This window comes from Paraburkholderia sp. BR14312 (genome assembly GCF_040948675.1).
In the GTDB taxonomy this organism is placed as follows: domain Bacteria; phylum Pseudomonadota; class Gammaproteobacteria; order Burkholderiales; family Burkholderiaceae; genus Paraburkholderia; species Paraburkholderia nodosa_A.
Map to the genome: position 1 here is coordinate 57,672 of NZ_JBFPKI010000016.1, position 57,671 is coordinate 115,342.

45 protein-coding genes and 5 pseudogenes (2 of these 50 cut by a window edge) are annotated in these 57,671 nt (G+C 60.5%); 30 read left to right on the forward strand and 20 right to left on the reverse strand.

The genetic code is table 11. The features are described 5' to 3' along the window. Positions 1 to 405, forward strand: partial view of a peptidase gene (locus AB3X98_RS35505; RefSeq protein ID WP_368604621.1) — the end only. 459 nt of this gene lie to the left of the window's left edge; only the last 405 of its 864 coding nucleotides appear in the window; its start codon lies off the left edge, out of view; the stop codon is at positions 403 to 405. A 1,403-nt stretch (positions 406 to 1,808) separates the two neighbouring features. Further along, complete coding sequence (locus tag AB3X98_RS35510; RefSeq protein ID WP_368604620.1) at positions 1,809 to 2,588, forward strand: response regulator transcription factor; 780 nt, start codon at positions 1,809 to 1,811, stop codon at positions 2,586 to 2,588. Positions 2,589 to 3,062: 474 nt separating this feature from the next. On the opposite strand, the gene AB3X98_RS35515 is transcribed toward AB3X98_RS35510, so the two are convergent. The 4 genes from AB3X98_RS35515 to AB3X98_RS35530 form a co-directional block, all read right to left on the reverse strand. Continuing rightward, positions 3,063 to 3,704 (reverse strand): hypothetical protein, encoded by a 642-nt coding sequence (locus AB3X98_RS35515; protein ID WP_368604619.1) that lies wholly within the window; start codon positions 3,702 to 3,704, stop codon positions 3,063 to 3,065. Positions 3,705 to 3,816: 112 nt separating this feature from the next. Further along, a complete protein-coding gene (locus AB3X98_RS35520) occupies positions 3,817 to 4,788 on the reverse strand; it encodes a beta-ketoacyl-ACP synthase III (protein WP_368604642.1) in 972 nt (323 codons plus the stop codon). A gap of 134 nt (positions 4,789 to 4,922) precedes the next feature. Further along, complete coding sequence (locus AB3X98_RS35525) at positions 4,923 to 5,261, reverse strand: acyl carrier protein (RefSeq protein WP_368604618.1); 339 nt, start codon at positions 5,259 to 5,261, stop codon at positions 4,923 to 4,925. 65 nt (positions 5,262 to 5,326) lie between these two features. Beyond that, positions 5,327 to 6,760, reverse strand: a complete 1,434-nt coding sequence (locus tag AB3X98_RS35530; protein WP_368604617.1) for a pyridoxal-dependent decarboxylase — start codon at positions 6,758 to 6,760, stop codon at positions 5,327 to 5,329. 400 nt (positions 6,761 to 7,160) lie between these two features. Here AB3X98_RS35530 and AB3X98_RS35535 point away from each other — a divergent pair, with 400 nt between their 5' ends. Both AB3X98_RS35535 and AB3X98_RS35540 read left to right on the forward strand, forming a co-directional pair. Further along, on the forward strand, positions 7,161 to 7,805 hold the full coding sequence (locus AB3X98_RS35535) for a GNAT family N-acetyltransferase (protein WP_368604616.1): 645 nt from the start codon (positions 7,161 to 7,163) through the stop codon (positions 7,803 to 7,805). Between the two features lie 21 nt (positions 7,806 to 7,826). Then, positions 7,827 to 8,798 (forward strand): phytanoyl-CoA dioxygenase family protein, encoded by a 972-nt coding sequence (locus AB3X98_RS35540; protein ID WP_368604615.1) that lies wholly within the window; start codon positions 7,827 to 7,829, stop codon positions 8,796 to 8,798. 132 nt (positions 8,799 to 8,930) lie between these two features. On the opposite strand, the pseudogene AB3X98_RS35545 reads toward AB3X98_RS35540, so the two are convergent. From AB3X98_RS35545 to AB3X98_RS35570, 6 genes and pseudogenes are all read right to left on the reverse strand, one after another. Next, positions 8,931 to 9,341, reverse strand: a pseudogene (locus AB3X98_RS35545) (tyrosine-type recombinase/integrase); the annotation flags it as partial. A gap of 304 nt (positions 9,342 to 9,645) precedes the next feature. Next, positions 9,646 to 9,930, reverse strand: coding sequence for a hypothetical protein (locus tag AB3X98_RS35550; RefSeq protein WP_368604614.1), 285 nt, complete (start codon positions 9,928 to 9,930; stop codon positions 9,646 to 9,648). Continuing rightward, the gene (locus tag AB3X98_RS35555; RefSeq protein ID WP_368604613.1) at positions 9,930 to 10,823 is read right to left on the reverse strand and encodes a hypothetical protein; all 894 of its coding nucleotides are present in this window, start codon (positions 10,821 to 10,823) and stop codon (positions 9,930 to 9,932) included. Before AB3X98_RS35555 ends, AB3X98_RS35550 begins: the two co-directional genes overlap by 1 nt. Before the next feature lie 100 nt (positions 10,824 to 10,923). Further along, positions 10,924 to 11,538, reverse strand: a complete 615-nt coding sequence (locus tag AB3X98_RS35560; protein WP_368604612.1) for a formyltransferase family protein — start codon at positions 11,536 to 11,538, stop codon at positions 10,924 to 10,926. Further along, the gene (locus tag AB3X98_RS35565) at positions 11,529 to 12,596 is read right to left on the reverse strand and encodes a GNAT family N-acetyltransferase (protein ID WP_368604611.1); all 1,068 of its coding nucleotides are present in this window, start codon (positions 12,594 to 12,596) and stop codon (positions 11,529 to 11,531) included. Before AB3X98_RS35565 ends, AB3X98_RS35560 begins: the two co-directional genes overlap by 10 nt. 205 nt (positions 12,597 to 12,801) lie before the next feature. After that, a pseudogene (locus AB3X98_RS35570) lies at positions 12,802 to 13,186 on the reverse strand (transposase); the annotation flags it as partial. A 51-nt stretch (positions 13,187 to 13,237) separates the two neighbouring features. Here AB3X98_RS35570 and AB3X98_RS35575 point away from each other — a divergent pair. Then, positions 13,238 to 13,690 (forward strand): TIGR02594 family protein, encoded by a 453-nt coding sequence (locus tag AB3X98_RS35575; RefSeq protein WP_368604610.1) that lies wholly within the window; start codon positions 13,238 to 13,240, stop codon positions 13,688 to 13,690. Positions 13,691 to 14,420: 730 nt separating this feature from the next. Beyond that, complete coding sequence (locus tag AB3X98_RS35580; protein WP_368610394.1) at positions 14,421 to 14,885, forward strand: hypothetical protein; 465 nt, start codon at positions 14,421 to 14,423, stop codon at positions 14,883 to 14,885. A 350-nt stretch (positions 14,886 to 15,235) separates the two neighbouring features. On the opposite strand, the gene AB3X98_RS35585 is transcribed toward AB3X98_RS35580, so the two are convergent. Together AB3X98_RS35585 and AB3X98_RS35590 are read right to left on the reverse strand one after the other, a co-directional pair. Continuing rightward, positions 15,236 to 16,660: a hypothetical protein gene (locus AB3X98_RS35585; RefSeq protein ID WP_368604608.1), complete on the reverse strand. Its 1,425-nt coding sequence runs from the start codon at positions 16,658 to 16,660 to the stop codon at positions 15,236 to 15,238. 115 nt (positions 16,661 to 16,775) lie between these two features. Continuing rightward, positions 16,776 to 17,243: pseudogene (locus AB3X98_RS35590) on the reverse strand (Tn3 family transposase); the annotation flags it as partial. A 490-nt stretch (positions 17,244 to 17,733) separates the two neighbouring features. Here AB3X98_RS35590 and AB3X98_RS35595 point away from each other — a divergent pair. Next, on the forward strand, positions 17,734 to 18,372 hold the full coding sequence (locus AB3X98_RS35595; RefSeq protein ID WP_368604607.1) for an OmpA family protein: 639 nt from the start codon (positions 17,734 to 17,736) through the stop codon (positions 18,370 to 18,372). Between the two features lie 507 nt (positions 18,373 to 18,879). Here the strand turns inward: AB3X98_RS35595 and AB3X98_RS35600 are convergent. After that, on the reverse strand, positions 18,880 to 19,578 hold the full coding sequence (locus tag AB3X98_RS35600) for a response regulator transcription factor (protein ID WP_368604606.1): 699 nt from the start codon (positions 19,576 to 19,578) through the stop codon (positions 18,880 to 18,882). 422 nt (positions 19,579 to 20,000) lie between these two features. On the opposite strand from AB3X98_RS35600, the gene AB3X98_RS35605 reads away from it, so the two are divergent. From AB3X98_RS35605 to AB3X98_RS35625, 5 genes are all read left to right on the forward strand, one after another. Then, positions 20,001 to 21,023, forward strand: coding sequence for a PAS domain-containing protein (locus tag AB3X98_RS35605; RefSeq protein WP_368604605.1), 1,023 nt, complete (start codon positions 20,001 to 20,003; stop codon positions 21,021 to 21,023). Between the two features lie 722 nt (positions 21,024 to 21,745). Then, complete coding sequence (locus tag AB3X98_RS35610; protein WP_368604604.1) at positions 21,746 to 22,177, forward strand: DUF3761 domain-containing protein; 432 nt, start codon at positions 21,746 to 21,748, stop codon at positions 22,175 to 22,177. 76 nt (positions 22,178 to 22,253) lie between these two features. After that, positions 22,254 to 22,961 carry a response regulator transcription factor gene (locus tag AB3X98_RS35615; protein WP_368604603.1) on the forward strand — a complete coding sequence of 236 codons (708 nt, stop codon included), beginning with the start codon at positions 22,254 to 22,256 and terminating at the stop codon, positions 22,959 to 22,961. Further along, positions 22,958 to 24,364: a FecR domain-containing protein gene (locus AB3X98_RS35620; RefSeq protein ID WP_368604602.1), complete on the forward strand. Its 1,407-nt coding sequence runs from the start codon at positions 22,958 to 22,960 to the stop codon at positions 24,362 to 24,364. The genes AB3X98_RS35615 and AB3X98_RS35620 overlap by 4 nt, the downstream gene beginning before the upstream one ends. A gap of 25 nt (positions 24,365 to 24,389) precedes the next feature. Continuing rightward, positions 24,390 to 25,004 (forward strand): hypothetical protein, encoded by a 615-nt coding sequence (locus AB3X98_RS35625; RefSeq protein ID WP_368604601.1) that lies wholly within the window; start codon positions 24,390 to 24,392, stop codon positions 25,002 to 25,004. Positions 25,005 to 25,039: 35 nt separating this feature from the next. Here the strand turns inward: AB3X98_RS35625 and AB3X98_RS35630 are convergent, their stop codons facing one another. The 3 genes from AB3X98_RS35630 to aqpZ form a co-directional block, all read right to left on the reverse strand. After that, positions 25,040 to 27,475: a CHASE2 domain-containing protein gene (locus AB3X98_RS35630; protein WP_368604599.1), complete on the reverse strand. Its 2,436-nt coding sequence runs from the start codon at positions 27,473 to 27,475 to the stop codon at positions 25,040 to 25,042. A 287-nt stretch (positions 27,476 to 27,762) separates the two neighbouring features. Further along, positions 27,763 to 29,091 carry a galactosyl transferase GMA12/MNN10 domain protein gene (locus tag AB3X98_RS35635; protein ID WP_368604598.1) on the reverse strand — a complete coding sequence of 443 codons (1,329 nt, stop codon included), beginning with the start codon at positions 29,089 to 29,091 and terminating at the stop codon, positions 27,763 to 27,765. Between the two features lie 45 nt (positions 29,092 to 29,136). Then, a complete protein-coding gene (gene aqpZ / locus AB3X98_RS35640; RefSeq protein ID WP_368604597.1) occupies positions 29,137 to 29,868 on the reverse strand; it encodes an aquaporin Z in 732 nt (243 codons plus the stop codon). 830 nt (positions 29,869 to 30,698) lie between these two features. On the opposite strand from aqpZ, the gene AB3X98_RS35645 reads away from it, so the two are divergent. Then, positions 30,699 to 31,466 carry an EAL domain-containing protein gene (locus tag AB3X98_RS35645; protein WP_368604596.1) on the forward strand — a complete coding sequence of 256 codons (768 nt, stop codon included), beginning with the start codon at positions 30,699 to 30,701 and terminating at the stop codon, positions 31,464 to 31,466. A gap of 314 nt (positions 31,467 to 31,780) precedes the next feature. Next, a pseudogene (locus AB3X98_RS35650) lies at positions 31,781 to 33,661 on the forward strand (ESPR-type extended signal peptide-containing protein); the annotation flags it as partial. An 8-nt stretch (positions 33,662 to 33,669) separates the two neighbouring features. Here AB3X98_RS35650 and AB3X98_RS35655 read toward each other — a convergent pair. Together AB3X98_RS35655 and AB3X98_RS35660 are read right to left on the reverse strand one after the other, a co-directional pair. Then, complete coding sequence (locus tag AB3X98_RS35655) at positions 33,670 to 34,797, reverse strand: hypothetical protein (RefSeq protein ID WP_368610395.1); 1,128 nt, start codon at positions 34,795 to 34,797, stop codon at positions 33,670 to 33,672. Positions 34,798 to 34,848: 51 nt separating this feature from the next. Further along, positions 34,849 to 34,971 carry a hypothetical protein gene (locus AB3X98_RS35660; protein WP_368604593.1) on the reverse strand — a complete coding sequence of 41 codons (123 nt, stop codon included), beginning with the start codon at positions 34,969 to 34,971 and terminating at the stop codon, positions 34,849 to 34,851. Between AB3X98_RS35660 and AB3X98_RS35665 the strand changes: the two are divergent. Beyond that, positions 34,937 to 39,628, forward strand: a pseudogene (locus tag AB3X98_RS35665) (beta strand repeat-containing protein); the annotation flags it as partial. The gene AB3X98_RS35660 and the pseudogene AB3X98_RS35665 overlap by 35 nt on opposite strands. Before the next feature lie 1,385 nt (positions 39,629 to 41,013). Here the strand turns inward: AB3X98_RS35665 and AB3X98_RS35670 are convergent. Both AB3X98_RS35670 and AB3X98_RS35675 read right to left on the reverse strand, forming a co-directional pair. Next, on the reverse strand, positions 41,014 to 41,283 hold the full coding sequence (locus AB3X98_RS35670; RefSeq protein ID WP_368604592.1) for a hypothetical protein: 270 nt from the start codon (positions 41,281 to 41,283) through the stop codon (positions 41,014 to 41,016). A 147-nt stretch (positions 41,284 to 41,430) separates the two neighbouring features. After that, positions 41,431 to 42,747, reverse strand: coding sequence for a hypothetical protein (locus AB3X98_RS35675; protein ID WP_368604591.1), 1,317 nt, complete (start codon positions 42,745 to 42,747; stop codon positions 41,431 to 41,433). A 49-nt stretch (positions 42,748 to 42,796) separates the two neighbouring features. Here AB3X98_RS35675 and AB3X98_RS35680 point away from each other — a divergent pair, with 49 nt between their 5' ends. The 15 genes from AB3X98_RS35680 to AB3X98_RS35750 all read left to right on the forward strand — a co-directional run. Beyond that, a complete protein-coding gene (locus tag AB3X98_RS35680; RefSeq protein WP_368604641.1) occupies positions 42,797 to 43,468 on the forward strand; it encodes a YadA family autotransporter adhesin in 672 nt (223 codons plus the stop codon). Positions 43,469 to 43,545: 77 nt separating this feature from the next. Next, the gene (locus AB3X98_RS35685) at positions 43,546 to 44,250 is read left to right on the forward strand and encodes an OmpA family protein (protein WP_368604590.1); all 705 of its coding nucleotides are present in this window, start codon (positions 43,546 to 43,548) and stop codon (positions 44,248 to 44,250) included. Positions 44,251 to 44,473: 223 nt separating this feature from the next. Further along, positions 44,474 to 45,616 (forward strand): DUF2827 family protein, encoded by a 1,143-nt coding sequence (locus AB3X98_RS35690; protein WP_368604589.1) that lies wholly within the window; start codon positions 44,474 to 44,476, stop codon positions 45,614 to 45,616. Then, positions 45,610 to 46,734 (forward strand): DUF2827 domain-containing protein, encoded by a 1,125-nt coding sequence (locus tag AB3X98_RS35695; RefSeq protein ID WP_368604587.1) that lies wholly within the window; start codon positions 45,610 to 45,612, stop codon positions 46,732 to 46,734. The genes AB3X98_RS35690 and AB3X98_RS35695 overlap by 7 nt, the downstream gene beginning before the upstream one ends. 260 nt (positions 46,735 to 46,994) lie before the next feature. Further along, positions 46,995 to 47,333 (forward strand): hypothetical protein, encoded by a 339-nt coding sequence (locus AB3X98_RS35700; protein ID WP_368604586.1) that lies wholly within the window; start codon positions 46,995 to 46,997, stop codon positions 47,331 to 47,333. A 124-nt stretch (positions 47,334 to 47,457) separates the two neighbouring features. Next, positions 47,458 to 48,603, forward strand: coding sequence for a DUF2827 domain-containing protein (locus tag AB3X98_RS35705; RefSeq protein WP_368604640.1), 1,146 nt, complete (start codon positions 47,458 to 47,460; stop codon positions 48,601 to 48,603). Beyond that, the gene (locus AB3X98_RS35710; RefSeq protein ID WP_368604585.1) at positions 48,600 to 49,523 is read left to right on the forward strand and encodes a peptidyl-prolyl cis-trans isomerase; all 924 of its coding nucleotides are present in this window, start codon (positions 48,600 to 48,602) and stop codon (positions 49,521 to 49,523) included. The genes AB3X98_RS35705 and AB3X98_RS35710 overlap by 4 nt, the downstream gene beginning before the upstream one ends. Before the next feature lie 20 nt (positions 49,524 to 49,543). Beyond that, positions 49,544 to 49,864, forward strand: coding sequence for a hypothetical protein (locus AB3X98_RS35715; RefSeq protein ID WP_368604584.1), 321 nt, complete (start codon positions 49,544 to 49,546; stop codon positions 49,862 to 49,864). Positions 49,865 to 50,002: 138 nt separating this feature from the next. Then, positions 50,003 to 51,829: a tetratricopeptide repeat protein gene (locus AB3X98_RS35720; protein ID WP_368604583.1), complete on the forward strand. Its 1,827-nt coding sequence runs from the start codon at positions 50,003 to 50,005 to the stop codon at positions 51,827 to 51,829. Positions 51,830 to 51,937: 108 nt separating this feature from the next. After that, the gene (locus AB3X98_RS35725) at positions 51,938 to 53,746 is read left to right on the forward strand and encodes an OmpA family protein (protein ID WP_368604582.1); all 1,809 of its coding nucleotides are present in this window, start codon (positions 51,938 to 51,940) and stop codon (positions 53,744 to 53,746) included. A 413-nt stretch (positions 53,747 to 54,159) separates the two neighbouring features. Then, a complete protein-coding gene (locus AB3X98_RS35730; RefSeq protein ID WP_368604639.1) occupies positions 54,160 to 54,414 on the forward strand; it encodes a GlsB/YeaQ/YmgE family stress response membrane protein in 255 nt (84 codons plus the stop codon). Between the two features lie 525 nt (positions 54,415 to 54,939). Beyond that, on the forward strand, positions 54,940 to 55,686 hold the full coding sequence (locus AB3X98_RS35735) for a DUF2968 domain-containing protein (RefSeq protein WP_368604581.1): 747 nt from the start codon (positions 54,940 to 54,942) through the stop codon (positions 55,684 to 55,686). Between the two features lie 112 nt (positions 55,687 to 55,798). Continuing rightward, entirely contained in the window at positions 55,799 to 56,518 is a 720-nt protein-coding gene (locus AB3X98_RS35740; protein ID WP_368604638.1) for a DUF2968 domain-containing protein, read from the forward strand. A gap of 72 nt (positions 56,519 to 56,590) precedes the next feature. After that, positions 56,591 to 56,989, forward strand: coding sequence for a hypothetical protein (locus tag AB3X98_RS35745; RefSeq protein ID WP_368604580.1), 399 nt, complete (start codon positions 56,591 to 56,593; stop codon positions 56,987 to 56,989). Next, positions 56,986 to 57,671, forward strand: partial view of a LuxR C-terminal-related transcriptional regulator gene (locus tag AB3X98_RS35750; protein WP_368604579.1) — the 5' portion only. 52 nt of this gene lie beyond the right edge of the window; the window shows 686 of its 738 coding nt (coding positions 1–686); the start codon lies at positions 56,986 to 56,988; the stop codon falls past the right edge of the window. Before AB3X98_RS35745 ends, AB3X98_RS35750 begins: the two co-directional genes overlap by 4 nt.

The window sequence follows — 57,671 nt, forward strand, 5'->3', positions numbered from 1 at the left end:
CCCATCATTGACAGGGTGATGCATCCAGGCCTGCCGCTGGCAGAGGCTAGCAAGTGCGCGTTGATCTCGATGGACTCGACGCTGAAGTCAAACATTTCCGTAGGACTGCCGCTGGATCTGCTTGTCTATGAAGCGGATTCGCTTTGTGTCACTCACTTTGTCAGCATTGATGAGAAGAACAGCTATTTTCGGATGATTCGTGACACGTGGGCCCAGCGACTGCGTCAGGTTTTTGGGGAGATCCACAACCCCGAGTGGGATGCAGCTGCGCCGGCCGAATTCCCGCTGGCGCGCCAAGGGGAGTTTGATCGTTGGGGAGAGCCGATGCGCGCGCGCCGCGACCGCCCCTCTGCAGGCGGGGCAAGCGCCCACGAGCAATCTTGTGCCGCTGACCTGATCGCCTGACCTTCGCGAATGTCCAGCGCGCCAGAACGGGCGCCGCATCGGACGTCCAGCGCAAACTGATCGTCTTGCCGCAGAGCGAGTGCGATGCAGGAGTAAGGGAGCGAACCACGTTCCGGGACTTCCGGCGTACGACGTCATGGCTTTCGGGTGTTTTTTTGCCGGAGCGGATTCATGACGATGCTCCGCCGGTTACCGATGCTTTGCGTGGCGCTGCTCACCCTCACACGGCAACGGCTAGCGGCGAAACGCCTGTGGATCGAGCGCCAGGCCATCGGGGCTGTTAGCGCGGATTTGCTGGCGATGTCCGCAGTTCGCCTTCAGACGCCAATACGCAATCGGCACCCGCCTTCATGATTGGGCGCGCCCTGCAGCCGTCCATCCCATCGACGGCCATGTTGGCGTCCTTCGAAAGCAGTCAAATCGAACAGTTCCGCGATTGCGGTGATTGGGTTCCGTCCCTCCGGTGCGCTTCCCGAGCGACAGCCAAAGTCAGCGGTCATACCCCGGAACCGGATGAATGGCGCCTTGCCGACGATGGGCAAACAGCCTGATCATCCTGCGACGCACGAAAGGCGGATCACCAATCGCATGAGACCGAACTCGAACTACTTCGGATTGAGTGAGCCCGGCCGAAAGTGTCGTCAGACTACCCTCCGCCCATCAGCCGGACATGACGGCGCAGCCAGTCGAGCTCAGCTTGCGTCAACAAGATGCCTTCAGCTTCCATGTCCGCCAGAATAACGCGCAACGCGTTCTGCGTAGGACTCTTCATCGCGCGCTAAGCGGGTTTTTCAGATCCCCAACGACCTCTTCGATATCCAATATTGTGCCAATTCGTTTGCAGCGTTAAGCAATAGTTACGGTAATTCGCGAAGGCACTTGAGGCTGAAAATGTTTTGCGTAAGCCATTGATTGAAAAAGCCGGTTGTATGCGAAATGCGTGATATAGATGCGTTGATCGGTATTTCGCGCCAGGACTTTCTAACTCGCCGGGCGATCATGTAAGGAATCGCCTATCAGGTAAATCCTATAGGAATACTCCTCATTATCCGAAACGTGTGGTCTGAAACTGCAATAAATTTCGAGCTGACATAAATTTACACTTGACGAGAATTGGTGCGATTTTGTTAAATATGGCTTGACGATAATGAGCGAGGGCCGCGTCTGTTCAGCGTAGCCAGACGATGCTGTGCAACCCAACGAGGCATCGCGCAGTCGCGTCCATCGTCCACTCCGGGCGGGTTGGGGCGCTCTTTTCGTGAACGTGTGAGATGGGGAGGGCTGAAGTCAGACATACGAACATCAATACGTAGTCCATATTAAATCGTGGTGGTTAATCTGTCTGTAACGCTCCATCGTTACGCTAACCGGTCGTCGTAGACGACTCACAGAAACGCGGGGGTATGATGAACGTATTGGTATTGGATACAGATGCGGAGCGCGCGAACGGTCTTCGCAGATTCCTGGCTGAGTTCGGCTTCGCGGTGTCGCATGCCGTTTCGCAGCAACTGGCGCTCGATATTGCCATGTGCCGGGAAATAGATGTCATTTTGCTGGACTGGCAGTTATCGTCCTTTCGGTTCGAGCGCACAGTCGAGCTGATCCGGGCCCGCTGTCAGCGGCTCATCCCCGCAATTTTTCTGGTTAATCCGGGACATGAATTAGATTTCGTGCACGGCCGGCAGGCGGGAGCGGACGATTACATCCTGAAGCCATTCAGCGGGTTCGAACTCGTGGGAAGAATCTCCCTGCGCCTGGGAGGCAGGGGAGAAGAGATCGCGATGCCTCAGTTCATCCGCCTGGGAGAGTTCCAACTGAACCCGCGCCTTCGTGCCGTTTTGATACGCGGAAACGAGGTCAGTCTGACGATGAAAGAGTTTGACTTGATCTCGTTTCTGTTTGCCAACGCTGGAAAGGTCATATCGCGGCAGCTTATTTCGATGGCCGCGTGGGGGCGACCGCTCGACGGTAACTCCCGTACGCTGGACACACACATTTATCGCCTACGAAAGAAACTCGATCTGACGCCAACAAACGGCGTTAAGCTTAGCTCCGTTTATACGCATGGCTATCGATTGGACGAAGTTGTCGACGTTCGCAAAGCTGCTGGCGAGAGGGTACCTGTTGCGGATCATGGCGACGCGGATTTGAGCGTAGTCGAGTCCGCGACGATCGGTCTTTGAGCGACGCATAGCACGCCAGGCGCCCGGGCGTGTTTAATACCTGGTTCTTTGTAGTGCGGACTCGGGCCGCTATCGGCTTTCGCCGAGTCCATTTTGCGGGCTCAGAGATTGGTAACTGCGCATCCCGCCGCGCTGGAGCGGTTCGTGATCCTACATGTATGAGTTGCGGTTATCCAGTGCGCTCGACAGAGGAGAACCCAATGTGGGACCAGGACGGTGAGTCGCGAAGTCGCGTGGGGCTTCAAAGATTGCCGGTGGATCGAACCGTTAACATCAGTTCAGTTTCGGGCTGCTCCCTCATACTCTGCTTTGTCCTTCGCAGCGGGTGCCCACGCAAAACGAACGTCTGGCAGCCGCGCTTGTTATGACGCGCCGTTCACCCGATCCATCATGCTATTGCGCGGTCAATTTGGCGATATTCACCAGTGGCGCGGGCAACAGTTCCGTCACCGACGCCTCGGCTTTTCACCCCGGTCAGTTAGCCTCTACGGCTGTAGTACTAGGCGACGTTTGGTCTCTCGGGCCGCCGCGCCAAAGAGGGTAAAGCAGCGCGCCTGTCGATAGCTTAATCGGTGAGCCATAGTCGCTGTAGCCGAAGCGATGCCCAAGGCGTCTGTTGAACTGGCTGGTTGTCTCCGCGTAGCAAGGCAGACGTTCTCGCTCCGATTCCGCCACCACGTGCCCGATCAGCCCCTGGCCTGGAAGCCCGCGAAACCCGCGACGTACGCCGACAGCGAACAAATAATAATGCGGTACATGCCGCGGGTGATTCGCGTCCAGCGCGCGGACGAACTCAACGGCTGCTTCACCGGCCTCTGCGCAGTTCGACAGCATTAGTGCGTCAAGATCGGGCTGCGCTGTCGATGCAGACGGTTGAGACGGTCGCTCATATACGACGACACCCTGCCCGTCAGTAGAAAAGGCGATGGTACCTGCCTCGCGTGCGGTAGAACAAGTCAGTTCGAAGAAGGTGCGTATGCCTGCCCAGCGATTCTGTGGGTTCGGGAAGGTCAACGCGAGAACTGGATCGTCAAAAAACGAGTCGGCGAGGATATCGCAGACCGTATCGAACTCGCTGTACCGCGCCATCCTGATTGAACTGTTTTCTGCTGACATGATCTTTGCTATCCTCGAAAGTTACATTGCGGTTTCATCGGCGATGGGATCACTTGTCATTATTGCGGCCCCGATTTCCCGTCGCATACCAGGTTCCTGTTTTTTCCCTGTACTACCAGCGCACCAAGGCGGAGCCCCAGGTGAATCCGGCTCCCATTGCAGCCATGAGTACGAGATCACCGTCACGGATGCTGCCAGATGTGAGCGCCTCCTCCATCGCGAGAGGAATCGAAGCAGCGGAAGTGTTAGCGTGATGGTCAATCGTCATAATGACTTTTTCGAGTGGTAAGCGTATTTTCATGGCCAGCGTTTCGATGATGCGTTGATTTGCCTGATGGGGTATCAGCCAGTCAATATCGGCGCAAGTTAAGCCGTTAGCCACAAGCGCCTCCTCCGCGACTGTGGCGAGATTCGTCACGGCATGGAGGAACACTTCGCGCCCGTTAAGATGAACACGACCGGTTGTTCCTGTCGAGGAGGGTCCGCCGTCGGTGAAGATCTTGTCATGGTGTCGACCATCGGAGTGCAGATGGGTCGAGAGGATTCCTCTCGCCTCGTGCAATTCCTGGGAATCTGCCGTTCGAAGAATCACCGCGCCAGCCCCGTCGCCGAAGAGCACACAACTGCTGCGATCTGACCAGTCCAAGATGCGCGAAAGTGTCTCTGCTCCTATCACGAGGGCCGTCTTCACTTGACCGATCTTTATCATGCTGTCCGCGATGGACAGGGCATAGATGAACCCGGAACATCCCGCCTGTACATCGAAAGCGGCGCCGTGATTCATACCGAGCCTGGCGTGTACAAAGGCCGCTGTGGCTGGTACAGTCTGGTCAGGTGTTGCCGTCGCAACGATGACCAAGTCGATATCGGAGGCCACCATACCGGCTCGCCGCAATGCCGATTGCGCAGCTGCGATCGCGAGGTCTGACGTTTTTTCTTCCTGATCAGCAACTCTGCGCTCCCTGATCCCGGAGCGCTGATAGATCCAGTCGTCGCTCGTATCCAGTGTCTCGGCGAGCTTCGCGTTGGACACGCGCCGTTCGGGAAGCGCAGCGCCGCAGCCAGCGATCACTGACGAACGCATGCGGACATCGTCACGCTTGATGGCGCTCGAGTATGGGAGAAGACGATGCGCATCTTCCATGATGCCAGGGTGTCCAGCATGTAAAAACTCTTGTTGACTCATTGTGCATGCCTCCATATACGTCCGATTTCGATTTAAATCGACGTCTGGCCTGGCTGTTCATCCGGAGTCACGTTAAGCCGCTGCGCGATATACTGGGCGAGAGACGCAAAAGTAGGGTGGTCATAGAGGACCCCATCGTCGATTGCAACACCGAGCTGCTCTTCGATAAAGAAGGCCAACTCGAGCGATGCAAGTGAATCAAAGCCGGCGTTTGAAAAGGTCTGGTCTGGATCTGCGGGCATGGAGAGATCGTGCTTTTCTGCCCATTTCCTCATGAGAGCGATAATGGCTTCTGTCTTACCTGTTGTGCTGGACTGTACAACGGTAACGTTATTGAAATCGGGAATGTTCGTTTGGCCGTTCGCGTTCATTTGATTGATCTCCGGGTGGTGACTTCGGCTGTGCGCGTTCGCATCAAATTCCTAAGATGAGGCATTCACTCACTGCGCAACGGCAGCGAAGAAAGGTGTTTTTGATGCGGTTGCAGAAGAGTTGTGCAGGAGCTTTCCATTTGCTCATGCTCGAGCGCGTCGAGCAGCTCATCGATTGCCTCACGATCCACGTGCGGCATTACCACAATGTGGACGGCATTTCCTTGGGCGCTTAGTCGAAAGCGATCAAAGAGTTTTTGCCCAGGCCTGGTGAACTGTATTGCCAGCGATTGGGGCGCTCTTTCGCACCAAATGGCGTGACGATTTGCGAGTTCCCGCATGCTGTTGTATGCGTACTCGGCAAGCGCGTTGCATCGTGCTGCTTCGTCCGCATATTGGTCTGGACGAACCGTGGACAAAGCATACCAGAACGCGAGTGCCGAGAAGCCGTTTCGGCTACTCGCGAGCGTTGAGTCGGGTGAATCGTAATACTCGGGACGACTCGGAGGTGCGACACGCAGCTTCTGGCGGGTCATGTATAGGCCCCCGGGAGACGGCGCGCCGAACCACTTGTGCGAACTGACAACGATGGAAGATATGTACGGCAGGCGGAAATCGAACGTCGGGCCGCATTCCTGCGTGCTGCCACTGCGCTTCGCCATTTCCAGATACGGCAGATAGGCTGCGCCAAGTGCGCCGTCGACATGGATCCAGTATTCCTGCCGCGTACGGTCTGCAGCGTCGATGCAAACGCCATGACGTTCCAGTACCGGTCGTACCGCTCGCCACACGGCCTCGGGGTCGTCATACGCTCCCTTGAACGTAGAACCCAGGTTCAGGAGGATTACGGGCGCATAGCCTTTGCCACAGAAGAAGTCGACAAGCGCTGCTAGTGCTTCAGTGTCGACTGACCCGATGACGCTCGGAACGCCAGCCGGCCACGAGCCATCTGTTGTAATCGGACATTGACCCGGATAGTGGTGATTGCCCGCCTCATAGAATGTTTCGAGCGATAAGACACCAGCGCTCTTGACGACGGATGAATGGGCCTGATCGGAAAAAAACAGCAACGGCGTGCGCATCGCCATGGGGGGCGGAACGCCATGGATCAGGCGTTTTCCGCTGAGATAGTCTCTCGCGTTCCATAGCGCGTAGAGATTCCCTTCAGTGGCGCCCATGGAGAGCAGGTAGCCCCACATGCCATCTCCTGATTCCGCAGTAACCAGTTCTCCGTGCCAGAGTCGGGCGAAGTGGTCCAGTACCTCGCGCTCCATATGCCGAGTGTGAGGCAGACCGGCATTCGATTCGTAAGGATCACCCAGGTTATTCAGTGCGATGTTTAGAAACGGCGCAAGCTCAGCGTAGTTGAGTTTGTGGTTGATGGGATATCCGAGGCATAGCCGCCTGGAAGTTTTCATTTGCTCGTGAAGACCCGCAAGGTATCGGCTAACGTCGCGGGTGCCAGAAGCCGTGAACCCAACACTATCGAATGTGCTCATTGTCCTCTCCGTTGTCTCCATCACACGTTGCCCAGTTTATAACCGCCGTGTGCGCACGAAGTGAACAATTGTGAAAACATGAGTCGGCTGTGAATTGACAATTGTTGTATTGCATCGTTTGTCGTCGGTATCCAATATCGACCTGCCGGTTCCAACGAAGCTTCCTTGGGTAGTGAACCGGAAGAGCCACAAGATGGTTCGACAAGCGGTTTGGGCAAAACCCGGGCGGCGCGAGCCCGAGCTGGGGGCCACAAGCGTCCAGCGATCCTGGCTTTGGTATTAGGCGACACCGCTTCCTGTGAATGTGTAAGGTCGAGGATGTCGTCGAAAATAATGAATGATTTGCATAACGAAGTGTTCTCGGGATCGCGGTTCGCCGGAATTAGCGTGGAGCCAAATTGTGACTACCAAAGATTGGAGAAACTGCATCAGGAGAGTGGATGCAAGCGACAGAGAGGAAGCCGCGCAGATCCTGAAGGTCGCGTTCGTCACGTCTCCGCTGCTTCGATGGATGTATCCGAGCCCAAAATCGTACCTGACGCACGCTGAAGGGTTCATGAATGCCTACAGCGGCGATCCGTATCGTAGTGGTAGTGGCGTAATATTCGAGAATGAGTCCAAAGGCGTCTTGCTATGGCGTATGCCTGATGATCACGCTGACGTCGGTTGCTTGCACGGGTATCTCGAGCATTCAGTTGTGCGGCCGCGGCGAGCGGATGCCATCAAGCTTTTTGGTCAGCTCGGTCAGTATCATCCGCAACAACCTTATCTTTATCTGACGTTGATCGGCATTGATCCGCTCAGGCAGAACCAGGGGCTTGCAGAGATGCTCTTCTGTCGTGCGTTTCAGATTTGCGATGAACTGGGAATACCGGCATACAGCGAAAGCTCAAGCGAAAGCGCAACGCGTTTGTACGAGCGGATCGGACTACGCGTGATCGACGAAGTGCAAGTTGGGACAACGCCACCCATTTTTCCATTGCTTCGAAAGCCACGATCGAACGGTCGACGTGTTGTACCGGCGGAATTCGCCGCGGCTCGGTAAGGATCGATCTACGACGACCTCGTGGATACACATTTCGAATCGGAGAAAGTAAAGATGGCGATATTGAAACGGATGAACGTCCTGGACCCGGCCTCCGCGATCAATGAGATTCTGGAAGAAGATGGCTGTGTCGTGATTGATGGCCTTCTGTCGTCGGATGAAATTTGTCAGGTACAGGCTGAAATGGCTAGCGGATTTGAGTCTGTTCAGATGTGTCGAGGAGGCTTCTATGGTCCATCGACCAAACGCATTAGCGGTGTCATCAACAAATCGTCGATGTCGCGGACGATGGCAGTTCACCCACTAATACTTGAAGTCATGGACCACCATTTACTCAAGTCTTGCCGCCAGTATCAGTTAAACCTCACACAAGCAATACAGATTTGCCCAGGTGAAATCGCACAGTTTATCCACTCCGACGACCTGATGTTTCCGTTCGCGCACCCTGGGAGCCAGGCGATGATCAATTGCATGTGGGCCATTGACGAATTTACAGAAACTAATGGCGCAACCCAAGTTGTCCCGGGAAGCCATCGATGGCCAATAGATCGACAGCCGGAGGAGTATGAAATTGCTGCCGGTGCAATGCCGGCGGGTTCGGTCCTGATCTATTTCGGTGGCCTGCTACACGGAGGTGGCGCCAACAAATCCAATGCATCACGAACCGGTCTCGTGCTTAGCTATTGTCTTGGCTGGCTGCGACAAGGCGAGAATCACTACCTTTCTATCCCCCTAGAGCAAATCAAGCACTTTCCTCTTCGCCTTCAACAGCTTCTCGGATACTTTGTTCACGAACCGAATCTCGGATGCGTCGGGGGACAAGACCCTATCTTGCTCGCAAACGGGGAGTATGTCGCAAATGACAGATTTGAGGAATTTCTCCCGAGCGAAGCCATCCAGCTCATTGAAGAATACCGGTGCTCTCAGTCAATATCGGCAAGTAATGTACCAATTGTCGACAGGGGAAAGCTTGAAAAAGCACTAAAATCTTGAATGCATGGAGACAACGCGAAAGATAACGTTGTCTCATCCCATAACTGCTCAAGTTAATGAAACCATAAGCTTGAACCTTTGTGGAGGCCCTCTACGAAAGGGACGCAAAAGTGCCGCTAGCCGTCGAATCTGTCACTCTGGCTTTCGAAACGCGAAGGCCGCAGTAAACTGCCGCGCGCGACGGGTGTTTTTGCCATGCAGGTACATCGAGGTTGTCGAAATCGACGCGTGCTGCAGGTTGTCAGGCGCGCTCGTGAGTTCGGCGCCATGCGCGAGTGCGTGACTCGCATGAGTGTGCCGCATCCAGTGAGGGCTCGCCCGACGCAGCTTTTCCGCGAGTGCCGGGTGGTCGTCCTGAAGCACGTCCACGGCCTTGTGAAAGAACCTGAGCATCACCCGCCACAGATGTGCGCCAGTGATGCCAGCGTTCTCGTCCTCGCGAAGGCTCCCCAGAATCGGCGTCTTCGGATCCCAGCGCTGCGGCGTGACGGGCAACTGCCGATGAGCAAGATAAAGGTTAAGCGCGCCGCGCGCGAGCGGCGGCTGAAGTGCGGCGAGGTATTTGGGGAGCTTCGCGCGAGATATTTGGTCTGATTCGGGGTTGCTGAAGCGCGGCGCGATATTTGATACCCGCCGTGCGAGATAAATGGCCAGCTTTGAGCTTGCAATCCGTGAAACATAATTGCACAGGTTGCACGCGGACATGAAAAAGCCGCCTCATTTTGGGCGGCTCTTTAATGTCTGGGATGCGCCGCAAATGGGCACGAGACGATTTGGACGGGAACTTCAACGCTCAGGCCAATGCGGCGGGCCTCCCACAATGACAACGGTTACTTCTGCGACGGCCTTATTTTGAGGCAGGGTTCGATGGCGCGGGCGGCTCTAGCTTGACCTTCAACATTGGTTTCAGCGCCGGGTTGTAGAGAGCGAGAACCGATAAGGCCGTGGCTCCAAGTCGCTGAGCTACATCGTCCGTCAATTCGTGATTGATGCTAGCCAACGGCCAATCCGCTTTAAGTGCACGCGCTAGCTGCGGTGCGATGTCTGCATCATTCAAAGAACAGACGGTCAGCTTGTCTTCCTTTTCGTCATACGACACGACGAACGACCGCTTCGGGGGAGGGTTTGCCATCAATATCCTCTGCACTGGTTGTAGTTCGCGAACGCCTGCGCCTTGCAGGCTACATATGTGTATGGGTCCTTCGTCATAGCGCTGTAGAGGCCGCACTCGTCCAACTCGCGCTCGAACTGCGCGTAGCATTCACCCTCGTCAGCCTCGCTGACACCACGCGCGGCGAGTTCCTGCACGTCAGCACCCGGAGCGTCCTCACTGTACTCGAATGGCTGCGCATCGCCGAGCGGCGTCGACGACGTATCGCCTTCGAGATCGGCCGCGCCATCACCGACGCCGGAATCCCCGTCGTCGCCGGGCATTGCGCCGGCTGCCGACTGCACCGCACCGAGCCAGTCGAAGCCACCACCGTCGTCGGTCGCGCAACTGGCCACCTCGCCCGCGAGCGTCGGCGCGGCGCTCACGACCGCCGATAGCCCGCCGTAAGCGCCTCCGTACGGTTCGACGCGTGGTGCCCAGCCACCTCCGCCTGTCTGCGGCCAGCGCTCCGGCGCGGGTGCCGGTCGGTACGTCCTCTGGTTGGCTCCCGCGTCGCGGTTGACAATCGGCACGAGCCTGCCGTCGCGGACCGCCTGCTTGAGCAAGCGCTCGATGCCGGCATTGTCGGTTGGCAAGTCCCAATGGACGACGTTCAGATGATCGCTCAGGCACGAGCGGATCGCGTTAATGTCCGTGGCGATCAGGCGCCTGAAATCGTAGTCTGGCCGGAAGTACAGGTCGAAGGCGCGCGCGTCCTTCTCGATCTGGCGCTCCATTTCCTGGCGCTTTTCGTAATCCGCAAACGGGTCCCATAGCCGGCGGTAGCCCCAGCCGTGGTAGAGCTCGCTCGCGGGCACCAGCTCGCAGTGCCACGTGCCGATATCCAGCGGGACATAAAGGCTGTTGAAGCCCATAGACGGGGTGCCTCCATCGATTGCCAATCGGGAAGCACATCCTAGCGGCGAAGGCGACGTCGCAGACGTCGCCTTCCGCCGATTTGACCAAGCCTGACAGTTACGTCACTAAGCCAAGCGGCCGGGAATGGAAAGCCGGCTCCCATGTTGAAAGCGCTTGATCCTGCTCCCGGCTCGGGCAGTCGCCCCGTTCAACCAGGCCGAGCGTCGTCGCGAACAGGCGCAGCCCCATCGGGGCCAGCTCCCGCCGCCACAACGTGGCCGGCGTGTCGTCCGGCCGCACGTGGCACCAGTCCTGCACCGCGACAGGGCCGGTGTCGGCGCCGTCGTCCATCCAGTAGACGGTCCCGCCCGTAACGGACTCGCGCATATGGATCGCCCACCGGACGGCATCCCGGCCACGGTGACGGGGCAAGAGCGACGGGTGGTAGCCCAGCGCACCCAGGCGGGCGCGATCGCGTGCCACGCGCGGGATGAACGCATGGGCGTGGGCCGCCAGGATGACGTCTACGCCGTCCGGGACGGCGGACGGCTCCGGACGCCGGCCCACGATGGACGCCGGCCCGCCGAGCTGCTGCGCGGCGGCGTAGAGCCGGTCATATTCCTCGTCGACGGCGCCCGGTGCGGCCACCGCTGCGACGTCGTGGCCTGCCGCAACGCATTGCTTGAGCAGTTCGGCCCCGAACCACTTATGACCCACGATCATCAGGCGCATGCGGCCTCCTGTCCGAGATATCGGAATCCCTGAACGGCGCGGAAGTGGCTGCCAAAGCCGCTGTTCTGCTTCGTGTCGCGGCCAGACCGTGCATGCGAGGCCGCAAGCGAATCCGTCGAGCGCTGGCGGTTGTCGCCGACGAGACACGCGGATACCTGCGTCCATCGCCTGTCCCGGCGCAGCGCGTTCGCGAGGCCCGGATGGCTCGTATGAAACAGCGTGCGCAGCGGCAAACCGTAGCAGTTCTCGCCGCGTGCCCACGCGTCGCAGATCGCGTTCAGGAAGCGCATGCCGACGCCCGCGCCTTGCCATTCGGGCATGACGACCAGCCGGCACGCGCGGGCCTCGGTGAGACCGGGCCGCGTGCTGACCGCCAGATGCGCAACGGGTGCGCCGTCCACCCAGCCCACGTGGTTGGTTGCCGCGATCATTTTCGGCAGCTTCAGATAGTGATGCGGCTCAAACATGGGCCAGTAGCGCCAGTCCGTCTGCCCGATGTCCAGCTCGAAGGTTGGCCGGCGCCGAAGGTGCCCCCGTTCGAACTTGCCGGTGGCGGTGTCGAATACCCAGTCCGGCTGAATCCAGTCCAGGATGTCGTAGTGGCACGAGAGCAGCACGACCCGGCCGCCGGTACGCCTCCACGCCTTCGCGAAGGCGCCCGCACCAATGCGTGCTATCTGGCGATCGACGACCGACGAGAACTCGTCGACGACCGCAAGCGGCGGCGCATCGCACACCAGCCGCGCCAGCGTCGCCCGGAACTGCTCGCCGTTGGAGAGGATCGGGAACGGCCGCAGCCACGTCGGCACGCTGCCCAGGCCAACGGCCGATAGCGCGCCCGTCACCTCGTCAAACGAACCACGAGGCACAATCGCGACGATGATCGGCTTGCGTGCTGGCCACTCCGGCGCGTAGAGCGGTCCGATCGCCTTGCCAAGGCTCGTCTTGCCCGAGCCGGACGGCCGCACGATCACGCCGATCTGCCGGTCCAGTCCTTCGACCGGCAGATCGACATCGAGGTCGAATTGGCGACCGTGATCGACGTTGAACAGTCGCATCGATCGGTGTCCCACCGTCGGGCGTTCCGTCGCCCATACTCTATCGGCGCATGCGGAGCCGCCGAGACAATGTAGCCGGCGAGAGCCACAAGAAAGTCAAAAGACCTCATAAGTTAAGCGTTGTGCCGTGTCCGGTCTTCGTCGGGGCCGGCCTATGGGTGCCCCTTCGTAATTCGTCAAGCGTTAGGGAATGACTTTCGTTCGTAAAGGCGCCGTTGCGCAGGATGGCGAACAGGACGTCGCAGCCTCGCCGTGCCGGTGCGATGAGCGCGCCTTGTTATGTCGCTTGCCCTGCTGGACCTTGAGTGCGTAGCATGTTCTTGAGACGAGGTCTCTCAAGGCAGCGAGGGCCGATAGAAACGGCGCGTTTGAGCACTTTGTTGCCGCGCCTGGGCGGATGCTCGCCACGCCGGATGGATGAGCCAGGGTACCGGATAACACTAGCGAGACCAGCGTAAGCAACCAAGTGATCTAGCGAACCGAATGCTTTGTGCGCGATTTCGGTGAGCAGTCTGGCGGCGGTCCTGACGCCGACTCCCGGCATGCTGATCCAGGACCGGCCAAAGAGGGTGAGCGAGCACTAGCCGGTCCGCTTCAGCGGCAGGTGGGAAATTGACAAGTAAAGAAGGCGGGTAAATTCGATGACTATGAATGCGCGACACGACATCGTCCAGCCTTCGTGGATGCATGTGGCAATCGCCGAACGCGGCGTCAAACGTTTCCCAATTGGAGAAACGAATCCGCGTATAGTTGAATATAACAACCAAACCAATCTTATCGGTTACGACGACAAAATCTCATGGTGCTCCTCGTTCATTAACTGGTGCCTGGCAAACGCCGGCGTCCGCGGCACAGGGTCAGCGCTGGCGCGCTCGTGGCTGGACTGGGGAAACGAACTCGCAAGCCCGATGTACGGATGTATTACCGTCCTCACGCGCGACGATCCCACGAGCTGGAAGGGGCATGTCGGATTCTATCTTCGTCATGACGCTGAAGCGATTTACCTGTTGGGCGGAAACCAATTGGACGAGGTGCGAGAACTGGCATATCCGGTCTGCTCGGTGCTCGGATACAGGTGGCCGATGTCACCGTAGTGGGCCGATTGCGGGCACGTATTTCGCCGGTATTGTGGTCCCGCCGCCGCGAACGTACTTGGCATTCAGGCCTAGGCTCCCACCAAAAGTAGAGGTAGGCATAATACGGTGCAGTTGACCAACATCGGGCGGGACGAGCCCGGCGCATTCCGGCATTTTCATGCGACGGCGGGGCGGTATCTCATGTGATCGCGACAGACGGGCTGTCAAATGAAATCGAAATGTCGGGCGTTGTGTGGGGAGTGTCAGGCTGCTGGGATAGCATTCTTTCGGATTTCAGCGATGGCTCTCCCCTTATGACTATCTCTGACAGTATTGCCACCATGAATCCAATATCCTTGTGAAGCCGAGGCGTACCTTGCATTAAAAGCGGAGAGGCACTGTTGACCTCCCGTTTACACGCAGCGCCGTTCTCCGAACGCGCCGGTTATTTTTCTTTTTCGGGCGGACTGAAGACACCTAACGGTTTGACGGTTGGTCGTCGGACGCTCGGATCTCCGGGGAAGGCGTTTTGCGGGACTGCGAACTTTGTCTTGTGCGCATCGGTCAATCTGCGCAACCGGTCAGCCAGTGCATGGCGAGGTGCTACACAATTGGCGCGCAGGCTTGCTGCCATGAGACTTGCAAAGACAGTGGGCCAACGAGATAACAATGATCTGTCGTCGGCGGGGCAATTTCGCTAGTGATTTCCTCCCCATTGTAGGGATTTATTGGATTCCACGAAAATACAATGACTCATCATGGTACGAGTCGGCGCGGGGCCGTCAAGGCTGCGCGCCACAAACCCCGCACGCGGGAACAGCTGCTGCCGCTGCCTGCTACACGGATACGTGCGCTGTCGCTCGAGTATCACATGGCGCTGGTGGTCATGCGAGCCGGGCAGGGTAATCTCGACATCGTGGCCTGTCTGGTGCGCATCGTCTGCCTGGCGTATTTGATGGAAGCCATGGTGCGGGGACACGGTACGCCGAAGCCGTATCGGGCAGCGGAGGCTATCCTGGAGGAGAGCGCGGCGCGCGCACGCCATGGCGAGAGTTGGTGTTTGCGTGACGAGGAGGCAGTCGTGATTGAGCGAATCCTTGCCGTACACGACGCCCAGCTAGCAAGCATGCCCTCGTATTTCTATGACGATGCGTTGACACGCCTTCAGCACTTTGTCGGCAAAGAGAGGCGTTCTCCGATTCCTGGCGAGTGAAGCGTCGCGTCAAAGGGTGGCGCGTCGCAACTTCTCAGCCAGCATGGATTGCTCGCTGTCGATGGCATCGGCAGCGAGATGGCAAGCGCGACGCCTTCCTGACTGGCCTTAGACGACACGCAGCAGGTCTATGCGTCAAACGTCGCAAGGCCCGTCATCTGGATAGGCGGGTTCTGTCGTGGAACGGCGGTCCAGTTCAGAGGATTCCGCCTTCCAGACTTCTCGAATACGCGAAGAATGACCGAGGAAAGGTCGCAAAATCGCTGCGGGGTCTGGGTTACACGATTTACGTCTTCAGTCGGCTGGAACGCGCGGACAGAAGGTTCCTGGCTAGAGGTCCATGCGGCGCATTAGCGGTTAGCAAAGTCAATCAGCCACGATGCGATACCTCTTGTCACCGGATACCAGTCGCCTTCATGAGTCTGGCGGATCACGGTCCCGTCGCTGATCCATGGGCTAGCAGTTCCACCACTTCCCCAACGCCAGTCGCCGGAGGTATTGACAGGTACACAGGTCGGTTTGCCCATCATCGCTGCAAGGTTGGCAACTGACGAGTCCACCGCAACCACCGCATCGAGTTGGGCGATGCAGGCCGCTGTGTCGTCAAAATGCCAGATACCGGGTAGATAGCGGCTCATATTGCCTGTTGGATTGCCAGCCTCTGCTTCGACTATTGGGTGATGCAGGTTCACGAAATGCACGTGGTTAGCCACCGCAGGATTCGTCGCGATCCAGTTGACTGCCTCGAGTGGCAGGCTGCGGCGCGCGGCCCAATACCGCTGGATGCTACCGAGTTCAGGCCGGTGTCGCTGATCGCAATCCCAGAACAGCCCAACCAGCGTCTTCCCTGGATGCTGCGCGCGTAGCTGTAGTGCCCACGCTTCGGCGACCCGCTGTTTCACAGCCGGCGCGTGGATGTACGGCTGGAAGCAGTACCCGGACGTCAGCATCTGCCCGGCTTTCAGCAGTGGAAGATGTAGCAGCGTAGCGTGAAACTGCGGCGCAAACGAGTCTACGCATGCCAGCACCTCATCGGGTAACACGTCTTGCGCTCGTAATGGACGCGGCGCGCTAACGACCTCGCACTCGGGCAGCGACGCCTCCATCAGCGCATGGATTTGCGGGTCGCATGTGATCATCACGCTCGCGCCCGCTTCAAGCCAGTCGGTCACACATGCCGCCAGGAGGAAGTTATCGCCGAAACCTAGCTGATGCGTGATCAGCACACGTCGGCCGCGCAGGTCGGTTTGCCCGCTCCACCCTGGAATTCCCGAGGCACTGTAGTTGCCTGCCGAGCTGGGGTCCCCATTACGCATCAGCCAGTGACAAAAACCACGCGCGTTTCCTGACTTGAGCATCGCCTCGCCCATCAAGTGTTCGGCCTGTGCCGCGAGTGGTGCATTGTCGGCAGCTGCCGCCTGCCGGGCCTGGTGCAACAGGGGGATTGCTCGCACGAGATCACCGGCCATCATCAGACTGTAACCACGACGTAGCGGGTTAAGCGCGGGTTCGCCCGAACCCAGCCGGTCACGCGTCCATGTCTCGGCTGCGTCGGCGTGCCGCCCCAGCAGATTTAAGACAAACGCGCGTAATTCGATGAACCTGGCGTTGCGTGGATCGAGCGCTAGTGCACGGTCCGCCCAAGGAAGCAATTCATTTTCGCGGTTGAGCGCAAGCAGCGTCTCGCAGATTGCATGCATGACTGCGATATCGTGTGGAGTGTTCGCATGTTGCGCTTCCAGATCACGCAATTGCTGGTTCAATTCGACTGTCATCGTAGGTCTGATCTTCAGATAGTGCAGCCACAGTCACATGCAGTTCCGATTACACTTCGGGCAGCGGGCGTAACGGTCGGAAGTTGCCGGATTGATGCTTCTGGCTGTGTTTCTACACGCAGTCGCCGGTCAGATTTATGTGCTCCGAGCCGAGCGGCGACAGATATGGTAGCAGCGCGACATCGGCCGTCACGCCCCGTGAGGCGCGTCCCCTGAATTGGCCGTTCAAGATACCCGGTGTTCCACGGCACAATGGCGGCCATGAGCAGATTCAGTCCGCTGGCGCCGCAGCGCTATGCCTCGAAACTGCGATCACGGAGTTCCCAAAACGCGGTAGCAAAACACCGAACGGGCGACGCGTTGCGTGCCTCCCCTTGTTCAGGCCACGTGAACGCGGCGGCGCACCTCGACGGTCAACAATGTACAGCGTGCGCTCGATGCGGCCGATCTCGCGCAGCGCGACGGTCGGGCCGTTCTGCCGTGCCTGGCTGCCGAGCTTGCGCAGCAACAGCGAAGCGGTGATGGTGCCCCGCCGGATCGAGGACGCCAGTCGCAGTGCCGCGTCCCAGTTCCTCCGGACGTGGTTGGACGACCTCGATCTACCGCCAGGGTGGTGAGACCTACCGGCAAATGGATGACGCGTTCTGCGCACGATAACTGGCTACGCAGGCTCCCAGTGTTCTCGGTGCCTCAACGCGCTTTATTTTCCGTCTTCTCGAGCGACCCGATGAGACCATGCGCACATAAGGACCGTCATGTCTGAATCCATCCTCGCGAAATAGCCACTCTAATTCATCGGGCGGCCTGGATCAGCGATCGGACGCTAGCGCAAGCAACAGTTCAGCGGCGTCAGAGATCGCTCGGCTTCGTGACATCAACGTTCTGACACGTTCTGACAGTTGCAGAACCACCCGGTCGATAGAATCGACCCGAGGTTTTCGTAGCGAATAAAAATTGATGCACGAGAAGGATGAACAGATCTCGGGCAATGGCGCAGGTGACCATCTTCAAAGCGCTGTCTGGCGGGGAGTTGTGACCAAATGGAAGTTAACAAGCCAAGAGGAACAAATAACATGCAGAGCCGTACTATTAAGAGAGTTGCAGTCCTCGCGACGGCAGCCACATTGCTCGCCGGGTGTGCGACGGAGCAGCAGAACAACACAGCAGTCGGCACGGGTGTCGGCGCGGCCGCAGGCGCGGGGATTGGAGCTCTGGCGGGAAAAGGAAAGGGGGCTGCGATAGGCGGGGCAGTGGGTGCGCTCGCTGGCGGCATTGCGGGCTACAACTGGCAAGCCATCAAGCAGAAACTCACTGGCGCTACGGCGGGTACGGGCACGCAGATCGCGGAGCAGCCGGATGGCTCGCTGAAACTCAATATTCCGAGCGGAATTTCGTTCGACACCGACAGCGCTGCAGTGACGCCAGCCTTCGCGCCAGTGTTGCAGCGTGTCGCCCAGACCATCGCCCAGCATCCTGAACTGGCGGCGCAGGTGGTCGGATATACGGACAGCACGGGTTCTGCGGCGCACAACCAGGTTCTTTCCCAGAACCGCGCGCAAAGCGTTGCGTATGCGCTCAACCAGTACGGGGTGGCCCCGAACCGTCTGACGGCAGAAGGCCGAGGCGATTCCCTGCCAGTAGCCTCGAATGACACGGCTGCCGGTAGGGCGAAGAACCGACGCGTCGAAATTCTTCTGCACGCCATGCAATAGGTGGATGAACTCACGCTCATGCGATCGGGCCTTCAGAGCAGTGGGGTAATCTCACCGTTTGCCAGTTCGCCTTGTGCTGGTAGAGCGAAGGCGTTTCCTTCGTTCTACCGACCGGTGAAGTGGCGATGACTGAAGCCGTTCAGAAGCATAAGCGCCAGCCCAGAGGGAACCGGAGCGATTCATGGGTAAAGCGACTGAACGCCGCCATGCCGGTAGAAGACGGCGCGGAAGTAAGTGCGTGGGTTTCCCAGCTCAGGCACGAAGCGACGGAAGCGCGCCGACTCATGGATGAGTTTCTTGCTGCAGAAGCTTTTGACGCGAGCCATCATTCGACGACACGCGGTTGCGTATCAAGCGAGTGCGGTTTCACGCGCTCAAGTACCGCGCCCGATATCGACGCTACCCGCTAGTCGGGGAAGCCACGTCGATATTCGGATTAGTCGCTTGTCCACGGGTGGCGAGCGGAAACTTGCATGCCAGAAAGTTGCACGCAAGAATCGTCGTCTCTCACGCAGCGACACTATCCAGTTTCTCAAGCCTGTAACCGTAACCGTAAATCGGAACGATGCAATAGCCGTTCTGCGGTCTGAGGTCGAGCTTTACCCGAACGGCGGATACATGCGTGTCGAGCGTGCGTGTTGGAATGTCAGGAGACTGCTTCCATACCGTCTCGATAATGTGTGCTCGCGACAACGGGCGGCCGAAATTGCGAAAGAGCAATAGTGCGACCTGAAACTCTTTCTGCGACAGCGGGATCAAGATACCGCGCTGATAGACTCGACACTCCTGCAAATCGAAGAGGAAATCATCGAACTGCTGGGTTTTGGCCGATTGCTCCTGACGGTATGTCCGGCGAAGCAGCGTCGTCACCCGAGCGAGTAGTATGGGAGCGGATACCGGCTTGACAACATAGTCGTCAGCGCCTGCGTGGAGCGCACCCACAATATCAGACTCCTGACCACGACTTGTCATGAAAAGCACGGGCAACTGTGTTCCGAAGCTCGCGCGAATCCATGAGAGCACTTCATCCCCCTGAATATCCACTACGTTCCAGTCGAGGGTGACGAGATCAAAAGTCTCGCGCTGCATCCGGTGGATTAAAGCGCGTCCTTCCGTGAACAAATAGCAATTGTGGCCAGCTGGCGTCAGAGCTTCCGAGATGAACTGAAGCTGACTGGGATCGTCGTCAAGAACTGCAATGCGCATAAGGCCGCCTGCCTTCGTGTCAAGTCTGTGATGTGGGCATTGTCTTCCGGTCCCGTCCTCAAGAGTGTCAGAGAGTGACAGCCACCGAGGCCATTCGGTCTTGCTGGTACGACGGCATTTCGCCTGATCGACGCTCGCGGCCGAACAAATAGAACGATGTCCGGCTTCAGTCGGACAGGTAGAGCGGGCCGAAAAGCTGCTTTCCCACGCCCGGATCTGGCCGACCGGCCAATATATGCTGGCTGTTGATGCGCTTGTATCAGATGGTCCCGGAGCTTTCGTTCAGGATTTCCTGATATTGGATTAAGGATAGGCCTATTCGCATGCGCGCCCGACCGCGTTGCTGACCATGTCTGACAGTCCCGCTCGGGAGCGTAAGGTAGCCTACAGGCACACACCTGTTGGGGAGATTAAAGATCGAGATGGAATGGCTGGTGATGACGTTGGGAATCTGCACGCTCGTCGCGTGTGTCGGCGCACGCGCGCTGGGCAAGGGCCGGCCCGGTGCGTTGGCGGCAGTTGGCAGTTGTGCCGGAGGGACCCACACTAATTCCTCGGTCAGGGCTTCTTCTGCATTGCGTCGTCCGTCAAGACCGTTGTCCTGGGCAGCGAGACTCGACCCCGAGAGGGCATCGCAAGCGGCCAGATCTGCTGCTGTCGGTGAAACGCCCTCGCGAAACAGAGTTGGACGCGGCCTGGAAGCCTACGTTTCCGGCACCGGCCAGGCACGGTACAACGATCAAGTAGACGAATGGCTGTTTATCGTTGATTTCGACAGGGACGGGTTTCCGACTCTGGTCAGAACGGGCTCATTCGGCGGCATGACCTCCGCGCCCCTTGGCAACATCGTTTTACGTGGACTTTTTGCAGCCGGTCTTGAGCAGGCAGTCGTGTCCAGTATCAATGACCCATCGTCGCCGTGCGGCAGCTGGGAGGGAGAGACGGTCGCGGGAACGGGTCCGCGCCGGTATTGCGCGAGGTGGATGACTGTGGCCGCGGAATGCGCCTGGCCGTCGCGCGTCGTGTTGACGGTTGCGGATGTTTCTTCATTGTGGAGCGTGATGGAATTTGGGCACGCACGTGAACGGCACTATCGGACGCTGGTCGAGAACTGTCCCGATCCAATCATTCGCTTTGACCGGGAGGGCAGGCGACTCTATGCAAACCCTGCGCACGCGAGCGCGACGGGAATACCGGTCATGGTCGGGGAAGGAAAGACACCGCGAGAACTGGGCGTGTTTGACGAGCAAACTTGCGCCAGGTTTGAGCGGCGTCTCGAACGGGTGTTTCAGACGGGAGAGCCGACCGAGTTGACGGTCGATTGTGATCCGCGTGGCAAGGGGCGTTTGTTCGCCATCCGTATGGTTGCGGAAACAGGCGAGGACGGGCAGACGCAGAGCGTCTTGGCCATCGCGCGCGATGTGACCGGCTACCGTCGTGTGTAGTTGGTGTGCATAGGCGGGAAGTGCGGGAGGGGATGTTGGCAGGCGGTCGCCGTGATTTTCTCGTCTGGCACGATGCGCGGCAGCGTTGTTGCCATTGCGTTCGAAGGCCTGCGAACGGTCTTGCTGAAGTTGCCCGTCTGTTCGCAGTAAATCGATGCGGTGGCCGCTCAACTCCGGTGCCAAGGGCACGCAGAGTGGGGCGTTCCAGGCCTGCATGCACCGGAACTGCGCATCCTGCAGGGGTGCGGAAAGGATTGCCTCCCGAGCGGCGCTGCGCATTGCGATTCCATCTGGTCAGTGCGGTGCGCTTCAGTCGCTAATGCGACACTGAGGCCGGGCGCGCGGAGAGCCGGGGCATCAAGCCTCCGATGCTCGTGTGTTTGCGATCGCAAGCGTTCGCACACGCGTTCATCTGCACAGGCGGCCCCGCGGTCCTTCTCCGGGAGGCGATTCTCGCCCGCACGCGGGGCTGACGTTCTCTGACAGTCAGATGGTCGACCCCGTAATACAGTTATGCCACGGACCCTGTCCACACCTGTGCGCGCCTACCTGATGGCGAGTTGCGCGACCGAGCGTGTTCGCGCGGTGTGCAGGCCGAAGCAGTGTCGGTCTGTTCTGTTAATCGTCAATCCTTTTGACTCCCGTTTGGTCTTGCCGCTTGCGTTTAGGAGCGAAAAGGTCACAGGCCGTTTCTCAATATGTGGTTTTTTCCCGGAGAAGGCATGAAGCAGCAATGGTTCTTTGCAATCGTCGCCCTGCTAGTCGGCGCATCCCCCGTTTTTGCCCAGCAGGCCAGTGTCGCGCCGTCGGGGGCGACCGCCCTGTGTTCGGACGGCACATACTATTCGGGCCTGTCGAAGTTTGGAGCGTGCGCCCATCACCACGGTGTAAAAACGTGGCTGGCAAGTCATGGGCAAGGCGCTGGCAATGCAGGGCCGGCGAGTGCGCCTGGTGCAGCTACGCCTTCAACGTCGGCGGGCGGTGCGATGAAGCCGTCGGCAGGCGCGGGCCAGGTGTGGGCGAACGAGACGACGCACGTCTATCACTGCTCCACGGACAAGTGGTACGGAAAAACGCACCATGGATCGTACATGTCGGAATCCGATGCTGTGGCCAAGGGGTTTCACCCGTCGCATGGTCACGTGTGCCACTGACGTCGACGTCGTTTCTGATTCTGTCCGTGCTCGGCCGACCCGATTTCCGCCATGGAGAGGCGGCAATGGAAAAACAATGGCGACGATGAGAATCGGTGTTCTGGAGGAAGATGCGGCTTGTGCCGAATTGATCCGGTTGACACTGGAGTCCGACGGGTACGTCTGTGACGTCTTTGCCGACGTGAACGCGCTGGTGCGCGAGCTTGCAAGCACCGGATTTCATCTGCTGTTGCTCAACTGGGATGCACCGGGGTCGACCGGCGACGGGGTAGTGAGTTTGATCAGGGATAGCGTACATCCGCCGCCGCCAATGATCTTCCTGACGATCCGGCCACTCGAGGAAGATATCGTTGCAATCCTGGAGGCGGGGGCCGACGACTACCTGATAAAACCGGCCTCGGCATTGTTACTGCGCGCGCGCGTCGGGGCACTATTGCGCCGGACATACGGGAAACGGATGCTCGACGCTGAGGTTTTCGGTTCCTATCGCTTTGTCATTTCCTCCCGGCAGTTGTATGTGTGCGACAAGCCGGTGCCGGTGAGTTGCCTCGAATTTACACTGGCTCTACTATTCTTCCGGCATATTGGCCAGGCGCTGTCTCGCTCCTATTTGCGCGAGATGGTCTGGCAGCGGGATTTGTCCAGAAACTCACGATCGCTCGATACACACGTCTCCGCGATCCGGTCAAAACTAAATCTGCGTCCCGCAAACGGCTACAGGATTTCGCCGATATATCGATACGGGTACAGACTGGAAATGGTTGACGGGGTAGAGCAGGGATGACAAAGGCTGAATCGTGGGCTGGCGCGGCGTCGATCGTCCTGTTGTGCTCTTTCCAGACGTGCGTTGGTCAGACCGTCGACCACAGCCATGGCAAACCCGGGTTCGAGCTTTATACCGTACGTCCAAACGATACGCTCTTTGGCATTGCGTCGCAGTATCTGCAAGAGCCAGTGGACTGGATGCGCCTGAAGCGGATCAACGGTGTGTCCAATCCACGCGATCTGAAATCGTTCAGGGTTTTGCGCGTGCCGGCGGAGCTGGTCAGGCACGATCCCCTCACCGCGCACGTCGTGGCGCTGCGCGGCGTGGCCGAGAGAGGGGCAGCAGGCGGTCCATTCTCACCTCTGCAACCCGGCGTGCCCCTGACTGAAGGCGACCAGATCCGCACGGGTGATGACAGTTCGCTCTCAATCCTGTTGTCCGACGGCTCCAACCTGGTCTTGCCGTCCAATAGCACGATGGAGTTAAGGCAACTGCACGAAGTGCCGATGACCGGTGCCATTCACCGCAAACTCGAGCTGCAGAAGGGAGAGGTTGAGACGGGGGTGACGCCCCTAAGACGCCCAGGCGACACCTTCGAAATCATTTCACCTTCCATTATCGCGAGCGTGCGCGGAACACATTTTCGCGTCCAATACATCGAGGCAAGCAAAGCGACGGCGGTCGAGGTGACGGGCGGGACGGTCGCGGTTGAAAGGCCGGTCCAGTCGAAGAGAGATTCCGGCCCTGGTCCCTCGCAGCATACTGAACCACTTGACATGCAATTTGTTCATGCCGGCTTCGGGAACGTGACCGGCGTCGCCGATTCCGTCGGCGCCCCCGTAAGATTGCTCCCCGCGCCAGAGCTGAACGAACCGGGGCGGGTTCAAAACCAGGCGCAACTCATCTTCAACGTTCGTCCGCTGGCAGACGCCGTTGCCTATCGTGTTCAGATCGCCCGGGACGCGGGGTTTCTGGAGCTGCTGGGCGACCGTCGTAGCACACCCCCCCAAATCCGCTTCGATGAACTGGCCGACGGCTTGTACTTTGTACGATTCAGTGCAATCGATCAGCGCGGGCTGGAGGGCCTCGCTCAAACCTATGGGTTTGAGCGACGCAAGATGGGCACCATCAGCCCGACAGGGGATCCGTTGTCGCACGATGGCGCCTATGAATTCAGGTGGATGTCGGATACCGGGGAACTGACCACGGGGGAACCGACGACACGCTACCGTTTTGTACTTTCCACGTCACCCGACCTGGCAGCAAGGATCCTGGATGTTGCCGATATCGTCCAGACTCGCCTGACGGTTTCACATCTTCAGCCAGGTCGATACTACTGGACGGTCACCGCGGAACAGTTTGAGAACGGCAAATACTATTCAAGAACGAGCGCTGTGGAGTCGTTTGTCATCGGGCAATAGACCACTACTTAAACGAGAAACAACGGTGTCGAGGAATCAGAACGCGTGGCGAGCTTGTTTGTTCCTGGGTGCTTTGACGGCCCTTGGTGGATGTGCGAGCCAAACAAAAATCATCGTCACAGGTTATCGCGAGAAGGCGTTCGGGGCGGCGATCACACACCATGCACAAGGCGACCCGCGCACGTTCAGTTTTCAGCGGTCTGAACTGCGGGATAGCGACGACATCAGGCCTGCCCCGGAGCTGCTGGAGGCGCTGGCGGCGCATGGTTTCGCCGCGACTGGAGCGCCCGGCGCCCGATATGCGCTGACTGTTGCACATTCGTCAAGGCCTGCGGCGACAAAGGTGGAGGCGCAATGCCAGCCAGCTCTGTCGCCGGGCGGCTGCGAGGCCCCCAGCCAGGGGCGACCGCGGACGCTCTTCGGTAGCATGCGATATGTGCACGCCGTATCGATCCGGCTCACCAATGCCCAGACGGGGCAGGTCGTCTACAAGGTCGCCGCTGCGGCCACGAACGGTAACCGTAACGGTGACACAATCAGTCCATGTCTTGAAGCACTGGCCGTCAATCGCTTTCCGCCAGATCGTGAGACCTTTGTGGACGGCGAGGCAGTATTGAATGCTGCCGAATGTGGGCCATGAAGGGCAATTGCTGGCAGTGACGGTTTGATCGTTGTTCAGCTTCGCGACGACAGGGGGCCGTTGTCCCGGCCGTTGGATGCGGACTCGAGGGAAGTCGACGCGTACGGCAGGCGAACGGTCATCGTTGTCCCCTGGCCGGGCGTACTGTCGCAATCGATACTGCCACCGTGCCTGACCAGCACGGTTTTTACGAATGTGAGCCCGAGCCCGACTCCATCGCTGTCTGGCTGACCGGCAACCCTGAAGCGTTTGAAACGGTTGAACAACTGCGTGCGGTGTTCGGGCGAAATTCCATAGCCCTGATCTTCGATTTCGCAAACGATCTGTTTTATCGGCTTGTCTTCCGAGCGCAACCTGCAGTGGATTTCGGTGTTTCGGGGGCTGTACTTGATCGCGTTGTTCAAGAGGTTGACCAGAGCGCGAACAATGAGTGAGCGGTTCGCCCTCACGGGGAGCTCAGCAATATCTTCATCGCAAATCACCTCTATCTCCCTGGTGCTAGCGAGAGGCCACACTTCGTCGATCGCCGCATGCACGCAATTGGCAAAGTCAAAGATGTCCAGTTCAAAGTCCTGTGTCTCCGCCTTTGCCAGCCGGACGAAGCTATCCGCAAGGGCCAGGGTGCGTCGGGCGTACCGTTCGACGCGATCGAAGGCCAGTCGAACGCCAGCAAGTTCGGTTTTGCGTCGTTCGATATCGACCAGCGCGATGATGGAAGACTGGGGCGAGCGCATGTCGTGCGACAGAAGATGCAGCATCTCATCGCGTTGCAGTTGTGCCGCATGCAGGGTCGTCACGTCAGAAAGGCAGCAGATCCATCCGAACAACTCGCCCGCTGCGTTCCTGCATGGCGCAAAACGTAGAACATAGCGGCGGCCGAGCGGGTCGCGTATTTCTATGCCGTGACTGGCCACTATCATGAATCCGGGCCTTTCCGGCAATAGCGCGTCGGGCCACGCGACCTTCACTTCCGGGCCTGCGGCGACTCCGGCAACATTGATGAATGTCCAGTGACCGAGCAGGTCGCATAAACTATTGCCCTCGAGTTTCTCCTGACCGGGTGCGCGCAGGCAAGCGCGGGCCGGATCGTTAGCGAGCCGAACGTTACCCTGATCGTCCGCCATCAGTACCGGGTCAGGAAGGCTGTTGAGGCTGTCCCATATCAGCCGCTTCAGATCGTGTACCTGCCGTGCTGCCTGGCGCATGAGTCTGATATCACGTTCGAGTTCGTAGCCGATGGTGAGCTGACCGTGGTGCAACCGGCTACGCAAGAGCGGCTCCTCACGGGCAAGCTGTTCGAGCTCGGCTCCCACGAACGTGATGATGACCTCGAGGCGTCGCCAGTTCCATATGACGTGAACGCACAGCAGGCAGATGGCCGCGGGGACCGGGCTCACCCAGACTGACGCTTGCGAAAAGATCAGGTAACTCAGCGCAAACCATCCGCTTATCAGAAGCGGTTGAGCAAAGAGGCACTGGCGCGGGGTGAGATACAGGAATCCCGCAAGGAGAAGAATCACCGGGGCGAGACAAAAGCCGATTCGTGTGACGTTGCTTGCCGGTTCGATACTACGCTCTGTGAGCAGAGCGTCGAGAACGTTCGCATGTAGTTCGACACCAGACAGCGCGCCGCGCTCGCTGGACGCCGATGTGCTGATCCGTTCCGCGAGACCGCCGGCGGTCGCGCCGACGAGGACGAAGCGGTTCGCGAAAAAATTCGGCGGAACGTCTCCGTTCAGAACGTCGATAGCCGAAACCTGCGGGTATGGGGCGGACGCGAACGGCAGGAGGATGTGGTTTGTACGACGCAGTTCGCCATGCTGACTGAGGCCGGTACCGGCTCTATCAGCGGCATCCGTGCCAGGCAAGGAGTACGTTTTTCCACGCAATGACTGAAGGACGGGTTCGGTGAACTGCGGCCACAACTGTTCCGAATTCCCCTCGAGAAGGGCGACGCTGCGCACGATGCCGTCCTGGTCGGCTTCCAGGTTGACGTGCCCGATGCCGGCTGCCGCGTGCTCCAGAACGGGGACCGGCAGGATCCCGTGCCCAGGACTTGCCGCGCTGGTGTCGCTTTCGACGATAAGGGGGAGGTAGACGCGGGCACCAGACATCGCGTCTGCGAGAATCTGGTCTTCCGGCGAGGGTTCGGTGAACAGTACGTCGTACAACACGGCGCGCGGCGAGGCGGCGCTGATGCGCTTTAGAAGCTGTGCGTGTACGTCCCGGCGCCACGGCCAACGGCCGACCTGGGCAAGGCTGTTATCGTCGATGCGGACAATAACGATGTCCGCGTCCGCCGGAAAGGCGCGGTACCGCATCCACCTGTCGTACACGAAGTGATCCGCGGCAAGCGTCAGGTTCGCCAAAATCAAGGTCGTAACGAGTGCGCTGCCCATGCAGGCGAGCAACAATAATTCTCGCACGAAGCGGCGGTTTTCCGGGCGCCATGATCGTCCGTTCAGCAGCATCTTAAAGCGTGGGTCTCGTGGGTTTAATCGGGGTGTTACCTTTGTTCGTCCGGTTCGTTTTGCCGCCGGGCGGAACGCTCAGCCTGGAGCACTAGCTATCTGGTTGCTAATGTGCGCAGTCAGAGTGTGTTGCTGTTTCTTCCCATCTTGCGGGGCCTCATTGCACTGCCTTGTGGCAGTCATCCCCGGATAACGTGGCGAACGTGACGCGTGATTTCGCACGGGATCCCGGCTTCCACCTGGATATATTCAGCGTACGGAAGAAGCGTGACGAGTCGTGCTGCCGGCTAGCCCGATGCTATGAGCTCGTCGTGGTTCATCATCATCGCGCGCATTTGCGTCCACATGCCGAGATAGTGCACGATGAAACTTGAGGACGTTCGCATAAACCAGGGCGTATTGATCGTCATTGGATTGAGAACTGTCTCTTTATCCAGTAACCCGAGGCGTTGGAGCACGTTGATACAGTGGTACTGGTCACCGTCTCCCGCATAGACACCGGATCGATCAGGCAGCGACGCTATCTGGTCCATGAGGTTCTTCAGCACGAGAGCGTTTTCCGACGTACGGCGAAAGCCCATAATCCCGGAGTTAAATGGCCATTGCCCGATGTCGCGGGCAAGCAGGCGATCACGCGACATGAGCAGCGGCTCGATGCGCCGCCGTTTGTCAGCGATGAGAATGTCGGCATCGAGCCAGATCACCCATTCATGGTGATGCAGGTATCCGTCTAGCAGCCAGGGCTTAAGCCAGTTCCCCGTGCCGGACAGTCCGATCTCCCTGGGAATCTCGCGGTGGACGTGAAGCGTATAGTTCTGTCTTTCGCAATAATGCCGGAAGCTGTTTTCCGCAATCTGACCGTATGATGCGATCTCAGGGGTATAGAGCGTTACAAACGCTATCTCTCTGCCTGCATTGAAAGTCGATCGATCGCCTGCTTCACCGGGAGCAAGCTTCGGAAATTCAAAGAGCTGCGAAGCCCCCGATTTGCAGTGATTCAGATGTGCGAACAGTGCATCCCGGAAGCGCGGCACGATGCCTGTCTCCACCGGTGCATGCGTGGATTCTTCAATGCTGATCGCGAACGTAGGGACGACGCACCATCGCGGGTCCAGATTGGGGCCCGAATGCATGACGACGCACAATCCCTCGATCGGGGTATGCCATACATGGGTGGAGAATTGACCAAGGAGTGCTTCTTCACCTGGAAAATCACCACCACCAAGCTTGCAGGCATCTACGATCTGCCCGATCTTTCTGCGCGTCTGTTCGCAGTTTCGCCAGATCTGCACATTGGCCTGCGGGAGCGCAGAGGAGGTTGACACCAGCAGGACATCGCGGTCTTTCATCAAGCGGTTGACCGGGACAGCCTCAACGATGGCTGCATTCCCGGTCAAGACAAGGATAATTTCGCCTGGCGCCGTGTGCTCCAGAAGCTCAGCCAATGCTTCGTACTTGTGCAGCGCACGGACCTGCTGGCCGCGCGGCCCAAGGCTTGCGTCCACCACGCGATGTCCATAGCCGTGCGAACCGGCATACTGACGGTGATTGAACAGGCTCTCATCGGCGGGGTCCCCGATGAAGCTCAGTACGGTTGCGTCTGGCGGCACGTCCATGGCCCTGGTTGGTATAAGCAGAGGCGAGAGACTTGGCTCTCGTCTTTATGCAATCTCGGCGTGGGTCGGGGCAGTATGCCGACGCGATGCTGCGACCGCATGATAGACAAGTCCGGCCACAACAGCGCCAGCAAGAGGCGCGACCCAGAAAAGCCACAACTGCGCAAGCGCGTCTCCACCGACAAAGAGGGCAGGTCCCGTCGATCGGGCGGGATTGACGGACGTGTTGGTCACGGGGATTGACACAAGATGAATGAGGGTCAAGCAAAGACCGATCGCGAGAGGCGCAAAGCCTTGCGGAGCACGGTCGTCGGTGGCGCCCAGGATCACGAAAATAAAGAAGAAGGTCAACACGGCTTCGCAGACAAACGCGGAGGTCTGCGAGAAATGTCCGGGCGAATGAATTCCGTAGCCATTTGTGGCAAAGCCGCTCGAGACCAGGTCGAAGCCCTGTTGTCCAGAAGCGATTGTCCAGAGCACGAACGCGCCGAGAGTCGCACCGGCCAACTGCGCGAGAACGTATGGCACCACATCACGTGCTGGAAAACGGCCGGCGACGCACAGACCGAGCGTGACGGCCGGGTTGAGGTGACATCCAGATACGTGACCGATGGCATACGCCATGGTGATGACGGTCAGGCCGAAGGCGAGCGAAACACCGACGAAACCGATGCCGAGCTGAGGGAAGGCGGCAGCGAGAACCGCGCTACCGCAGCCGCCCAGCACCAGCCAGAGAGTACCCAAAAGTTCGCAGGTGAGACGGTGGTGCATTTTCATTCTTGAACTCCTGTGGAAAGACAGCAAAGACGAGCGCATTGGCAATTAAAACGCGAGCGCAACGGTGACGCGAACAACGTGAGCCATAAGCGATAGACAGCCGATGCGCGTCCGGATGAACCGTTGTGGCTGCTGTTTTCGGTTCGATGCGAACGCCGATTACGATTCGCAATCCTTACTACGTAGCGTTTTCTCGCTGCCGAGTCTTTTTTCTGCTTGCAAAAATGATCACGTCGTCACGGGACGCTCAATGTAGCCCCATCGAGGGTCGCCGCGGATACAGGCCGCCGCATCGACGGGTAGAAACCCCGTCGGAAACCGCTTTGCGCAAAAGATCCGCCGCACGCGCGCTTTGTCCTGGTCGCCGCCACCGGGCTCGCCAATAAAGCGTTAATTTTTGTGAATTCGAGTGGCAATGGTACACGTTTGATGCGCAGCAATTGTCAGAAATCGTCAGGCGATCTTGCCGTGCGGACAGTCGCGACGAGGGTGGCAGACGCAATGCCCGACGCGGCGCTTTTTCCGGTCGATGGTCGCGGCGGCTCCGTGGGCCTGACACTGCCTGACAGTGGACTCGCAAACGCGGTGCTAACCTCCGAGCCTCGATGAACGTCTCTGCAAATCGGCGCGATGGTAGCGGCAAGGAGAATTCCTGACAGTGTCTGACACAAGGGCCCTTCGATCTGAACTAATCTCGGTGACATATGCAAACCCGAACTGCAGCCGATTTTCACTGTTCAGGAGAAGCGGATTCCTATGTATCTGTGAGCCGTTCGGAAGCCGGCTTGCGAACGCGGCAAGGCAGGTGATTGCGGCTCTGGAGGCGGATCGTGGTCGATGAGAAGAATAGTCGAAATGTATCGGGCGCCGGGGCAGAGGAAGATGAGGCGTGCCCTGCGCAAGAAGTATGGGATGCGCTTCGTGATAACCGGTTCACATTGACGCTTGAGCCGGTGTCCAGCGTAGACGATGCAAATAATGTCCTTTACCACGAATGTTTTGCAGTGTTGATCGACGCGCAAGGTGTGTCTCACAGGGCGGGCAGTGTTGTGCCCGCGCTTCGGGAGGCAGGCTTGATCCGCCTGTTCGACAGGTATGTGGCACGAAGCGCCATCCGGCTTCTGAAGTCCGAACCGCAGCTGCGACTGGGCGTGAACCTTTCGGGTTTCAGCGCAGTGCCGGATGTGCTCTGGACTGCGGCTTTTCTTGATCTTGCGCAGCGGCCGGACGTTGCGCGGAGGCTCGTTGTCGAGATCACGGAATCGGAGCCGCTACGGACTGGGGATGCCCGGCTCTTCGGACGGCAGGTCAGAGCGCTCGGATGCAGGCTGGCCATTGATGATCTCGGTGCCGGCCACTCGTTCGACAACCTTGATGAATTTGAGCAGATCGACATTGTGAAGATTGACCGATCCATTCTTGTCGGCGCCCGCGCGGCGCAGGGCGAGACCAGGCTTAAACAGCTTGTTTCGCTCGCTTCGCATGTCGCGACGCAGGTTGTGGTCGAGGGCGTCGAGACAGAGGCAGATGTTGCGGTAGTCAGGGCCGCAGGAGCGACCTGGATGCAGGGACGTTTGCTGACCGCTGCTCAGCACTGACGCGTACTTGCTCTGCCATGTAAGTCAAAAGCACGCCAAAGCGGCATATGGAGCCCAACATGAAGAAGGTCTACCAGGTGGTCCGCAGTGAGTCATCGGGGTGCACTAGTGGCCGCGCCGGAGTGCGACAAAGCCAAAGAAAGCAGGCAGGTCTGCGGCGGATGTGCGGGATCAACAGTTTGTGGGTGATGTAGTCAGCGCGCCAGCACAAGGTATTTCTTTGCCCTGGATTGCCTTCCTGATCGGAGCCTCCGGGGCCTCACGCCGAAGTGCGATTCGCAACAATGACAGGTTGCGGCTAGAGAGAACGAATAATGAACAAGATCTACAGAACCGTCTGGAATGAATCACTCGGTGCATTTGTAGCCGCATCGGAACTCGATGGCGCAAAGACGAAAGGAAAGGGCGGAAGCGCGTCCTCCTTTTTCGGGCGCCTCAGCAGCACTGACGACGCCGGCGGCGGTTCGCAGGGCGACGTGCTGCCAACGGCGATATCCATCGCAGTACTGGCCTTGGTGGGCGGAGGCGCCGCCTACGCGCCGGGGGCATTTGCTCAGGCCACCACGCTCTCTGGCTGTAGCACCGCTGTTGCGAACACGAACGGTGGAGTCGCCATTGGTTGTACTGCGACGGCATCGGGAGTGAACTCAACGGCGCTTGGTTTTAATGCAACGGCGTCTGCCCAAGGTGCCCAGGCACTGGGTGCCGGGTCGACGGCAACTGCTTACCATGCCGTCGCTGTTGGTCGTGGCGCGGTCGCCACGGGCACCAGCTCTGCGGCTTTTGGTGACGCTGCAACGGCAGCCGCGGGCTTCGATACTGCTCTTGGCTCGCTGGCTACCGCCTACGGAGGAAGTTCCTCTGCAGTTGGATATAACGCGACGGCGGCAGGGCCCAATTCCGTTGCATTCGGCTCGGCGGCAGTCGCATCGGCTTACATCGCGACTGCCATCGGCGCCTCCGCGACGGCGTCGGCGCAGGGTGCGGTCGCCCTCGGCGGCTCCTCAACCGCTTCGAGCGTGCAGGCGCTTGCAATGGGCTTTGGTGCTCAGGCAACCGGTACCGCCAGCCTAGCACTCGGCACCGGCGCGTCCGCGTCGGCTGCCTACGCAAACGCCATCGGCTTTGGTTCCGTTGCAACTGCTCTCAACAGTGTTGCTTTGGGCGAAAACTCGCAAGCCTCCGGTTCGAGCGGAGCGACGGCCGTCGGCGCACAGGCGACCGCGAGTGGTAGCAATGCCGCCGCTTTCGGCATATGGACCACGGCAAGCGGGACCAACGCCGTGGCCGTCGGGTATAACGGTATCGCTAGCGGAGCCCAGGCGACAGCGATCGGTGAAAAGGCAACTGCCTCGGGCGCCAACAGCACGGCGGTCGGAAGGCAGTCTGTCGCGGCAGGCGCTGATGCCGTCACGGTCGGCTACGGCGCCACTGCATACGGCCCCGATTCGCTTGCGGGAGGTACAAGTGCCGTCGCGGGTGTGAGTGGAAGCACGACGGTCGTCAACGATATCGCACTGGGCAACGCGGCTTCTGCGGTGGGGGGAAATTCCATTGCGCTTGGTACCGCGACGTCGGCCACGGCCGCGAACGCCACAGCAATTGGAAATGGGTCAGAGGCGCTTGCGGCATCAACTGTCGCTCTTGGCGTTAGCAACACCGCCGCTGCGGCAGCGGGTCTCGGCGCGATTGCAGCCGGCTATCAGTCGCAGGTGGTCAGCGGCAAGGGGGCTGTCGCGCTCGGCTATCAGCAAACGGCATCCGGCAACGGCGCAGTTGCGATCGGTGACCCGAATACGGCGACGGGTACCGGCGCCGTCGCTGTCGGTGCGACCAACACGGCGACCGGAACCGGCGCAGTGGCGCTGGGTAACTCGAACACGGCAGCCGGTACCGGCTCGCTGGCGCTCGGCAGCGCCTCGACGGCGGCGACCAATGGATCGATTGCGCTCGGGGCGGCCGCGGTCGCTGGGGCGAGCGCTGGCGATGTCGCGCTCGGTTCAGGTTCGGTCACGGCAGCTGCAAATGCAACCTCGACGACGACAATTGGCGGCGTGACTTATACGTTCGCTGGAACCAGCCCATCGAGCGTGGTCAGCGTCGGCTCTGCCGGCGCAGAGCGCCAGATCACGAATGTGGCCGCAGGCCGTGTATCCGCAAGCAGCACTGACGCCATCAATGGGTCCCAGCTGTATGCCACCAATCAGGCCGTCAACAGTCTGTCCACGTCGACGTCTACCGCTGTCAGCTCATTGTCGACAGGCCTCTCGACGACCAACAGCAATGTGTCGTCGCTTTCGACGTCGACGTCGACGACGGCCAGTTCCCTGTCTACCGGACTGTCCACGACGAACAGCTCTGTTGCCTCGCTGTCGACTTCCACGTCGACTACGGGAAGTTCGCTGTCGACCGGCTTGTCCAGTGCCAACAGTTCCGTGTCTTCACTCTCGACGTCGGCCTCGACAACGGCGAGTTCGCTGTCCACGGGAGTGAGCTCGCTCTCCACGGGCCTGTCGACGACCAACAGCAATGTGTCGTCGCTTTCGACGTCGACGTCGACGACGGCCAGTTCCCTGTCTACCGGACTGTCCACGACGAACAGCTCTGTTGCCTCGCTGTCGACTTCCACGTCGACTACGGGAAGTTCGCTGTCGACCGGCTTGTCCAGTGCCAACAGTTCCGTGTCTTCACTCTCGACGTCGGCCTCGACAACGGGGAGTTCGCTGTCCACGGGAGTGAGCTCGCTCTCCACGGGCCTGTCGACGACCAATAGCAATGTGTCGTCGCTTTCGACGTCGACGTCGACGACGGCCAGTTCCCTGTCTACCGGCCTGTCCACGACGAACAGCTCTGTTGCCTCGCTTTCGACTTCCACGTCGACTACGGGAAGTTCGCTGTCGACCGGGTTGTCCAGTGCCAACAGTTCAGTGTCTTCGCTCTCCACGTCGGCCTCGACAACGGCGAGTTCGCTGTCCACGGGAGTGAGCTCGCTCTCCACAGGCCTCTCGACGACCAATAGCAATGTGTCGTCGCTTTCGACGTCGACGTCGACGACGGCCAGTTCGCTGTCTACCGGCCTGTCCACGACGAACAGCTCTGTTGCCTCGCTGTCGACTTCCACGTCGACTACGGGAAGTTCGCTGTCGACCGGGTTGTCCAGTGCCAAGAGTTCAGTGTCTTCGCTCTCCACGTCGGCCTCGACAACGGCGAGCTCGCTGTCCACGGGGGTGAGCTCGCTCTCCACGGGCCTGTCGACGACCAACAGCAGTGTGGCATCGCTGTCGACCTCTTCGTCGACGGGCATTGCGTCCGTTTCGACCACGGTCAGCACGCTGAATTCGGAAGCGGTGAAGTACGACCTCAATTCCGACGGCTCGGTGAACTACACGAGCGTGACGCTCGATCCGGGCGGCTCGGCCGCGCAGATCCACAATGTGGCGGCCGGCACGGCCTCGACGGATGCGGTGAATGTGTCGCAGCTGAGCACGGCGGTATCGAGCAGCAAGACGCACTATTTCAGCGTCAACGACAACGGCACGACGGGCAGCAACTACAGCAACGACGGCGCGACGGGCACGAACGCGCTGGCCGTTGGGGTAGGGGCATCGGCAGCTGGCACCGATGCAACGGCCGTTGGCTACAACTCGCAGGCGCTGGGTGCCTCGACGATGGCGCTGGGCGACAGCAATACGGCAGCGGCAGCGGCGGGCCAAGGCTCGATCGCCGGCGGCTACCAGTCGCAGGTGCTCAGCGGCACGGGCGCGGTGGCGCTCGGCTATCAGCAGACGGCGAGCGGTGACGGCGCGGTGGCCATCGGTGACCCGAACACGGCCACCGGGACCGGTGCCGTTGCGGTGGGCGCCAACAACACGGCGTCGGGCAACGGTGCGGTGGCGCTTGGCGCTTCGAACTCGGCACTCGGCACTGCGTCGGTTGCGCTGGGAAGCGCGTCGATTGCCAGTGCGACGGGCGCCGTAGCCGTTGGCGCAGCAGCGAGTGCCGCTGCACAGAACGGAATAGCCATTGGCGCGAGCGCGGTCGCGACCAACGCCGGCGACGTTGCACTGGGTTCGAATTCCGTTACGTCGACTGCCAATCCGACGTCAAGCGTGACCCTCGGTGGTACGACGTACAGCTTTGCCGGTACCAATCCGGCGAGCGTGGTCAGCGTCGGCAATACCGGTGCGGAACGCCAGATTACCAATGTTGCGGCAGGGCGCATCAGCGCGACAAGTACCGACGCTGTCAATGGCTCGCAACTGTATGCGACGAACCAGGCCGTCACCAAACTCTCGACTTCCACCTCCACCACCGTCAGCTCTCTTTCGACCGGCGTCAGTTCGCTCTCGACCGGCCTGTCAACGACCAACAGCAATGTGGCATCGTTGTCCACGTCGACGTCGACCACTGCCAGTTCTCTGTCGACGGGCCTTTCGACGGCAAAGAGCACTGTCACTTCGCTTTCGACCTCGACGTCCACGGCTGCGAGCTCGCTGTCGACCGGACTGTCGACGACAAACAGCACAGCCGCGTCCTTGTCAACGTCGACCTCGACCTCGGAGAGCTCACTCTCGACCGGCCTTTCGGTCACCAACAGCACGGTAGGATCGCTGTCCACATCGACTTCGACTGCAGAAAGCTCGCTTTCGACGGCCGTCTCGACAACTGACAGCACGGTTGCATCGCTCTCGACATCGACGTCGACGAGCGCAAGCTCGCTGTCCACGGGGCTCTCGAGCACCAATAGCACGGTCGCCTCGGTGTCGACCTCGGTGTCGACCACGGCAAGCTCGCTCTCGACGGGCGTCAGTTCCCTGTCGACGGCACTGAGCACGACCGACAGCAACGTGTCTTCGCTCTCCACATCGACGTCGACAACGGCGAGCTCGCTGTCCACGGGGGTGAGCTCGCTCTCCACGGGCCTGTCGACGACCAACAGCAGTGTGGCATCGCTGTCGACCTCTTCGTCGACGGGCATTGCGTCCGTTTCGACCACGGTCAGCACGCTGAATTCGGAAGCGGTGAAGTACGACCTCAATTCCGACGGCTCGGTGAACTACACGAGCGTGACGCTCGATCCGGGCGGCTCGGCCGCGCAGATCCACAATGTGGCGGCCGGCACGGCCTCGACGGATGCGGTGAATGTGTCGCAGCTGAGCACGGCGGTATCGAGCAGCAAGACGCACTATTTCAGCGTCAACGACAACGGCACGACGGGCAGCAACTACAGCAACGACGGCGCGACGGGCACGGATGCCGTCGCCATTGGCGTGGGAGCGACGGCAGGCGGGACTTCCGCCATAGCGCTCGGTACTTCCGCAAGTGCGTCGGCAACGAATGCCACGGCGATCGGAAACGGAGCCCAGGCGCTGGCAGCGTCCACGGTAGCGCTCGGAGACTCAAACACCGTTGCCGCTGCCGCAGGTCAGGGATCGATTGCGGCTGGATACCAATCGCAGGTTGTCAGTGGCAGCGGGGCAGTCGCGCTCGGTTATCAGCAGACGGCAAGCGGTAACGGCGCGGTGGCGATTGGTGACCCGAATTCAGCCACGGGTACGGGCGCCGTTGCTGTTGGTTCCAACAATACCGCCGCGGGCACGGGCGCAGTCGCACTGGGCAGCGGTAATCTGGCAACCGGTACGGGCTCCGTTGCGGTGGGCAGCGCATCGACGGCTGCTGCAGCGGGAGGCGTGGCGCTGGGCGCGGGCGCCACAGCGACCAATGCTGGCGACGTTGCGCTCGGCTCGGGATCGGTGAGCGCGACAGCCAACGCAACGTCGGGCACGACGATTGGCGGGACGACCTATTCGTTCGCTGGTACGACGCCAGCAGGTGTGGTGAGCGTGGGCTCGGCGGGCGCTGAGCGGCAGATCACGAATGTCGCGGCTGGCCAGCTGTCTGCGACGAGTACCGATGCCGTCAATGGCTCGCAGCTTTTCGCGACCAATCAGGCCATCGGTACCCTTTCGACGTCGACCTCCACGGCCGTGACTTCGCTGTCGACGGGCGTCAGCTCGCTGTCCACGGGGCTTTCGACGACCAACAGCACCGTCGGGTCGCTCTCGACCTCAACGTCGACCACAGCAAGTTCCCTGTCGACGGGGATGAGTTCGCTCTCAACAGGTCTTTCCACGACCGACAGCACGGTTGCATCCCTCTCGACTTCGACGTCGACCACGGCGAGCTCCCTGTCCACGGGGCTCTCGACGACCGAGAGCACGGTCGGATCGCTGTCCACGTCAACTTCAACGACAGCAAGTTCACTGTCAACAGGCGTAAGTTCGTTGTCGACGGCGCTGAGCACGACAGATAGCACCGTCACTTCGCTCTCGACCTCGACGTCGACGACGGCAAGTTCGCTGTCCACGGGCGTCAGTTCCCTGTCCACGTCCACATCGACAGTCGCAAGCTCGCTGTCCACGGGGCTTTCGACCACCGATAGCACGGTCGCCTCTGTGTCGACCTCCGTGTCGACGACGGCAAGCTCGCTGTCGACGGGCGTCAGTTCCCTGTCCACGGCACTGAGCACGACCGACAGCAATGTCGCGTCGCTCTCCACCTCGACTTCGACAGCCGACAGCTCGCTGTCGACCGGGTTGTCGACGACCGCCAGTACGGTGACGTCGCTGTCGACTTCGACCTCCTCGTCGGTGAGTTCGCTTTCCACCGGCCTGTCGACGACCAATAGCGCAGTAACCTCGCTGTCCACGTCGAACTCGACGACGGGAAGCTCTCTGTCGACGGGATTGAGCACGACTGACAGTAATGTGGCATCGCTCTCTACGTCGACGTCGACGAGCGCGAGCTCGCTGTCCACGGGTCTCTCGACCACCAATAGCACGGTCGCCTCGGTGTCGACCTCGGTGTCGACGACGGCAAGCTCGCTCTCCACGGGTGTCAGCTCCCTGTCTACGGCCCTGAGCACGACCGACAGCAACGTGGCTTCGCTTTCCACATCGACGTCGACGAGCGCAAGCTCGCTGTCCACGGGGCTCTCGAGCACCAATAGCACGGTCGCCTCGGTGTCGACCTCGGTGTCGACCACGGCAAGCTCGCTCTCGACGGGCGTCAGTTCCCTGTCGACGGCACTGAGCACGACCGACAGCAACGTGTCTTCGCTCTCCACATCGACGTCGACAACGGCGAGCTCGCTGTCCACGGGGGTGAGCTCGCTCTCCACGGGCCTGTCGACGACCAACAGCAGTGTGGCATCGCTGTCGACCTCTTCGTCGACGGGCATTGCGTCCGTTTCGACCACGGTCAGCACGCTGAATTCGGAAGCGGTGAAGTACGACCTCAATTCCGACGGCTCGGTGAACTACACGAGCGTGACGCTCGATCCGGGCGGCTCGGCCGCGCAGATCCACAATGTGGCGGCCGGCACGGCCTCGACGGATGCGGTGAATGTGTCGCAGCTGAGCACGGCGGTATCGAGCAGCAAGACGCACTATTTCAGCGTCAACGACAACGGCACGACGGGCAGCAACTACAGCAACGACGGCGCGACGGGCACGAACGCGCTGGCCGTTGGGGTAGGGGCATCGGCAGCTGGCACCGATGCAACGGCCGTTGGCTACAACTCGCAGGCGCTGGGTGCCTCGACGATGGCGCTGGGCGACAGCAACACGGCAGCGGCAGCGGCGGGCCAGGGCTCGATCGCCGGCGGCTACCACTCGCAGGTGCTCAGCGGCACGGGCGCGGTGGCGCTCGGCTACCAGCAGACGGCGAGCGGTGACGGCGCGGTGGCCATCGGTGACCCGAACACGGCCACCGGGACGGGCGCCGTTGCGGTGGGCGCCAACAACACGGCGTCGGGCACGGGCGCAATTGCGCTCGGCAGTTCCAACCTCGCTACGGGCACCGGCTCCATTGCGCTGGGCAGCGCCTCGACGGCGGCGTCGAGCGGTGCGGTCGCACTCGGTGCGGGCGCGACGGCGACCAGCGCCAATGACGTGGCACTGGGCTCGGGTTCGGTAACCGCCGCGGCCAACCCGACCTCGAGCACGACGATCGGCGGCACGACGTACAGCTTTGCGGGCACGAGCCCGACGAGCGTGGTGAGCGTGGGCTCGGCGGGCGCCGAGCGCCAGATCACGAACGTGGCGGCAGGCCAGCTCTCGGCAACCAGCACCGACGCAGTCAACGGTTCGCAGCTGTATGCGGCCACCCAGGCGATCGATACGCTGTCGACCTCGACCTCCACGTCGGTCAGCTCACTCTCGACTGGCCTGAGCACGACGAACAGCAACCTGGCGTCGCTCTCGACGACAACAGGATCGATTTCGACAGGCCTTAGCTCGCTCTCGACTGCCGTATCGACCACCGACAGCTCGGTCGCGTCACTCTCGACGTCTACGTCCACGACGGCGGGTTCGCTTTCGACGGCCGTCAGTACGACCGATAGCAGCGTCACTTCGCTGTCCACCTCGACCTCGACGACGGCAAGTTCCCTTTCGACGGGTGTCAGCTCGCTGTCGACGGGCCTGAGCACGACGGATAGCTCCGTAGCGTCGTTGTCGACTTCGACCTCGACGACGGCAAATTCGCTCTCGACGGGCCTGAGCACGACTGATAGCACGGTAGCGTCACTGTCGACGTCCACGTCCACGACGGCAAGCTCGCTGTCGACGGGCGTGAGTTCGCTCTCGACGTCGAGCTCGACGGCCGTCAGTTCGCTTTCCACCGCGTTGAGCACGACCGACAGCAGCGTCGCTTCGCTCTCCACGTCAACCTCGACGACGGCGAGTTCCCTCTCGACGGGGCTTTCGACGACAGACAGCACGGTCGGGTCGTTGTCGACGTCGACGTCGAGCGCAGTCAGCTCGCTCTCGACGGGCCTGTCGAGCACGGACAGCAACCTTGCATCCCTGTCGACCTCGACCTCGACCACGGCGAGCTCGCTGTCCACCAGTACGAGCTCCCTGTCGACGGCGCTTAGCACGACCGACAGCACCGTGACATCGCTGTCGACGTCCACGTCGACAACGGCAAGTTCGCTTTCCACAGGGGTCAGTTCGTTGTCGACTGCCTTGAGTACGACCGACAGCACGGTGACCTCGCTGTCGACCTCGACCTCGACGACGGCAAGTTCGCTGTCCACGGGTGTCAGCTCGCTCTCGACGGCGTTGAGCACGACCGATAGCACGGTCGGCTCGCTGTCCACCTCGACTTCGAGCGCGACCAGCTCACTGTCGACCGGTGTCAGTTCCCTTTCCACGGGCGTGAGTTCGTTGTCCACTGCACTGAGCACGACGGACAGCAGTGTTGCATCGCTGTCGACCTCGACGTCGACGACAGCAAGTTCGCTGTCGACGGGTGTCAGTTCCCTTTCGACAGGGCTGTCGACCACGAACAGCAATGTTGCGTCGCTGTCGACGTCCGCCTCGAGCGCGACGAGCTCCCTCTCGACCGGCCTGTCGAGCACGAACAGCAACGTTTCCTCGCTCTCGACATCGTCCTCGACTGCCGCGGCGTCACTCTCGACCTTGGTGTCCACCACGCGTACGCACTACTACAGTGTGAACGACAACGGGACCACACAGGGCAACTACAACAACGACGGAGCAACGGGTGTCAACGCACTTGCGGCGGGCACGAACGCAACCGCTGCCGGCGCGAGCGCCGTGGCAGTGGGCAACAGCTCGAACGCCGCTGGCGCCAGCTCGGTCGCAGTGGGCGACGCCTCCACTGCATCTGCAGCGAGCGCACTGGCTCTCGGCTCGGGCGCCACGGCGACCAATGCAGGTTCGGTCGCCCTGGGTTCGGGCTCAGTAACGGCCGCGGCCAATCCGACCTCCACGGCAACGATCGGCGGCACGACCTACAGCTTCGCGGGAACGAGCCCCGCCAGCGTGGTCAGTGTCGGCTCGGCGGGAGCAGAGCGGCAGATCACCAACGTGGCGGCCGGCGAACTGTCGGCAACCAGCACGGACGCTGTCAACGGCTCGCAGCTGTACGCAACCGATCAGGCCGTCGACACCCTGTCGACCTCGACCTCCACGGCGACCAGCTCGCTGTCGACCGGCCTGAGCGCAACGAACAGCACGGTCGCGTCGCTGTCTACCTCGACAGGCTCGATCTCGACATCGATCAGTTCGCTGTCGACGGCGGTCTCGACGACTGACAGCAACGTGGCGTCCCTGTCCACATCCACGTCGACGTCGACGAGCTCGCTCTCGACGGCACTGAGCACGACCGACAGCACCGTCGCTTCCCTGTCGACGTCGACGTCCAGCGGCATCGGTAGCCTTTCGACGACCATTATCACGGTCGAGAGTGTGGTTTCGTCGCTGTCCACGTCGACCTCCACTGCGACAAGTTCGCTGTCGACCGGTCTGTCGTCGACCAACAGTAGCGTGGCCTCGCTCTCGACCTCCACGTCGACGTCTGAAAGCTCGCTCTCGACCGGGCTTTCATCGACGACCAGCAGTGTGTCTTCGCTGTCGACGTCGAGTTCGACGGCCACGAGTTCACTCTCGACGGGTCTGTCGTCGACCAACAGCAGTGTGACGTCGCTGTCCACGTCGACTTCGACGAGCGCAAGCTCGCTGTCGACGGCGCTTAGCACGACCGACAGCACGGCGGCATCCCTGTCGACCTCGACCTCGACGACGGCGAGCTCCCTGTCGACGGGTCTGTCGTCGACCAACAGCACAGTCTCGTCGCTGTCGACGTCGAGTTCGACGGCCACGAGTTCGCTGTCGACGGGCCTGTCCTCCACGAACAGCACCGTGTCCTCGCTGTCGACTTCGGCTTCGACCGGTATCAGTTCGCTGTCAACTGCGCTTTCGACGACTGACAGCAACCTGTCGTCGTTGTCGACGTCGAGCTCCACAGCCACGAGCTCGCTGTCAACCGGCCTGTCGTCGACCAACAGCAGCGTGACGTCGCTCTCAACCTCGACGTCGACCACCGCCAGTTCGCTGTCGACCGGTCTGAGCACGACAAACAGCACGGTCGATTCGTTGTCGACCACCATCAGTGGGACGAACAGCAATATTGCGTCGCTGTCGACCTCGACGTCGACCACGGCAACGTCCCTGTCAACGGGCGTCAGTTCGCTGTCGACGGGGCTGTCGACGACCAACAGTACCGTCGGGTCGCTGTCGACCACGACAAGTGCGCTGTCCACGGCCGTCAGTTCGGCGACGAGTACGGTCGCGTCCATGTCGACGACAGTCGGTTCGATTTCGACAGGCCTGTCGACGACGAACAGCACGGTGGGCTCACTCTCGACTTCCACGTCGAGCGCTATCGGTTCGCTGTCTACGGCCGTATCCACGACCGATAGCAGTGTCTCGTCGCTCTCAACGTCGACTTCGACGGCCGCCGTGTCGCTTTCGACACTGGTCTCGACTGTCCGTCCGCACTACTACAGCGTCAACGACGGGGGCACAGCTACCGGTAACTACAACAACGACGGCGCCACCGGCACGAATGCGATCGCAATTGGTACCAACGCTAGCGCATCAGGTGCCAGCGCCGTCGCGCTCGGTAACGCGGCAAATGCTTCGGCAGATGGCGCGACCGTTGTCGGTGCGAGTGCGCTCGTGTCCGCCACCAAGGGCGTTGCAATCGGTTCGGGGGCGACGGCAACGGCTGCCAATTCGGTCGCACTCGGCGCGGGTTCGATCGCGTCCGAAGCCAATACGGTGTCGGTCGGCTCGAGCGGCAGCGAACGGCGTATCACCAACGTCGCGGCAGGCGTCAATCCGACCGACGCGGTGAACGTGTCGCAACTGTCCGCCGTCCAGCAGGGGGTCAACAAGGTCGCGCGGACCGCCTATGCCGGGGTTGCCGGAGCGACAGCGCTGACGATGATTCCCGACGTGGATGCAGGCAAGACGCTGTCGATTGGCATCGGCTCGGCGAGCTACCAGGGTTATGGCGCAGTTGCGCTTGGCTTCACGGCCCGGTTGACCAACAACGTGAAGCTGCGCGGAGGCTTTAGCAGCAGCAGCGCCGGTTATTCCTTCGGCGCTGGTATGAGTTACCAGTGGTAATGCCGCCCGGCCGGCTGCATCAGGGCAACACCTGCTCCCATATGCACCGGCCGCTCATTACCGAACGAGAGGCAACGATGAAATCAGAGATTCGAGCATCAACCCGACTCCTGCTGGCGGTGACCACTGTGCTCGCTGGCTGCACGGCGGCCTCGGGCCCGACCTGGGACGCTTACTCGGTCGTCATGCCGGGAAATGAGAAGGCGTATCAGGTCGACTGCAATGGTCTGCTTGAGGGCCCTTCGGTGTGCTATCAGAAGGCGCGCGAAATCTGCGGACAACTGCCGGTACGACCTGTACGTGAAGTCGCCGGTCTCGAGCGGGGAAGTGAAGGGCAGCGCGACGTGCGCAGCATCACGTTCCAGTGCGGTGCGGCGCCAGTGCCGGCCGTGCAGCCCGCCCAGCCAGCGGCGCCTGCCGTTTCGCCGCCAACGCAGGTGATCTCGCTGGCTGGGGATGCCAATTTCGACTTCGACAAGGCCACCTTGACGGACGAAGCAAGACGCAGGCTCGACCGCTTGGTGAGCGAGGCGAAAGGGATCGAATTCCGCTCCGTCGCAGTAAGTGGCCATACCGACTCGATTGGTACGGATCAGTACAACCTCGCGCTCTCCCAGCGGCGGGCCGAATCGGTTGCGCAGTACCTGAAGACGAGTGGTCTGCACGCGCGTCAAATCACCGCGCAAGGGTATGGCAAGAGCAACCCCATCGCATCCAACAGCACGGAAAGTGGTCGCGCCGCAAACAGGAGAGTGGATATTGAACTGAATCAGGAGCGTTAAAAATTATGCAGGTCTTCACCTCGTCCTGACGGATTGCCCTTTTTTGGGGTGACCAGAAGCGTACCGGTGGAGTTTCGGAAGGGCTGCTGCCCCGAGTGGCTCTTCCATTTTTTTCCGGTGACAGGATCGTCACAGACAAAGCTGGATCAAACGGGGAAATGGAAGGCGTTTTGCCATTTATCGAGACCAATAATGGAGATGCCCTGCGGGGCATTCAGGCGAGATGCGAATTGGAATTTCAGTGTTGACCCACACCGGACAGAGTGTGTGGGAGAACGGCCTGGGACAGAACGTGGTGTTCCTCGCGCGGCTTTTGCGCGAGTTGCCGTTTGTCTCGGACGTGGTGCTGCTCAATTGCGGTGACCAGACGAGCCTGCCTTCAGAGGCGGAGGGCGTGCTGCCAGGCGTACGGCTGGTGCCGGCACGCGAAGCAACAGGCCTCATTGACGTGGCCATCGAGATGGGTGGTGGCCTCGACGTCGAGTGGCTGGACTATCTGCGTGCGCTCAGCAAGAAGGTCGTTTTCTTTTGTTGCGGCCAGCCCTACGCCGGTCTGATCGAACCGACCATCTTCAAAAAGGGTGGCTACTTCTCGCGCGCTGACCGGTGCGACGAAATCTGGATGCTGCGCAAGGATCGTGCGCTCACATCGATGATGCAGGCGTTGCATCGTTGCCCCGTGTACGAGGTGCCATTTCTCTGGGATTCCGTGTTCATCGAACGGCGGGCATCGCTTGTGGCCGAAGCCGGATACCAGTTCGGATATCAACCCCAGGCGGATCGAAAGACGCAGAGGGGCTTCAACGTCGCGATTTTTGAGCCAAACATTTCGGTGCTCAAGTGCTGCGTCATTCCGATGCTGATTGCTGACGCCGCGTACCGTAGCGAGCGAGCCTCGGTCGAACGCCTGCACGTGCTCAACAGCGTGCAGATGAAGGATCATCCCAGCTTCTCGTTCCTGACGAACTCGCTCGAACTCCATTCCGGCGACCGCATCCACCTCGACCAGCGGCACGACTTCGTGGGTTACATGAGTCAGCATGCGGACGCCGTCATTGCCCATCAATGGCAGAACGACCAGAACATCCTGCATCTGGATGCGCTATACGGCGGGTATCCCCTCATCCACAATTCGCAGTGGCTCGCAGAGCTCGGTTACTACTATCCCGACTCCGATGTGCGGGCGGGCGCGGGCAGACTGATCGAAGCCGCGCGTGAGCACGATGCGCGGCATTCGCTCTATACCCAGAAGGCGCGCGAGTTTCTGGCCGGGCTTGGTAGCAATACACTGGCCAATCGTTCTGCCTACGCCCGGCGTCTACTGCACGTTCAACCGCACCACACGGGGGGGCTCGCTCCATGCTGAACGGACGACAACTCAAGGTCGGCGTAACGATTTTCCTCAGGCCGGGATATCAGTCGATCTGGGAAAACGGAATCTTCCAGAACTGCTACTTCCTCGCCATGCTGCTTTTGCAGTCGCCGTTGGTCAAGGAGGTCTACCTCGTCAATGGTGGAGACGGTGTTGTGGAGAAAGCGGCCGGTTTTCTGGAGTTCGCTCCGGCACCCGTGATCGATCTCGAGACGGCGCGGGAGAAGCTTGACGTCATCATCGAACTGAGCGCACAGCTCAATCCTGACTGGGCCCGTGCGTTTCGCGCGCGTGGCGGACGTGTCATCGCGATGCGTGTCGCCAACGACTACGTCATCGATATCGAGCGCATGATGTTTGGCTTGCCGCATGGAATGCTTGTGTCCGGCACCCCCTACGATGCCATCTGGACCTTGCCCGCATTCGAAAAGATGTGTGCCGGCTACTACGAGACTGCAATGCGCTGCCCGGTACAGGCAGTTCAGCACCTCTGGAGCCCGCTGTTGCTCGAACGCTCGCTGGATGGTGCGAATGCGGCCGAGACGTTTAGTTACGTTCCCGGCCGAAAACAGTGGCGTCTCGCGATTCTTGAACCCAACATCTGCATGGTGAAGACCTCGCACCTTTCGATGCTCATCGCGGACTGCGCGCACCGGGATGTGCCAGACATGATCGAGTGGCTGCGCGTCTTCAATACGGTCCACCTGAAATCCGACTCGCAGTTCGTGGGGTTTGCCCGCAGCCTCGATCTCGTCCGTCATGGCCGGGCGACGTTTGAGCCACGTTTGCCTGTCTACGAAATCCTGGGCCGGCAGGCGGACGCCGTGATTTCTCACCAGTGGGAAAACGCGCAAAACTACGTCTACTACGAAGCCCTGTACGGTGGCTTTCCGCTGATTCACAACTCGGAGTTTCTCGACGGCTGTGGCTACCGGTACGACGGATTCGACTGCGCGGACGGCGCCCTCGCACTGCGCGAGGCATTCGCCACGCACGACATTGCGCTCGCCGACTATCACAGCGCCGCGCGGGCGTTCCTGGCGACGCTCGATCCGCAAGCACCGGCAAACGTCGAGCAATACAGCGCCGCCATCGGAGGACTCTTCCAATGACCATGTTGAGCCTTCCGCGGGTTGCCCGATGCGACGCGCCCGTGCGCAGCCGGGCTGCGTCGATGCGTGGTGCCGCTGCTGTGACGGTGGCGCTTGCGCTCGTCACATGTGGTCCTGCTTTCGCCCAGCCGTTGCCGGCTGCGCCTGAGTCGCAGACGATCCTTGCACAGGTGGCGCAAAACGTGGGCGTGCGGCGCTGTTACCCGGCAGTCAGTGCAGTCTCAAGCCGCATGTTTGCCAATACGCGACGCGCAGACGTCATGCTCGACTGGGACAAGGAGAACCCCGACGGTGCGCCGTTTTTCTCGGTTTCGGGTCTTGACTATGGCGACAATGCCGCGCTTTTGTCGCTCACGACCGTGCCGTCGCTCGTCAGTGGTTGCACCGTGATGGTGGAACGCATCTCAAGTGCGCCCGTTGCCTGCCGGGAAGTGGCCCGCTCGGAACTGCAGGGCTACCAGGCGAGTGTGCTCGTCAGATCGGTCACCGTCTACACGACGCCAGCCCGTCCCCGCGAAACCGTAACGCTGGTCGATGCACCGCCCTCGTGCGTGGTTTTGAGGCGGCAGGTGCAATACGGCAGGAGTGTGGACAGATGAGTTCAGTCAATCTCCACGCAACCGGACGGCGTGACGCAGCGCGTGCGCAGCGTGCATATCGAGCGCGATGCGTTTCAGGCGGCCGCGGTACGGGCACTGTCATCGGCACTGGGATGGAAAACGAATGAAGAACGGACGACCCCTGCGAATCGGTATCACCATTGGCCTGCGCGACGAGGCGGAAAGCCTCTGGGTCAACGGTATCAAACAGAACGCGTTGTATCTCGCGAAGCTTTTCCGGCACTCGCCGCTCGGCCACGAGGTGAGACTCGTGAACACGACCGCGGTCCCGATCACGTCGCGTCTGCCATGGGATCTCGAACAGTTCCCCGTGTGCAGTTTTGAAGACGCGAAGGATGGTCTGGATGTGCTCATTGAACTTGGCGGACAGATCAATAGCGAACAGACCACCTATCTGAAGACCCGGGGTACGCGGGTCGTGAGCTATTGCTGCGGGCCGGAATACGTACAGATGATGGAAGCGATGATCTTTTCGCGCCGCATGTGTGATTCCGTCTTCATTAACCAGCACTATGACCAGGTCTGGGTCATTCCCCAGGTGATGGAGACCAGTGCGTCTTTTTTTAGCGTGCTACGCCGGCAGACCGTGCGGGAAGTACCGTTTGTCTGGGACCCCGTCTGTCTGAACATGCGCACCCGGGATCTGCCGTTTGCGGGCGAGTACCGCCCGCGCTCGGGCGCCATGCGGCTTTCCATCATGGAAGCGAATATCGATGTGCTCAAGTTCTGCCTCTACCCGCTACTGATTGCCGAGACCGCCTACCGGGAGGTGGGCAGGCGCATCGGTTACGTGCACGTGACGAACGCGGAGCATCTCGCGCGACAAAGCCCCGAATTTATCGGCATCGCACAGCATCTGGACCTGGTGCGCGACAGCAAGGTGAGCTTCGTCGGCCGGTATGACACGCCGCAGTTCCTGTCCGATCACACGGACATTGTGGTTTCGCATCAGTGGGGTCTTGCCCTGAACTATTTCTATTTCGATGTTTGCTGGAATGGGTACGCGCTGGTTCATAACGCGCATCTGTGCAGTGACATTGGCTACTTCTATCCGCAGAACGACGTCGACCGGGGTGCGAGCCAGCTTGTGAAGGCCATCGAGCATCACAACCGGGACTGGAAGTCGTACCGTGACCAGCAACGCAAGGCGATCCAGCCTTTTCTCGCATCCGACAGGAAGCTAATCGGGCAATACGACCAGTTGCTGGCCGCACTGGTCAGCGAGCCGGGCAGCACGGTGAAACGATGAATTGCAACCCGGAGATGAAAGGACCACAGATGAAAAAGTTTCTGACAGTAAAGGCCGCAAAGCATTCCGACGGTACGGCGACCCGGCGTAGCAGATCAGGTCTTGCGTGCATTATTGCGGCGGTTCTCACGCACGGCGCCTTTGGACAGACAGCGCCAGGCCCTATGCCGGCGGACAGCGTCGTCGCGCGCGTCAACGGCGTTGCGATCGGACAGGGTGCGCTCGATCGCGCCGTCAGGGAAAGCGGCCAGGCCGACACACCGGCGCTGCGCGCGACGATGCGCCAGGGACTGATTGCGCGCGAGCTGATACGTCAGGCAGCAGAGCACGACGGTCTGGCCAGCACGCCAGCCGTGCAGGAACTCGTCGAGCGCACACGCGTTGATGCGGAAAACCGCCTTTACATCGAGCGCCACGCCCAGGGAGCGAAAGTCGGCGACGCGCAGGTGCGCGCGCGGTATGACGCCATCGTTTCGTCGCTAGGCAAGCAGGAATACAAGGCACGGGTGATTACGGTAAGGGGGGACGCGGCTGCCCAGGACGTGCTCGCACGCCTTCGATCCGGCCAACGGTTCGAAACGCTGGCCACGCAATTGAGCATTGCGCCCAGCAGGTCCTCGGGCGGCGAGCTGCCCTGGGTGAGTTTTGCCGAGCCACCCGTCGAGGGGCACACGCAGGGGCTTCCGTTGCCGCTGGCACGTGCGATCTCAACGCTGTCACCGGGCGAGACGCAACAGACGCCGGTGGTTGTGGGCGACCAGCGCGTCATCGTCAGGCTGGACGAGCGGCGGGCGACGGCGATTCCTGGATATGACGCGGTGAAGGACCAGATTCGGCGCCAGATGGAGAACGAGGCGCGTGATGACGCATTCAGCCGGATGGTGGGCGCGCTTGCCGACAAGGCAACGCTCAGCCAGTGAGAACCGGAAGGGAGGATGACATGAACGCGCAAGCCTATACGGACCGGTTCGTCGCAAACACGCTTGCCAGCTGGCTGATCGCCTGCGCCGTGATGCTGGCGGTGCTCAATCTCGCGCCAGCGACGAACTGGTGGCTTCGCATGTCCACATTGCGCGAGACCGCCATGGCGGGCGGAGTGGCCGGATGCGCGGCACTGCTTGTGCCGGAGTTGTGCGGGCGCCTTGTCGCGAGACGCGACGCGCTCTTCTTAAAGGAAGGCACGGGTGCCGCGGCGTGGAGCGGAAGGGCAGTCGGGGTGCTGTTCGGGTTGTTTTGTGGCGCTGCAGTGCAGGTGATGTGAGCTTGTTACGGGCAACGATCGCGTTAAACCGGCATACCTTCGGTGTGTCAGCGATCGATGCATCTTGAATGAGACCAGAAAAAAGGGGATGGGATACGGCTGCGGGCTGGATGGCCCGCAACGTGACTCCAGTAACGTATGGAACAGCTAGCAACTTCTCTTGACGAAATCGAAGCCCTCATCGATCAGGGCGACCTTGTTTCGGCCTCGCGGCTTATCGAGGCCCGGGGTGCGGCAAACTCTGATGACGCTGCGGAACGCATTGTCGCGAGTCGCGTTTTGGGACTCCGTGGGCGGTACGCCGAGGCGGCGACCCTGCTCGACCATGTGCTCGCCAGCGACCCGCGCAACCCACGAGCGCTCGTTGAGCGTGCGCGGCTTGCGGTACGGCTCGGCCAGGACGCCGATGCTCAGATGTGGTTCGCTCGCGCCTATGAAGGTATCAATGGTTTCGAGGACTGGATCGTCGACTGGATCGATGTCCTCCTGCGCCTGCAGGACTTCGACCTTGCCCGTGAAGTCGCGACGACTCACTGCGAGCGCGCTTCAGAGCACGCAGGCGTGTGGTTCCGGCTCGGTCTTGCGCATCAGCAGGCGCGTCATCATCTGCAGGCGCTGGATGCCTATCGCCACGCGCAGAAGCTCGAGCCTGCGCTGCCGATGCTCTTGAATAACATTGGCGCGGCCCATCTTGAACTTCGGGAGTATTTCGAGGCTCGGGCGTCGCTGGATCGGGCCCTGCGTCAGGATCCCGACAACGCTCTCGCATGGACCAATCTGGCGACCGTGCTGCTCAAGAGCGACGAGATTGCCGATAGTCTTGTCGCGGCCGAGCGTGCGTGCGCGCTTGCTCCGAACTATCCGACTGCTTTGCAGACGTATTCGTATGCGCTGCGCGAACATCAGCAGTGGGATGGCGCGCTGGAGACTGCCGAGCGCGCGCTGCGGCTGGATCCATCAAACGTGTCGCTCGTCTGGACTGTGGCGATGCTACAGCTCATGCGCGGCGACTACGCGAACGGCTGGCGCAACCACGAAGCGCGCTGGAACGGCTCGCCGGAGATGCGCGATATCAATCCGAATCTGCCTGTTTCAAAGTGGAACGGAGAACCGTTGCAGGGCAAGACCATTATGGTCTGGGGTGAGCAGGGGCACGGCGACGTGCTGCAGTTCGTGCGGTTCTTGCCGGAGATCGCCGCGCGCATCCGCGGCGAAGGCGGCAAGCTGGTGTACTGCTGTTTCGCCAGTCTCATGCCTTTGCTGGAGCGTAGCTTTGCCGGCGTGGCGGATGTCGTCACGCCTCATGACCAGCGGCCATTACCGGCGTTCGATTATCACCTGCCGCTGTGCAGCGTTCCGCTGCATCTGGGCACGACAATGCAAGACCTGCCCGTACGGAATTCCTACCTGAAGGCCGACGCGGACAAGGCCCGTGACTGGAAGAAGCGTCTGGGGAGCGGCGAAAAGCTGAAGGTCGGCGTCGCCTGGACAGGAAGCCGGACGCATCAGAGAAATCCGAACCGCTCGGTGCAGCCCGCAGCGCTGGCAAAAGCGCTTCGCGACATTCCGGGCGTCGAGTATTTCAGCGTGCAGGTCGATGCGGGAAATGAATTCCAGGAGCTTGTCGATAACGGGCTCGAGATAACCGACTACACGCAAGAGTTCCGCTCGTTCGATGATACGGCCGCGTTTGTGCGCAACCTGGATCTTGTCATTTCGGTATGCACATCGGTTGCCCATCTGGCTGGTGGACTCGGGGTGCCGACGTGGGTGCTGCTGGACGTCAATCCGCACTGGGTATGGATGACGGGGCGCAACGATTCGCCGTGGTATCCGGACGTCCGGCTGTTTCGTCAGCGCGAGTACCGTCAGTGGCAACCAGTACTGGACGACATCTCGTCCACGCTTCGCGAACTGGTCAACAGGTCCATCCCCGACCAGTCGTCGCTGGAACGGCACAGCTAAAGCATACGAACGACGCATGTCATGAACGCGCACGGCCGACCTTAACCGATACGGACGCAGGTCGCTGCGCGCAGCATGTGAGACGAATGGGAATTCAGGGGTATTCACGTGAAAAGCATCAATCTGGCACAGGAAGCCAACCTTGCCTTTTCAGGGGCCGTCAGGACCCGACTGGCGAGGCATATCGGTCTCTCGGAAGAAGTACTCGAAAACGTAGTCAGTCATGCAGGCCCGGTGCTGGTTGCATCCCTTATGGCCGCGTCAGCGTCGGTGCAGGGCGCACGCACGCTATTTGCCACGCTTCGATCGCCCGGTACGGACGCCAGGATCGGCGAACATTTGCCACAACTTGTGGCGACCACAGCGGGCATGAAGGATCTTGAGGCCTCGGGCGACGAGCTGTTGATGCGCGCGACGGATCGACGCGTCGCGACATTGAGCGATCATGTGGCAACGCTCGCCGGCGTGCCGCCCCAGGCCGCGCACGCCGTGTCAGGCATGGTGTCGTCAGTGCTCTTTGGAATCCTGAAGCATTTCATCCTGCTTGAGCAGGCGGACGTATCGCTATTGCCGGCCGTGCTAGATGGCCAGCTGCGCTCGGTCGCCGGATATGTGAATGACGGGGTGGCCACGGCGATCGGCTATGAGAATGCGGCGGGATTCACCGGTTCAGTCTCCGATCGTCTGGAAGAGACCGTGTCAGAACTGGCGCCCGCGGCGGAAAAGTCCGACAGGGCTGTGGCGACGATTTCGGTACCGAAGGACACCGCGCCGCCTGCAAAACAGCAACGCTCACCGGGTTCAAAAGGGATCTGGATACTGCTCGCGCTGCTGGCGGTCATTCTCGGTGGCGTATTTGCCTGGTCGCGCGTGAGCCCGGTTCAGGATGAGCCGGTTCGCCCTGCGCAGGCGATGAGCCCGTCCGCCGGGAGTACCACCGCCAGACCTGTGGGCGATCATGTTGCGTCCGGAACGATCGAGAGTGCAATAGCGCACGCAAGTCCCGCAAGTGCACCGGGTGTGGCGAGTGTCGCCGCAGTGTCTGCGCCTGCTGGCGTCCCCGATGCCGCCGCATCGGCCGTAGCCGGTCCGGGGACCAGCGCCGGTGAGGGCGATCAGCCTGCGGTCCATTCACAGTTCGCCTTTCAGTCGGACGGTTCAGGGCTGCTGTCGGTCAATGCGCTCCTCAGGGATGACGCGGAAAAGGCGAAGCTGATGGACGCGCTGGCGAACAGGTTCGGAACGCGCCGCGTCAACGCAGACGTCAACGTCGATCCGCGTTCGGCGTCCGCGGACTGGATGGCACACCTCGACGACGTTATGCCGTTGATGTCGGTGGCCGGCGCAGCGTTGCGCATCGACGGCCACCAGATTGAGCTGGCTGGGACCGCTGCCCGCCAGGACGCAGGCTGGCAGTCGCGGCTGCAGGGCGTGTTTGGCAAAGGCTACAACGTCGGCGTCTTCGATCCGGAAGGCTCGGTGTCGGGTGCCACCGATTCGTTTCTGCACGCCATGGCACGGTTGCTCCAGACGGAAGACCGCTGTACCGGAGCGATGGCCGCACGTGTGTTCAACCTGCAGGTGGTGAATTTTGCGAGTTCGAGCGGTCATGTGCCAACGTCCGCAAAGGAAAATCTGACTGAGACGGCACAACTCATGAAGGCCTGCGCCGACGGGGGCCATCCGATACGGTTCACGGTCGCTGCCTGGTCGGACAATGCGGGCGACCCGCAGTCGAACCTGCATCTATCCCAGAAGCGCGCCGAGGCTGTGCGTGCATTTCTGGTCGACGCAGGGGTGCCCGCGGGGCTGCTTGCTGCAAGGGGCAATGGCCGCGCGCAACCTGTCGCAAGCAACCTGACGCCTGGCGGCCGCTTTGCAAACCGACGGATCGTATTTATCCCCGATACACCGTAAATGAAACACCACGGTAGACGCACTGGAGCCCTGGACGAGCGGCAACCAGGTGCGCACCCGATTTTGTCTGTGTGCATTACTTGCATCCCGCACGCACGCATTAACCGGATTGGCGGCCGGAAAATCCGCCTGATTCTCTTATGGAGCCCTGTATGGCACGAAAACTGGTAGTCCCCCTTGCATTCATCGTTCTGGCGATGGCGGTCGCTCAGAGCGCTGAGGCGCGCATTCACCACTTGCGACATCACCATTACCACCACCTGCACGATTGAAAGTAACCGCTGCACGCAGCGTGCGGCGGAATATGCGCTCGTGAACCCGTCATCCGAACTTGACGAAAACACGCGCGAGGATCTGAAACTTATCGATAGCAGACAGAAGTCTGCTTCACCACACGGAGAGGATTTATGGGCATCGAACATCTGGTTGTCTGGCTGATCATTGGCGCGGTATCTGGCTGGCTCGCTGGGTTGATCGTAAATGGCAGCGGCTTCGGGCTGCTTGTGGACATTCTCGTTGGCATCGTGGGCGCCTTTGTCGGCGGCTGGCTGGCGTCGACGATCGGGATCAGCATTGGCGGCGGCTTTATCGGATCGATCATCGTCGCGGTCGTGGGTGCCGTCCTGCTGCTGTTCGTTATCCGGCTGGTACGCGGCGCGATTGCCTGACAGGCAAGCGGCCGGCTAGCGTAACCGCACGGTGCCCGTTGCGCCGTGCGGTTACTGCAGTACGGGTTCGCCCAAAAGATGCGTGGGGGCGCCCACGTGCTGGCCGCCCATCAGGCGCCACCGTTACAGTGCGAAACAACCAATGACTTATTGCGAAAATGAAGGGCTACGGGACCACAAGGAACCGATGGCGGAGATTGTCGAAAGGCGACAGTCCATGCGTTCGTCCAGCGGACCTTCGCGCTGGCGAACCATTGCGATTCTGGCTGTGATTCCGGGTGCGATGCTGTTTGCCTGGGCTTTCCTTCACCTGATTCTTTTTCTGGTGTTCGCGCGACCGGGTGCAGGTGGGTAGCGATACAGGCCGCCACAGAAACGCAGGCGAGTAAGTGTCGGTACGCGGGCGGCTGTTTTCGGCGCGTATCGCCAGCGTCCGTAGCAAGAGCGCCGCAAGTTGCAAGGCCTCGTTCGTGCGTCATTCGGATTCGAGCCCCGATCAATGTTCAAGATGTCGGACACACAGCTTTGAAAAACTTACTGAAGCGACAAGGCGATATCGCCACGAGCACTACTGAACCGCCTGTGCCGGCCGTGGACCCGGAGTACATATTGCCCGCGTCATCAGCAGGAACGGACGGGACGCAGGTGTCTCCCGAATCGGGCGACGCTGTCAGCGCCGTCGCGCCAGCCAGAGGGGTCACTGTCGTGAGTCTTCAGGCCGGCACACGATCGGTGCAGATGGCCGATGTCTCGCTTGTCGAGAGGCTGGGCGCCGAGAAGGCGCTGGTTCAGTTCAGGCTATTTCGCAGTTTTGACTATTCTGCGGTTCTCTCCTTTCACGGAGAAAATCAGGAATTCTATGTAGAGCTGTATCAGGAGCAGATCCTGTGGCGTGCATTCGTCGCCCCTGACCTCGAGTCGGCCGAGGCAGCGTTCCGGTACGTACAGGAGCAGATCGTCCGTATGACCGACGGCGAAGTCCGGCGTGCGCGGCTGAAAGCCCAGAATGAACGGCTCTCGAAGATGATCGCCGAGACCGAAGCGCAGGCAGAACGGCTGCGCAGTGACATCGAGCGCGATGCGACGCAGACCCAGCTGGTCAACGCGCGGCAGCACGAGGTTCGCAAGGAACTGGCGCAGCTTGAGGCGCAGCGCGTTGCTGCTCAGGCGCAACTGAACAAGGCGGCCAGATATGTCCAGAACCTCCGGTTGACGAACAGCGAGACGGTGCCCCATCTGAATACCCGTCGGGATGATGCCACGAGGAAATGACGGTCAGGGACTCTGATAAGGCTCAAGGCGGCCGTCAATACCGCGTCTTGAGGGACGCAAAGACGGACAGGGCGCGTTGCGAAACTGAACGGGAAGGGAAGATATTCAAGTGATGAACAGACAGTCCCATGGCCTCGTTCCCAAGACGGCGATGTACGTAGCAGTACTGATCGGTATAAGTGGCACCGCCGTTGCTCAGTCAGTGACGAAACCAGAAACGGAGGCGGTGACGCAGGCATTGCAGACAGCGTCCGGCGACGCGGTGTCTGAGCCGCGCGGGGAGGTTGCCGAGTTTCAGCATCTGCGCGCAGACGGGCGCCTCGCCACGGTGCGCAGCAGCGCGAACGGGAGCTACAGCGCACAGATGCTGTTTGACAGACAGGATGGACGCTATTACGCGGCGTTGCTGCAGCACGACAATGTATGGCGGGTCATAGCAGCGGGGGACGAAGCTCAGGCGAACGCAACCTATCTGGCGTTCCGCAGGCAGACGGAGAAACTCGGTGATGTCGAACTGCGACGCACGAGGGCCGAAGCGGAAAAACTGAGTGCTGAACGGCAACTGGCGGAAACACAGGATAAGGAGAACCGTTTGCGGGCGGACATCGACGTGGCGAAGCAGCAGGCTCAGGCGGTCGCTGAACGCGAGTCACAGCAGCGCGCAGAGGTGGACGATCTGCGTGCCCAACGCGATGCCGCGACGGCGCAACTGATCGCAACCCAGGCACAGGTCGGGCAACTCCAGCGCCAGGTGTACGCGGGCTTGCCTGTCGCCGCACGCAGTCATCGGGCAAAGCCGGCGACGCAGCAGGCGACGAAGCAGGCACCATGATCTCGTTCCAGGCAGGCCTGCTCAACGTGTGGTTTTTTCTTCCGCGCATTTCGCCCGGACAAGGAGATGGACGTGAATGATCTTGAAGACCACGAGCTGCCTTGCGGTGACGGGACGACCGATTCAACGCGCGCCTCCCGGCAGACAGTGCGGCGCCTGGGCGCGAAGCGAACGTTCCTCGCCGAGCTTGAGCGGTCCGGAGCGAGCACGCAGGCAATCAGGGTGGCCGTCGCAGCAGCGCCCCATCTCGATTTCAATGCACCGCGGCGCTTGCCGAGCCTTGACTTGCGGGCCCGAAATAGTCTGACGGAACAGCAGTGGGAGGCGGCCTTGAACGAACTGGTACAGCTGGGCGCCTTTCGCAAGTTCAGGCCCGTTTCTCCACACCGGCGCGTGCCGTCCTACCGGCTCGACTGGGCATTTCTTCGCCATCGACGGACAACATGCATCACATCCGGGGACGACAAATGAATGCGGTTTCTGCGTTGGGAGTGCCCGGATCGCATGCTGTGGACGTTGACAGTTCGGTGCAGCATGCGTTGACGGAGGGTTGTGATCGTCTTGCATGCGAGGTGCGGATCGTGCTCGTCAGTGGGTATGCGCTGGTACGAGCGGCGATTGTCCAGTTGCTGACGGCGCACTGCGGTATGAAGGTAGTCGCCGATCTTGACGCGGAAGTGGCAACTATTGCGGCCGCTTCGAACCTCGTCGCAGATCTTGTGATGTTTGACGCGACCGCGTCGCGTGGTGACTGCCTGACGATAGTCAGAAAGCTGCGCGACCGACAACCTGCGATTCCGATTCTTGTGTTGGGATCGTCGCTCGACGCCGCAGCGATCCCAATGTTGGTGCGTGCGGGAGCGAGCGGTTGCATCGCTAGTGAAAGTGCCGCCGAGACGCTGATCGACGCTGCACGGAAGATGGCGGCGGGTGAACGGTATATCGATCCGCGGATGGTTGACGCGGTGTTTTTTGGACAGCCCTGTTCGAGCGTCGAGCAGGCAAAGCGATTGTCGCATCGCGAGAGCCAGGTCCTGCAACTTATCACGTCGGGGTGCACCCCGAGCAATATTGCACGTGAACTGTCGCTGAGTATCAAGACGGTGAGCACGCACAAGGCCCGGCTCATGAAAAAGCTGAACGTACAAAGCAA

Coding starts and splice junctions, on each gene's coding strand:
- AB3X98_RS35510 (WP_368604620.1), top strand. CDS start 1,809: ATGATGAACGTATTGGTATTGGATACAGATGCGGAGCGCGCGAACGGT.
- AB3X98_RS35515 (WP_368604619.1), bottom strand. CDS start 3,704: ATGTCAGCAGAAAACAGTTCAATCAGGATGGCGCGGTACAGCGAGTTC.
- AB3X98_RS35520 (WP_368604642.1), bottom strand. CDS start 4,788: ATGCGTTCGTCAGTGATCGCTGGCTGCGGCGCTGCGCTTCCCGAACGG.
- AB3X98_RS35525 (WP_368604618.1), bottom strand. CDS start 5,261: ATGAACGCGAACGGCCAAACGAACATTCCCGATTTCAATAACGTTACC.
- AB3X98_RS35530 (WP_368604617.1), bottom strand. CDS start 6,760: ATGAGCACATTCGATAGTGTTGGGTTCACGGCTTCTGGCACCCGCGAC.
- AB3X98_RS35550 (WP_368604614.1), bottom strand. CDS start 9,930: ATGGCAAACCCTCCCCCGAAGCGGTCGTTCGTCGTGTCGTATGACGAA.
- AB3X98_RS35555 (WP_368604613.1), bottom strand. CDS start 10,823: ATGGGCTTCAACAGCCTTTATGTCCCGCTGGATATCGGCACGTGGCAC.
- AB3X98_RS35560 (WP_368604612.1), bottom strand. CDS start 11,538: ATGCGCCTGATGATCGTGGGTCATAAGTGGTTCGGGGCCGAACTGCTC.
- AB3X98_RS35565 (WP_368604611.1), bottom strand. CDS start 12,596: ATGCGACTGTTCAACGTCGATCACGGTCGCCAATTCGACCTCGATGTC.
- AB3X98_RS35575 (WP_368604610.1), top strand. CDS start 13,238: ATGACTATGAATGCGCGACACGACATCGTCCAGCCTTCGTGGATGCAT.
- AB3X98_RS35580 (WP_368610394.1), top strand. CDS start 14,421: ATGACTCATCATGGTACGAGTCGGCGCGGGGCCGTCAAGGCTGCGCGC.
- AB3X98_RS35585 (WP_368604608.1), bottom strand. CDS start 16,660: ATGACAGTCGAATTGAACCAGCAATTGCGTGATCTGGAAGCGCAACAT.
- AB3X98_RS35595 (WP_368604607.1), top strand. CDS start 17,734: ATGCAGAGCCGTACTATTAAGAGAGTTGCAGTCCTCGCGACGGCAGCC.
- AB3X98_RS35600 (WP_368604606.1), bottom strand. CDS start 19,578: ATGCGCATTGCAGTTCTTGACGACGATCCCAGTCAGCTTCAGTTCATC.
- AB3X98_RS35605 (WP_368604605.1), top strand. CDS start 20,001: ATGGAATGGCTGGTGATGACGTTGGGAATCTGCACGCTCGTCGCGTGT.
- AB3X98_RS35610 (WP_368604604.1), top strand. CDS start 21,746: ATGAAGCAGCAATGGTTCTTTGCAATCGTCGCCCTGCTAGTCGGCGCA.
- AB3X98_RS35615 (WP_368604603.1), top strand. CDS start 22,254: ATGGCGACGATGAGAATCGGTGTTCTGGAGGAAGATGCGGCTTGTGCC.
- AB3X98_RS35620 (WP_368604602.1), top strand. CDS start 22,958: ATGACAAAGGCTGAATCGTGGGCTGGCGCGGCGTCGATCGTCCTGTTG.
- AB3X98_RS35630 (WP_368604599.1), bottom strand. CDS start 27,475: ATGCTGCTGAACGGACGATCATGGCGCCCGGAAAACCGCCGCTTCGTG.
- AB3X98_RS35635 (WP_368604598.1), bottom strand. CDS start 29,091: ATGGACGTGCCGCCAGACGCAACCGTACTGAGCTTCATCGGGGACCCC.
- aqpZ (WP_368604597.1), bottom strand. CDS start 29,868: ATGAAAATGCACCACCGTCTCACCTGCGAACTTTTGGGTACTCTCTGG.
- AB3X98_RS35685 (WP_368604590.1), top strand. CDS start 43,546: ATGAAATCAGAGATTCGAGCATCAACCCGACTCCTGCTGGCGGTGACC.
- AB3X98_RS35690 (WP_368604589.1), top strand. CDS start 44,474: ATGCGAATTGGAATTTCAGTGTTGACCCACACCGGACAGAGTGTGTGG.
- AB3X98_RS35695 (WP_368604587.1), top strand. CDS start 45,610: ATGCTGAACGGACGACAACTCAAGGTCGGCGTAACGATTTTCCTCAGG.
- AB3X98_RS35700 (WP_368604586.1), top strand. CDS start 46,995: ATGCTCGACTGGGACAAGGAGAACCCCGACGGTGCGCCGTTTTTCTCG.
- AB3X98_RS35705 (WP_368604640.1), top strand. CDS start 47,458: ATGAAGAACGGACGACCCCTGCGAATCGGTATCACCATTGGCCTGCGC.
- AB3X98_RS35710 (WP_368604585.1), top strand. CDS start 48,600: ATGAATTGCAACCCGGAGATGAAAGGACCACAGATGAAAAAGTTTCTG.
- AB3X98_RS35715 (WP_368604584.1), top strand. CDS start 49,544: ATGAACGCGCAAGCCTATACGGACCGGTTCGTCGCAAACACGCTTGCC.
- AB3X98_RS35720 (WP_368604583.1), top strand. CDS start 50,003: ATGGAACAGCTAGCAACTTCTCTTGACGAAATCGAAGCCCTCATCGAT.
- AB3X98_RS35740 (WP_368604638.1), top strand. CDS start 55,799: ATGAACAGACAGTCCCATGGCCTCGTTCCCAAGACGGCGATGTACGTA.